This is a genomic window from Microbacterium aoyamense, assembly GCF_023155855.1.
GTDB lineage: Bacteria > Actinomycetota > Actinomycetes > Actinomycetales > Microbacteriaceae > Microbacterium > Microbacterium aoyamense.
Genome location: NZ_JAKNUT010000006.1, coordinates 113,774 through 169,215, shown reverse-complemented (window position 1 = coordinate 169,215; position 55,442 = coordinate 113,774). Strand labels below are relative to the sequence as shown.

General features: G+C 67.7%; 58 protein-coding genes and 1 pseudogene (2 of these 59 running past the window's edge). 35 read left to right on the top strand and 24 right to left on the bottom strand.

The features are described 5' to 3' along the window. Positions 1 to 135: the 5' portion of a gamma-glutamylcyclotransferase family protein gene (locus MA876_RS15685; RefSeq protein ID WP_248151627.1), read on the bottom strand. 207 nt of this gene lie to the left of the window's left edge; only the first 135 of its 342 coding nucleotides appear in the window; its start codon is at positions 133 to 135; the stop codon falls past the left edge of the window. A 24-nt stretch (positions 136 to 159) separates the two neighbouring features. After that, a complete protein-coding gene (locus tag MA876_RS15680; protein ID WP_248151616.1) occupies positions 160 to 1,431 on the bottom strand; it encodes a DUF445 domain-containing protein in 1,272 nt (423 codons plus the stop codon). A 205-nt stretch (positions 1,432 to 1,636) separates the two neighbouring features. Here MA876_RS15680 and MA876_RS15675 point away from each other — a divergent pair, with 205 nt between their 5' ends. Further along, complete coding sequence (locus MA876_RS15675) at positions 1,637 to 2,521, top strand: endonuclease domain-containing protein (protein ID WP_248151599.1); 885 nt, start codon at positions 1,637 to 1,639, stop codon at positions 2,519 to 2,521. A 39-nt stretch (positions 2,522 to 2,560) separates the two neighbouring features. On the opposite strand, the gene MA876_RS15670 is transcribed toward MA876_RS15675, so the two are convergent. From MA876_RS15670 to MA876_RS15660, 3 genes are read right to left on the bottom strand one after another with little or no spacing between them, the layout of a single operon-like run. Then, a complete protein-coding gene (locus tag MA876_RS15670; protein ID WP_248151597.1) occupies positions 2,561 to 3,721 on the bottom strand; it encodes an acyl-CoA dehydrogenase family protein in 1,161 nt (386 codons plus the stop codon). Then, positions 3,718 to 4,473 carry an alpha/beta fold hydrolase gene (locus MA876_RS15665; RefSeq protein WP_248151595.1) on the bottom strand — a complete coding sequence of 252 codons (756 nt, stop codon included), beginning with the start codon at positions 4,471 to 4,473 and terminating at the stop codon, positions 3,718 to 3,720. The genes MA876_RS15670 and MA876_RS15665 overlap by 4 nt, the downstream gene beginning before the upstream one ends. Positions 4,474 to 4,498: 25 nt before the next feature. After that, positions 4,499 to 4,648 (bottom strand): hypothetical protein, encoded by a 150-nt coding sequence (locus MA876_RS15660; RefSeq protein WP_248151593.1) that lies wholly within the window; start codon positions 4,646 to 4,648, stop codon positions 4,499 to 4,501. Between the two features lie 157 nt (positions 4,649 to 4,805). Between MA876_RS15660 and MA876_RS15655 the strand changes: the two genes are divergently transcribed. Then, entirely contained in the window at positions 4,806 to 5,210 is a 405-nt protein-coding gene (locus tag MA876_RS15655; RefSeq protein WP_248151592.1) for a pilus assembly protein CpaE, read from the top strand. Positions 5,211 to 5,212: 2 nt separating this feature from the next. Here MA876_RS15655 and MA876_RS15650 read toward each other — a convergent pair whose 3' ends face one another. After that, positions 5,213 to 6,373, bottom strand: a complete 1,161-nt coding sequence (locus MA876_RS15650; protein ID WP_248151866.1) for an MFS transporter — start codon at positions 6,371 to 6,373, stop codon at positions 5,213 to 5,215. Between the two features lie 98 nt (positions 6,374 to 6,471). Then, positions 6,472 to 8,439: a hypothetical protein gene (locus tag MA876_RS15645; protein ID WP_248151591.1), complete on the bottom strand. Its 1,968-nt coding sequence runs from the start codon at positions 8,437 to 8,439 to the stop codon at positions 6,472 to 6,474. 463 nt (positions 8,440 to 8,902) lie between these two features. Between MA876_RS15645 and nrdH the strand changes: the two genes are divergently transcribed. The 10 genes from nrdH (at position 8,903) to MA876_RS15595 (ending at position 17,426) form a co-directional block, all read left to right on the top strand. Continuing rightward, on the top strand, positions 8,903 to 9,136 hold the full coding sequence (gene nrdH / locus MA876_RS15640; protein WP_248151590.1) for a glutaredoxin-like protein NrdH: 234 nt from the start codon (positions 8,903 to 8,905) through the stop codon (positions 9,134 to 9,136). A gap of 12 nt (positions 9,137 to 9,148) precedes the next feature. After that, complete coding sequence (gene nrdI, locus MA876_RS15635) at positions 9,149 to 9,586, top strand: class Ib ribonucleoside-diphosphate reductase assembly flavoprotein NrdI (protein ID WP_248151589.1); 438 nt, start codon at positions 9,149 to 9,151, stop codon at positions 9,584 to 9,586. Beyond that, a complete protein-coding gene (gene nrdE, locus MA876_RS15630) occupies positions 9,568 to 11,724 on the top strand; it encodes a class 1b ribonucleoside-diphosphate reductase subunit alpha (protein ID WP_248151588.1) in 2,157 nt (718 codons plus the stop codon). Before nrdI ends, nrdE begins: the two co-directional genes overlap by 19 nt. A 36-nt stretch (positions 11,725 to 11,760) precedes the next feature. Beyond that, complete coding sequence (gene nrdF, locus MA876_RS15625; RefSeq protein WP_248151587.1) at positions 11,761 to 12,735, top strand: class 1b ribonucleoside-diphosphate reductase subunit beta; 975 nt, start codon at positions 11,761 to 11,763, stop codon at positions 12,733 to 12,735. A 352-nt stretch (positions 12,736 to 13,087) separates the two neighbouring features. Further along, positions 13,088 to 13,495 carry a MarR family winged helix-turn-helix transcriptional regulator gene (locus MA876_RS15620; RefSeq protein WP_248151585.1) on the top strand — a complete coding sequence of 136 codons (408 nt, stop codon included), beginning with the start codon at positions 13,088 to 13,090 and terminating at the stop codon, positions 13,493 to 13,495. A 37-nt stretch (positions 13,496 to 13,532) separates the two neighbouring features. Beyond that, complete coding sequence (locus MA876_RS15615) at positions 13,533 to 13,952, top strand: tautomerase family protein (protein WP_248151582.1); 420 nt, start codon at positions 13,533 to 13,535, stop codon at positions 13,950 to 13,952. After that, a complete protein-coding gene (locus MA876_RS19135) occupies positions 13,834 to 14,802 on the top strand; it encodes a fumarylacetoacetate hydrolase family protein (protein ID WP_275563278.1) in 969 nt (322 codons plus the stop codon). Before MA876_RS15615 ends, MA876_RS19135 begins: the two co-directional genes overlap by 119 nt. Beyond that, the gene (locus tag MA876_RS15605; RefSeq protein WP_248151580.1) at positions 14,802 to 15,191 is read left to right on the top strand and encodes a RidA family protein; all 390 of its coding nucleotides are present in this window, start codon (positions 14,802 to 14,804) and stop codon (positions 15,189 to 15,191) included. Before MA876_RS19135 ends, MA876_RS15605 begins: the two co-directional genes overlap by 1 nt. Further along, positions 15,181 to 16,146, top strand: a complete 966-nt coding sequence (locus tag MA876_RS15600) for a serine/threonine dehydratase (RefSeq protein WP_248151578.1) — start codon at positions 15,181 to 15,183, stop codon at positions 16,144 to 16,146. The genes MA876_RS15605 and MA876_RS15600 overlap by 11 nt, the downstream gene beginning before the upstream one ends. Next, positions 16,143 to 17,426, top strand: a complete 1,284-nt coding sequence (locus MA876_RS15595; RefSeq protein WP_248151577.1) for an MFS transporter — start codon at positions 16,143 to 16,145, stop codon at positions 17,424 to 17,426. The genes MA876_RS15600 and MA876_RS15595 overlap by 4 nt, the downstream gene beginning before the upstream one ends. Positions 17,427 to 17,481: 55 nt before the next feature. Here MA876_RS15595 and MA876_RS15590 read toward each other — a convergent pair whose 3' ends face one another. The 7 genes from MA876_RS15590 to MA876_RS15560 all read right to left on the bottom strand — a co-directional run bounded on the left by MA876_RS15590 (position 17,482) and on the right by MA876_RS15560 (position 21,268). Then, a complete protein-coding gene (locus tag MA876_RS15590; protein ID WP_248151575.1) occupies positions 17,482 to 17,991 on the bottom strand; it encodes a nuclear transport factor 2 family protein in 510 nt (169 codons plus the stop codon). A gap of 2 nt (positions 17,992 to 17,993) precedes the next feature. After that, positions 17,994 to 18,248 carry a hypothetical protein gene (locus MA876_RS15585; protein WP_248151573.1) on the bottom strand — a complete coding sequence of 85 codons (255 nt, stop codon included), beginning with the start codon at positions 18,246 to 18,248 and terminating at the stop codon, positions 17,994 to 17,996. Positions 18,249 to 18,418: 170 nt separating this feature from the next. Beyond that, positions 18,419 to 18,940: a winged helix-turn-helix transcriptional regulator gene (locus MA876_RS15580; protein WP_248151566.1), complete on the bottom strand. Its 522-nt coding sequence runs from the start codon at positions 18,938 to 18,940 to the stop codon at positions 18,419 to 18,421. An 11-nt stretch (positions 18,941 to 18,951) separates the two neighbouring features. After that, positions 18,952 to 19,512 (bottom strand): DsbA family protein, encoded by a 561-nt coding sequence (locus MA876_RS15575; protein WP_248151565.1) that lies wholly within the window; start codon positions 19,510 to 19,512, stop codon positions 18,952 to 18,954. Further along, entirely contained in the window at positions 19,509 to 20,012 is a 504-nt protein-coding gene (locus MA876_RS15570) for a redoxin domain-containing protein (protein WP_248151564.1), read from the bottom strand. Before MA876_RS15570 ends, MA876_RS15575 begins: the two co-directional genes overlap by 4 nt. A gap of 15 nt (positions 20,013 to 20,027) precedes the next feature. Next, positions 20,028 to 20,795 (bottom strand): YoaK family protein, encoded by a 768-nt coding sequence (locus MA876_RS15565; protein WP_248151561.1) that lies wholly within the window; start codon positions 20,793 to 20,795, stop codon positions 20,028 to 20,030. Between the two features lie 50 nt (positions 20,796 to 20,845). Further along, positions 20,846 to 21,268 carry a nuclear transport factor 2 family protein gene (locus MA876_RS15560; RefSeq protein WP_248151559.1) on the bottom strand — a complete coding sequence of 141 codons (423 nt, stop codon included), beginning with the start codon at positions 21,266 to 21,268 and terminating at the stop codon, positions 20,846 to 20,848. Positions 21,269 to 21,446: 178 nt separating this feature from the next. On the opposite strand from MA876_RS15560, the gene MA876_RS15555 reads away from it, so the two are divergent. The 4 genes and pseudogenes from MA876_RS15555 to MA876_RS19410 form a co-directional block, all read left to right on the top strand. Continuing rightward, complete coding sequence (locus MA876_RS15555; protein WP_248151555.1) at positions 21,447 to 22,658, top strand: cupin domain-containing protein; 1,212 nt, start codon at positions 21,447 to 21,449, stop codon at positions 22,656 to 22,658. A gap of 78 nt (positions 22,659 to 22,736) precedes the next feature. Beyond that, positions 22,737 to 24,092: an MFS transporter gene (locus MA876_RS15550; RefSeq protein ID WP_248151553.1), complete on the top strand. Its 1,356-nt coding sequence runs from the start codon at positions 22,737 to 22,739 to the stop codon at positions 24,090 to 24,092. A 232-nt stretch (positions 24,093 to 24,324) separates the two neighbouring features. Next, the gene (locus tag MA876_RS15545; RefSeq protein ID WP_248151550.1) at positions 24,325 to 26,379 is read left to right on the top strand and encodes a helix-turn-helix transcriptional regulator; all 2,055 of its coding nucleotides are present in this window, start codon (positions 24,325 to 24,327) and stop codon (positions 26,377 to 26,379) included. Then, positions 26,315 to 26,848, top strand: a pseudogene (locus tag MA876_RS19410) (AAA family ATPase); the annotation flags it as partial. The gene MA876_RS15545 and the pseudogene MA876_RS19410, both read left to right, overlap by 65 nt. 60 nt (positions 26,849 to 26,908) lie before the next feature. On the opposite strand, the gene MA876_RS15540 reads toward MA876_RS19410, so the two are convergent. Then, complete coding sequence (locus tag MA876_RS15540) at positions 26,909 to 27,322, bottom strand: hypothetical protein (RefSeq protein ID WP_248151547.1); 414 nt, start codon at positions 27,320 to 27,322, stop codon at positions 26,909 to 26,911. Between the two features lie 141 nt (positions 27,323 to 27,463). Here MA876_RS15540 and MA876_RS19345 point away from each other — a divergent pair, with 141 nt between their 5' ends. Genes MA876_RS19345 through MA876_RS15520 form a run of 4 tightly spaced genes read left to right on the top strand, consistent with a single transcriptional unit; the run spans position 27,464 to position 30,862 of the window. Then, a complete protein-coding gene (locus MA876_RS19345) occupies positions 27,464 to 29,122 on the top strand; it encodes a helix-turn-helix domain-containing protein (RefSeq protein ID WP_248151544.1) in 1,659 nt (552 codons plus the stop codon). Then, a complete protein-coding gene (locus MA876_RS15530; RefSeq protein ID WP_248151541.1) occupies positions 29,119 to 29,685 on the top strand; it encodes a hypothetical protein in 567 nt (188 codons plus the stop codon). Before MA876_RS19345 ends, MA876_RS15530 begins: the two co-directional genes overlap by 4 nt. Continuing rightward, entirely contained in the window at positions 29,682 to 30,605 is a 924-nt protein-coding gene (locus MA876_RS15525) for a ketopantoate reductase family protein (protein WP_248151538.1), read from the top strand. The genes MA876_RS15530 and MA876_RS15525 overlap by 4 nt, the downstream gene beginning before the upstream one ends. Beyond that, entirely contained in the window at positions 30,602 to 30,862 is a 261-nt protein-coding gene (locus MA876_RS15520; protein ID WP_248151535.1) for a hypothetical protein, read from the top strand. The genes MA876_RS15525 and MA876_RS15520 overlap by 4 nt, the downstream gene beginning before the upstream one ends. Positions 30,863 to 30,918: 56 nt before the next feature. Here MA876_RS15520 and MA876_RS15515 read toward each other — a convergent pair whose 3' ends face one another. After that, positions 30,919 to 31,164 carry a hypothetical protein gene (locus MA876_RS15515; protein ID WP_248151532.1) on the bottom strand — a complete coding sequence of 82 codons (246 nt, stop codon included), beginning with the start codon at positions 31,162 to 31,164 and terminating at the stop codon, positions 30,919 to 30,921. A 739-nt stretch (positions 31,165 to 31,903) separates the two neighbouring features. On the opposite strand from MA876_RS15515, the gene MA876_RS15510 reads away from it, so the two are divergent. Then, positions 31,904 to 32,278, top strand: a complete 375-nt coding sequence (locus tag MA876_RS15510) for a DoxX family protein (RefSeq protein ID WP_248151530.1) — start codon at positions 31,904 to 31,906, stop codon at positions 32,276 to 32,278. 21 nt (positions 32,279 to 32,299) lie between these two features. After that, on the top strand, positions 32,300 to 32,659 hold the full coding sequence (locus tag MA876_RS15505) for a PLD nuclease N-terminal domain-containing protein (protein ID WP_248151512.1): 360 nt from the start codon (positions 32,300 to 32,302) through the stop codon (positions 32,657 to 32,659). On the opposite strand, the gene MA876_RS15500 is transcribed toward MA876_RS15505, so the two are convergent. After that, positions 32,649 to 33,758 (bottom strand): class I SAM-dependent methyltransferase, encoded by a 1,110-nt coding sequence (locus MA876_RS15500; protein WP_248151502.1) that lies wholly within the window; start codon positions 33,756 to 33,758, stop codon positions 32,649 to 32,651. The two genes, MA876_RS15505 and MA876_RS15500, sit on opposite strands and share 11 nt — an antisense overlap. Positions 33,759 to 33,940: 182 nt before the next feature. Between MA876_RS15500 and MA876_RS15495 the strand changes: the two genes are divergently transcribed. Beyond that, positions 33,941 to 34,405 (top strand): DUF3817 domain-containing protein, encoded by a 465-nt coding sequence (locus MA876_RS15495; protein ID WP_248151500.1) that lies wholly within the window; start codon positions 33,941 to 33,943, stop codon positions 34,403 to 34,405. On the opposite strand, the gene MA876_RS15490 is transcribed toward MA876_RS15495, so the two are convergent. Further along, the gene (locus MA876_RS15490) at positions 34,406 to 34,780 is read right to left on the bottom strand and encodes a VOC family protein (RefSeq protein ID WP_248151498.1); all 375 of its coding nucleotides are present in this window, start codon (positions 34,778 to 34,780) and stop codon (positions 34,406 to 34,408) included. A 176-nt stretch (positions 34,781 to 34,956) separates the two neighbouring features. On the opposite strand from MA876_RS15490, the gene MA876_RS15485 reads away from it, so the two are divergent. From MA876_RS15485 to MA876_RS15470, 4 genes are all read left to right on the top strand, one after another. Next, on the top strand, positions 34,957 to 37,512 hold the full coding sequence (locus MA876_RS15485) for an ATP-dependent Clp protease ATP-binding subunit (protein ID WP_248151496.1): 2,556 nt from the start codon (positions 34,957 to 34,959) through the stop codon (positions 37,510 to 37,512). Between the two features lie 71 nt (positions 37,513 to 37,583). Beyond that, a complete protein-coding gene (locus MA876_RS15480) occupies positions 37,584 to 38,447 on the top strand; it encodes an LLM class flavin-dependent oxidoreductase (protein WP_248151492.1) in 864 nt (287 codons plus the stop codon). Then, the gene (locus MA876_RS15475) at positions 38,444 to 39,199 is read left to right on the top strand and encodes an LLM class flavin-dependent oxidoreductase (protein ID WP_248151491.1); all 756 of its coding nucleotides are present in this window, start codon (positions 38,444 to 38,446) and stop codon (positions 39,197 to 39,199) included. The genes MA876_RS15480 and MA876_RS15475 overlap by 4 nt, the downstream gene beginning before the upstream one ends. Continuing rightward, positions 39,196 to 39,585, top strand: coding sequence for a DoxX family protein (locus MA876_RS15470; protein ID WP_248151490.1), 390 nt, complete (start codon positions 39,196 to 39,198; stop codon positions 39,583 to 39,585). Before MA876_RS15475 ends, MA876_RS15470 begins: the two co-directional genes overlap by 4 nt. A 13-nt stretch (positions 39,586 to 39,598) precedes the next feature. Here MA876_RS15470 and MA876_RS15465 read toward each other — a convergent pair whose 3' ends face one another. Continuing rightward, on the bottom strand, positions 39,599 to 41,167 hold the full coding sequence (locus MA876_RS15465; protein WP_248151488.1) for a PucR family transcriptional regulator: 1,569 nt from the start codon (positions 41,165 to 41,167) through the stop codon (positions 39,599 to 39,601). A 204-nt stretch (positions 41,168 to 41,371) separates the two neighbouring features. On the opposite strand from MA876_RS15465, the gene MA876_RS15460 reads away from it, so the two are divergent. Genes MA876_RS15460 through MA876_RS15440 form a run of 5 tightly spaced genes read left to right on the top strand, consistent with a single transcriptional unit; the run spans position 41,372 to position 47,755 of the window. Next, complete coding sequence (locus MA876_RS15460; RefSeq protein WP_248151486.1) at positions 41,372 to 42,220, top strand: transporter substrate-binding domain-containing protein; 849 nt, start codon at positions 41,372 to 41,374, stop codon at positions 42,218 to 42,220. Beyond that, complete coding sequence (locus MA876_RS15455; protein WP_248151485.1) at positions 42,217 to 43,113, top strand: amino acid ABC transporter permease; 897 nt, start codon at positions 42,217 to 42,219, stop codon at positions 43,111 to 43,113. The genes MA876_RS15460 and MA876_RS15455 overlap by 4 nt, the downstream gene beginning before the upstream one ends. Then, positions 43,110 to 43,877, top strand: coding sequence for an amino acid ABC transporter ATP-binding protein (locus MA876_RS15450; protein WP_308221667.1), 768 nt, complete (start codon positions 43,110 to 43,112; stop codon positions 43,875 to 43,877). Before MA876_RS15455 ends, MA876_RS15450 begins: the two co-directional genes overlap by 4 nt. 9 nt (positions 43,878 to 43,886) lie before the next feature. Continuing rightward, positions 43,887 to 45,419 carry a flavin-containing monooxygenase gene (locus MA876_RS15445; protein WP_248151482.1) on the top strand — a complete coding sequence of 511 codons (1,533 nt, stop codon included), beginning with the start codon at positions 43,887 to 43,889 and terminating at the stop codon, positions 45,417 to 45,419. Beyond that, positions 45,416 to 47,755, top strand: coding sequence for a thiamine pyrophosphate-binding protein (locus MA876_RS15440; protein WP_248151479.1), 2,340 nt, complete (start codon positions 45,416 to 45,418; stop codon positions 47,753 to 47,755). Before MA876_RS15445 ends, MA876_RS15440 begins: the two co-directional genes overlap by 4 nt. 39 nt (positions 47,756 to 47,794) lie before the next feature. Here MA876_RS15440 and MA876_RS15435 read toward each other — a convergent pair whose 3' ends face one another. Then, the gene (locus tag MA876_RS15435; protein ID WP_248151476.1) at positions 47,795 to 48,202 is read right to left on the bottom strand and encodes a DUF6157 family protein; all 408 of its coding nucleotides are present in this window, start codon (positions 48,200 to 48,202) and stop codon (positions 47,795 to 47,797) included. A 59-nt stretch (positions 48,203 to 48,261) separates the two neighbouring features. On the opposite strand from MA876_RS15435, the gene MA876_RS15430 reads away from it, so the two are divergent. The 3 genes from MA876_RS15430 to MA876_RS15420 all read left to right on the top strand — a co-directional run bounded on the left by MA876_RS15430 (position 48,262) and on the right by MA876_RS15420 (position 51,168). Then, complete coding sequence (locus MA876_RS15430; protein ID WP_248151473.1) at positions 48,262 to 49,785, top strand: ATP-dependent DNA ligase; 1,524 nt, start codon at positions 48,262 to 48,264, stop codon at positions 49,783 to 49,785. Positions 49,786 to 49,852: 67 nt separating this feature from the next. Beyond that, on the top strand, positions 49,853 to 50,473 hold the full coding sequence (locus tag MA876_RS15425) for a hypothetical protein (protein WP_248151471.1): 621 nt from the start codon (positions 49,853 to 49,855) through the stop codon (positions 50,471 to 50,473). After that, positions 50,470 to 51,168 carry an NAD-dependent deacylase gene (locus MA876_RS15420; RefSeq protein ID WP_248151469.1) on the top strand — a complete coding sequence of 233 codons (699 nt, stop codon included), beginning with the start codon at positions 50,470 to 50,472 and terminating at the stop codon, positions 51,166 to 51,168. The genes MA876_RS15425 and MA876_RS15420 overlap by 4 nt, the downstream gene beginning before the upstream one ends. A gap of 96 nt (positions 51,169 to 51,264) precedes the next feature. Here MA876_RS15420 and MA876_RS15415 read toward each other — a convergent pair whose 3' ends face one another. The 4 genes from MA876_RS15415 to MA876_RS15400 all read right to left on the bottom strand — a co-directional run. After that, entirely contained in the window at positions 51,265 to 52,536 is a 1,272-nt protein-coding gene (locus MA876_RS15415) for a sugar ABC transporter permease (protein WP_248151466.1), read from the bottom strand. Next, positions 52,533 to 53,339, bottom strand: coding sequence for an ATP-binding cassette domain-containing protein (locus MA876_RS15410; protein ID WP_248151460.1), 807 nt, complete (start codon positions 53,337 to 53,339; stop codon positions 52,533 to 52,535). The genes MA876_RS15415 and MA876_RS15410 overlap by 4 nt, the downstream gene beginning before the upstream one ends. Positions 53,340 to 53,472: 133 nt before the next feature. Then, positions 53,473 to 54,552 carry a sugar ABC transporter substrate-binding protein gene (locus MA876_RS15405; protein ID WP_248151458.1) on the bottom strand — a complete coding sequence of 360 codons (1,080 nt, stop codon included), beginning with the start codon at positions 54,550 to 54,552 and terminating at the stop codon, positions 53,473 to 53,475. Positions 54,553 to 54,858: 306 nt separating this feature from the next. Beyond that, positions 54,859 to 55,442, bottom strand: partial view of a sugar ABC transporter permease gene (locus MA876_RS15400; RefSeq protein WP_248151457.1) — the final stretch only. It continues 661 nt past the right edge of the window; 584 of the gene's 1,245 nt are visible here — the last part of the coding sequence; its start codon lies beyond the right edge, outside the window; its stop codon occupies positions 54,859 to 54,861.

The window sequence follows — 55,442 nt, the reverse complement described above, 5'->3', positions numbered from 1 at the left end:
CTCGATCTCGGCATAGTCGAGGGTGAAGCCGGGAAGCACGTCGTCTTCGCCGGTGAGCAGGCGCCCGAACGTGTCGAGCTGTACGTCGGGGTGTTGGAGCGTCCCGTAGCTGAAGAGGAGCTGGTTGGCGGCCACGATCACCAAACTACCGAGAAGCCCTCAGCCGAGGAAGGCGTGGGCGATCGAGAAGATGACGAGCCCGGCGAGGGCTCCGACGAACGTGCCGTTGAGGCGGATGTACTGCAGGTCGCGACCCACCATGAGCTCGATCTTCTCGGTCGTCTCGTCGGCGTCCCACTTCTCGACCGTGTCGGTGATGATCGAGGCGATGTCGTGCCGGTAGCGGTCGACGAGGAAGACCGCGGCATCCGTCACGTACCCGTCGACGCGCCTCTGCAGCGCCTCGTCCGTCGAGAGCCGCTGCCCGATCTCGGCGAGGGCCGACGCCATCCGCCGGCGCAGACCGCTCTCGGGATCGGCGAGCGAGGACAGGAGCCCCGCCTTCGCCGTGTTCCACGCCTCGGCGGCGAGTTCGCGCACGCGCGGGCTGTCGAAGACGGCGGACTTCGCATCCTCGAACCGCCCGATCGTGGCGGGGTCGTGCTGCAGATTGTCGGACAGCCGCGCGAGGTACGCATCGATGGCCGCGCGAGCGGGATGCCGCGGGTCCGCCTGTACGGCGTGGACGAACTTCACGGCCTCGTTGTAGACGGTGTCGTCGACGAGACGGTGCGCGATGCCGGGCACCCACGACGGCAGGCGGCGCGACACCAGGCCCGTGAAGGCGGCGTGGTTGTTCTCGAGCCACGTCGCGATGCTGTCGACGCCGAGGTCGACGGCGCCGTGATGGGCTCCGGCATCCACGATCCGCGAGAGCCACTCGCCGAGCGGCGGCCCCCATTCCGGTGCGATGAGATGCTCGCGGGCGAGATCTTCGATGAGTGACTGCACGTCGTCGTCGCTCAAGGCCGTGAGCACGCCGGACGCCATGACGGATGCCTCGGCCCCGACCCGTTGCGCGTGCACGGGTTCGGCGAGCCACTCGCCGAGCCGCGCCGCGATCGCGGTGTCCTCGAGCTTCGTGCGCACGACGTCGCCGCGCAGGAACTCGGTCTCGACGAACTCGCCGAGGTTGCGGCCGATCTCGTCCTTGCGGTTCGGGATGATCGCGGTGTGCGGGATCGGGATGCCGAGCGGATGCCGGAACAGCGCCGTCACGGCGAACCAGTCCGCGAGCGCTCCGACCATGCCGCCTTCGGCCGCGGCCCGTACGTACGCGAGCCACGGCACCTGCTGCTGGAACGCGAACGCGAAGACGAACACGATCGCCATGAACAGGAGCGCGCCGAGCGCGACGCCCTTCATGACCCGCAGCGCGCGGCGGCGCTCCTGATCGGCCGGGCTCAGCAGGGCAGTCGGGGTGCGCGCCATGCCGTCATCCTCGCACGCGGGGCGGGCGTGGACTCGGCGCGCGCATCGTGCAGGACGGAACGGCCGTTCGGGCGCGATTCCGCGGCGAGATGGCCGTCGGACCTGAATGATGCGCGTTCCTCCCCAGATGCCGCTCGCGCCGACCCATCCCCAGAGCCCCGGTCGCCAGTGAGATCGCGCGCCTCGCGCGAGTGACGCTCGTCGCATGAGAGTTGAGATCGATCTGCCGGTCGACGTCCTGCTCACGCGCGACGACCTCCGCGGCCTGACGATGACCGCTCGTGACATAGATGCAGCTGTACGCGCGGGCGCGCTCGTGCGCGCGCGGCAGAACGTCTACCTTCGGGGCGACTCCGATTCGGTCGCCGTCACCGCCGCTCGCGTCGGCGGACGAGCGACGTGTGTATCTGCGCTCGCCCGCGCGGGGGTCTTCGTTCACCCGAAGAGGAACCACGACGTGCACGTGCACGTGCCCGTCAATGCCGGACGCCTCCGCAGGGCCGGGACGGCGCGCGTGCACTGGTCGCCGACGATGCGAGAACCCCGCGAGGGATCGCCGTTCGCCGAGGTCATCGATGCTCTCGTGCACGCCGCCGAGTGCCAGACGCCTCGCGCGTTCATCGCGTCAGTCGATTCGGCGCTGCACCTGCGGCATCTGCACCCCGACGACCTGGACGAGCTCTTCGCACGCCTCCCCAGAAGGCTGCGTCGACTGCGCGGTCTCGTCGACGCGCGGGCGGAGTCGGGCACCGAGACCCTCGTCCGGCTCATGCTGCGTGGGCTCGGGTGCCGCCCGGATTGCCAGGTGCAGATCGGCGGAGTCGGCCGCGTCGACCTCGTCGTGGACGGCTGGCTCGTCATCGAGTGCGACAGCCGGGCGTTCCACAGCGGATGGGAGGAGCAGCGACGTGACCGACGTCGCGATCTTGCGCTGGCAGAACGGGGGTTCGTCGTGCTCCGAGTGCTCGCCGAGGACATCCTCTTTCGGCCCGAGGTCGTCCTCGCGGCGGTGAAGGGGCTCCTCCGCGCCGCGCGCGAAGCGCGTTTCGCGCATCGCTCAGGATCATCCCGTCCTCCGCATCGTCGATGAACGCGGAGGGCGCGTCTGATCCTGAATGATGCGCGCTCGTCAGTCCTCGACGGGCCCGAGCCAGGCCGACGCGATCGTCGCGTGCGCCGACTCGGGATCGGACGGATGGAACAGCCCCGCGAGCACGTCGCGGTACAACCTGCTGAGCTCGGACCGCGAGAAGTAGGACGACCCGCCCGCGACGAGGACCGCGTCATCCACGACGGACTTCGCCATCGTGACGGCGCGGTGCTTGACACCGCTCATGTACGAGAACCACCTGCCGTCCGGCGGCACGACGTCGTCGAGCGCGCGGCACAGCACTGCGATCTGCGGGGGCAGCGCGTCGTACGCGAGCGCCATCCCGGCGATGCGGGAGCGGATGTCGGGGTCCTGCGCGTAGGTCTTGCCCGTCTTCTTCGAGGCGCGCTTCTTCGCGGTCTCGACGGCGAGGTCGAGCACGCGTCGCGCGATGCCCGTATAGACCGACGCGAGCAGCAACTCGAAGACGCTGAAGATGCCGAACACGATGGGATCGGGGTTCGGCCCGGGATCCACACGCCGCACGACGCGTTCCGGCTGCGCGATCGCCCCCTCGATCACCGTTGTGCGCGACTGCGTGCCCCGCATGCCGAGCGTGTCCCAATCGTCCTTCGTCGTGATCGCGTCCGAGCGCGGAACGAATGCGTAGACCATCTTCGGACCGTCGGGGCTCGTCGTGTCGAGACCGTGCAGTCCCAGCTGCGTCCACACGGGAGCCAGCGACGTGAAGATCTTCGTGCCCGTGAAGACGTACCCGCCGTCGGGCAGGGGCACGGCATCCGTGTCGCTGCCGAACAGCACGAGATCGTTGCCGGCCTCGCTGATCCCGAAGGCGAAGACCTCGCCCGCGACAGCGCCCGCCTGCACGAACCGCAGGGTGTCGATGCCGCGATCGGCGAGCACCTTCGCGACGCCGGTCCAGACGAGGTGCATGTTGATGGCGAGCGCCGTCGAGGGGGCCGCGGTCGCGAGACGCTGCTGGAGGACGGATGCTTCGGCCAGCCCGAGTCCGAGACCCCCGAGCGCGGTCGGCACGAGGATCGCGAGGTAGCCGGCATCCGCGAGCTCCGCCAGGTCGTCGTCGGGGAAGGTGTTCTCCCGATCGTGCACGGCGGCGCGCTCGCGGAAGCGCTCGAGAAGCGCGTCGGGCAGGATCTCGGCCGGATCGAAGGCGCTCATGCCAGCGCCGCCCGCAACTGACGGATCGTCTCGTCGGGCTTGTCGCGATGTGGCGAGTGCCCCGCACCCTTCACGACCGAGAGGGTCAAGAGCGGGTTCGCCGTCACCTCGTCGACGAGCCCGCCCTTGAAGATCGAGTAGACCTTGGGATCCGACGCGATGACGTGCGTCGGGATCGTGAGGCGGGATGCCGCGGCCCGTTCGTCCCACTCCGGGTTCTGCTCACTCGTCTGCTCGACCGCCCAGCGGCTCGCCTGCTGCGCCGAGAGCGCCTTGAGCTCGATGTCCTGCTCATGCCAGGTCGGATGCTCCGCTCGCACCGCTGCCTGCGTCGGATCGGCGAACGAGCGCTCCTGACTGTCGCGCACGATCTGCCGGTCGCGCTCGACGAGGTGGATCGCCGGGTCGATGAGCACGAGCCGCCGGGTCCATTCCGGGTCGTCCGCCGCGGCGGCGGTGGCCGCTGCGCCGCCGAGGGAGTGTCCGATCACGAGGTCCCACGCGCCGTCGTCGCCGGGGCGCGTCACGAGCAGGTCGGCCGCGTACGCCGCGATCGTGTAGTCGAGCGCGCGCGGTGCGACTCCGTGACCGCGGAGGTCGACGGCATCCACCCGCCAGCCGTCCTCGGCGAGCGCCACCCCGTAGCGCCACATGAGCGGGCCGTTGGAGCCCAGCCCGTGGACGAGCAGGGCACGCGGGGATGCGGCGGGGTCACCCCACGAGATGCGGGGGAGGATCACGGGAGCAGGCATACCGCCATGCTACGGATCGCGGCCGTCACACGAGCTTCAGGACCGCCGGTGCGAGGAAGAACGCGACGAGCCCGAGCGCGACGACGGCGGAGAGCGCCAGGATCACGACCACGAGCACGTGGCCGAGGATCGCGAGCACGAGGGCGAGGGTCTTGGATGCAGCGGTGTCGGTCACGTCTTCGACGCTACGGACGGTGCTCTCGGTGCGGATCCGTCGCAGGGACGATCCGCCTACATCGCCGGCATGATTCCGACCGCCCCGACACCCGGATCGCCTCAACATCATCGCGCGAGAGGGACCGTCGGCATGACCGCACCCTCAGAATAGAAGCGTGATCTCGACCGAACTCGCCGTGGCGCTGCGCGACGCCGGCCTCGTCTGGCATCCGCGCTCGGGCGACCGGTTCCAGCTCGACGAACCCGAGTTCGACGCCGACGTCTTCACGGTCAGCGAGATGACGATCGAGCCGCGCGAATACTCGACGGGCCGCATCCTCTCGTTCAACGGCACCACCGAGTGGGCGCTGGACTCCGTCGCCCTCGAGGACGCGCTGTGGCTGCCCCACGAATCGCAGCTGCGCGAACTGCTGCAGAACGCGTTCCGGTCGCTGCGGCGCCTCGCCGACACGTACGAGGTGACGATCTCGCTCGACGCGGAGACGCTCGTGTTCGAGCATCCCGAGCCCGCCGATGCGTACGCGCTCGCGCTGCTGGAGGTCCTGCGCCGGATCGCGTGAGCTCAGCGGATCGTCGGCACGGGCTCGGTGTCGGGGATCGGGCTCGCGTCGCGGTGGCGCAGGTCGGGGAAACCCCGGACGAAGACGATCGCGACGAGGAGCCCGACCGCGGCGAAGGCCGTCGCGGCGAAGTAGGCGCCCGCGGCGCCGATGTCGTCGATGAGGAACCCCGCCGTCGCGGAGCCCGCGGCTGCGCCGATGAGCTGCCCTGTGCCGACCCAGCCGAACGCTTCAGCGGTGTCGCTGAACTTGACGCTCGCCGACGTCATGGCGAAGAGCACCGCCAGGGCGGGAGCGATGCCGATGCCCGCGAGCACGAGCGTGCCGCCGAGCCACCACACGTTGAGCGACACCATCGTGAGCGCGAGACCGACGGTGACGATGGCCAGCCGTCGGGCCATGGCCCACCGGCTGATCGGGATGCGGCCCGAGACCAGACCGCCCGCGAGGCTGCCGACCGAGAAGACGGCGAGCACGAGACCGGCTTCGAGGCCGCCGTGATCGAACGTGGCCACGACGCCCGCTTCGACAGCGGAGCACGCACCGATCAGCAGGAAGCCGACGACCGTCGCGAGGAGCACGGGTGCCTTGGTGAGCACCTTGCCGATACCGCGACGGCTGCGCGGGATGCGCACGCGTCCGACTTCGGGCGAGAGGATGAACCACGCTCCGCCGCCGATGAGGATCACGACGATCAGCAGCAACGCCGGCACGGTGCCGACCTGCGTCGCGACGAAGGTGATCAACACGGGAGCGACGATCCAGATGATCTCCTGCAGCGACGCGTCGAGCGAGAAGAGGGGCGTGAGCTGCTTCGACGTCACCATCTTCGGGTAGATCGTGCGCACGGCCGATTGCACCGGCGGCGTCGACAGACCCGCGACAAGGCCCAGCGCCATGTACGCCGGCAGAGGCAGCGACAGCAGCGCGATCCCCGTGATCGACAAGGCGCAGATCGCGAGCGTAATCGTGAGCACGCGCCGCATGCCCCAACGGCCCATCCACCGGCTCGTGACCGGGCCGGCGATCGCCTGGCCGATCGAGGTCGCAGCGAGGACGAGCCCGGCGGAACCGTAGGAACCTGTGACGTGCTCGATGTGCAGCAGGATCGCGAGGCTCGTCATCCCATTCGGGAATCGCGCCGTCAACTGGGCTGCGATGATGCGCCCGACGCCGGGCGTGCGCAGCAGTTCCCGGTACCCCGCGCCTGCTCCTGCCACGCATCCACGCTAGCGCGCGGTGCGCACTCTCATCGAGAGGACTACGGCGTGATGTTCACGGTGGCCGCCGTCGTGCGCTGCAGCGTCTCGTAGCCGGGACTCGACACGGTGACGACGAGCCGGATCTTCTTGTTCCGATCGGCATCGGTGAGCGTATAGGTCGGCGTCGTCGCGACCGTCAGGAAGCCGTTGCCGCCGCCGTTGCGCTGCCACTCGTACGCGATCGTCGCACCCGCGGGGGTCCACGCGCTCGTATCGATCGAGAGCGTGCTGTTCACCGTGGGCTGGCCGATGAGATCGGGCTTCGGCGCGACGATCTTGGCCAGTGCCACCGGCGTCGTCGGCGCGCTCAGCCGCGCGGCGGTGAGGTAGCCGGCCTTCGACCCCGTCGTGGCGACCGAGATGGCGGCGCCGACGTCGTCCGCACCGAGCGTGTACACGGCATCCGTCGCGCCGTCGATCGGCACGCCGTCGCGGAACCACTGGTACGTCACGTCGACCGGTTGCGGACGCCACGTGCCCCCGCCGACCGTGAGCTCGGTGCCGTAGCGCGCGGCGCCCTTGATGGTCGGCACCGGTGCCGCCGCGAACGGTGCCGGATCCACCGGGATCGGCGCGCTCGTGCGGTGGGCGGGCATGTAGCCCGGTTTGGTCCCCGTGATCGTCACGGTGAGCGCTGTGCCGAGGTCCTCCTCGACGAGGATGTGTTGGCGAGTGACCTCGCCCGCGATGGCCACGCCGTCGCGGTACCACTGGAAGCTCTTCGTGCCGGCCGGTGTCCACGTGCCCGGCTGCGCCGTGAGGGTTCTGCCGAGGATCGCCTGCCCTGCGACCGTCGGGACCCCCGCCGTGAAGACGTTCCCCGTCGGCGCCTCCACGGTGAAGGCCGCTCGGTAGGTGAAGCGCATGGCCGCCGGCAGGAAATTCACGTCGATGGATGCAGACAGCTCCTGCCCCTCGGATCCGGCGGGGATCGCCAGCGTTGATGAGTAGGCCCCCGCGATCGGCTCGCCGTCGAGGAACCACTCGTACGTCTCGACCTCGACTGCGTCCGCGTTCAGGCCGAAGAATCCCTCGTACTCGGACGGCAACGCGACGGTCGCGAATCCCCCCGCGTACAGGTCCCCGCTGATGACGGCCGCTTCACCCTCCATGGGCGCTGTGTCGGTCGCCACGTTGGCCGCGACGAAATGGCCGCCGCCGGACTCGACCGTGAACGTCCCCGCGCGCGCGGCATCCTGCGTCCCCGGATACCACCAGACCTCCGTGTCGACGAGGTCGCCCGGGCCGCCCGGTTCGGTGCCCTCGGGCGCCTGGCCGATCGTCGCACGCACCGTGTATTCGCCCGGAGCCACGTCGTCGAACGCGTAGGCCGACGACGACGTGCGCATCGTCGCGACGGGAGCACCTCCGCCGGCGGGTACGAGCTCGGCGTAGATGACGGTGCCGTCGGGCCACATCTCGTCCGGATTCCAGTTCGCGTCGGACCAACGGGCGACGACGCCGTACGCGCCCGAACCGCTGCGGAACAGCATGATCGCCGGGTCCTGATGGTCGGTCGCGGAACCGGCGTCGACATGCACGATGGTGGCCGTGTCGAAGGTGGAAGCCGGATTCCATCCGTACAGGTCGAGCAGGCTGTAGATGGCATCGTCGTGCGCTTCGCCCGTGTACCAGCCGGGCATCCATCCGTCCGCCGACGCGCGGAGACGGTAGTCGCCTTCGGGAAGGGTGAAGGCGAATCCCCCGGAGAGGTCCTCGCTCGTCTTAGTCGCCGTCGCGAGCGGAGCGAGGGAACTCGCCGCCGAGAAGACCTCGACCGTCACGGATGTCGTCCACGGCTGCTCGGGGCCGCTGCCGAACTCGTCCATGAACTCCACGCCACCCGCACCCACCACGACCGTCAGCGTCGGGTCGTCCGCGGTCGCGGGAGTCGCCAGCAGGCCGGTCGCGAGCAGGACGAGGGCCGCCCCGCCGGCGAGGCGGGCGCGAAGGGATCGAGCATCCATGATCTTCCCCAGAGAACGCGGCTCACGGCCTCCGTCCTCATCCCCCGGGAACGGGCGTCGCCGTTGGCGCGGACACTACACCCGGCCGTGCACCCCCACAAGATGCGTCCGAGTCGGGCACCCGAGTGCGACTCGCGCGACACGCCGCGACACGCCGAGCCGGCAATCCACAGGCGGATTCGATGTCGGAGGCCGTCTCTAGCCTCGGACCTGTGGATGGATGCCGGCGAGGCATCCGAATCCGCCGTCTTTCAGGGACTTTTCAGGTTCGCACGATCATCGCCACCTGTGGATGAATCGGTGGACAACCTGTGTTGTATCTGTAGAGAACGGTGGAAAACTACACGGATGTAACTACTAGCCCTTGTGGTGCTATCGAATGTCGGTACCCATATGTAGTATTGGACTCCCGGTGGGGGGTCTACCGGAATCAACACCGTTTTGAGGGGAGAAACTCGTCACCATGGCGATCACGGTCTACACGAAGCCTTCTTGCGTGCAGTGCACGGCGACCTACCGCGCGTTGGACTCGAAGGGCATCGAATACGAGGTTCTCGACCTTTCCGAGGATGCTTCGGCACTCGAGCAGGTCAAGGCGCTGGGCTACCTGCAGGCGCCGGTCGTCATCACCGATGAGGACCACTGGTCGGGCTTCCGTCCCGACAAGATCGACGAGCTCGCTTCGCGCCTCGCGTAGAGCAGGTCACCGATGAGCACGGCGACCGCGACGCGAGCGCCGCTGCTGGTCTACTTCTCGAGCGTCTCGGGCAACACTGCCCGATTCGTCGAGAAGCTCGGGCTGCGGGCAGCCCGCATTCCCCTCCACTCCACCGACGAACCGCTCGAGATCGATGAGCCGTTCGTCCTGGTCACCCCCACGTACGGGGGCGGCCAGGGCCGGGGTGAAGAGAAGGGGGCCGTTCCCCGTCAGGTCATCCGCTTCCTCAACGACGAGCGAAACCGGCGCCTGATCCGCGGAGTCATCTCCGCAGGGAACACGAACTTCGGCGAGCATTTCTGCCTCGCCGGCGAGATCATCAGCCGCAAGTGCGATGTGCCCCACTTGTATCGGCTGGAGCTGTTCGGCACGCCAGAAGATGTGGATCGCGTGAGCGAGGGATTGGAACGATGGTGGAAGCTGCAGTGACCGAGAAGGACTTCAAGACCGAGGTGCGCTTCGAGGGGATGGATTACCACTCCCTCAACGCGATGCTCAACCTGTACGACGCGAACGGCAAGATCCAGTTCGACGCCGACAAGCGGGCGGCGCGGGAGTACTTCCTGCAGCACGTCAATCAGAACACCGTGTTCTTCCACTCCCTGAAGGAGCGCCTCGACTACCTCGTCGAGAAGGAGTACTACGAGCCCGAAGTGCTCGCGAAGTACTCGGATGCCTTCATCCAGCAGCTCAACGACCGTGCATACGGCAAGAAGTTCCGCTTCGAGACGTTCCTCGGCGCGTTCAAGTACTACACGAGCTACACGCTCAAGACCTTCGACGGCAAGCGCTACCTCGAGCGCTTCGAGGACCGTGTCGTCATGACGGCGCTCGGCCTCGCCGACGGCGACGAGAAGCTCGCGAACGAGCTCGTCGACGAGATCATCGCGGGCCGCTTCCAGCCCGCGACGCCGACGTTCCTCAACACCGGCAAGGCGCAGCGCGGCGAACTCGTCTCGTGCTTCCTGCTGCGCATCGAAGACAACATGGAGTCGATCTCGCGCGGCATCAACTCGTCGCTGCAGCTCTCCAAGCGCGGCGGCGGCGTCGCGCTGCTCCTCTCGAACATCCGCGAGTCGGGTGCGCCGATCAAGCAGATCGAGAACCAGTCGTCGGGCATCATCCCGGTCATGAAGCTCCTCGAAGACAGCTTCAGCTACGCCAACCAGCTCGGCGCGCGCCAGGGCGCGGGCGCGGTGTACCTGTCGGCGCACCACCCCGACATCCTGCGCTTCCTCGACACCAAGCGCGAGAACGCCGACGAGAAGATCCGCATCAAGACGCTGTCGCTCGGCGTCGTGATCCCCGACATCACGTTCGAGCTCGCCAAGAACGGCGAGGACATGTACCTCTTCTCGCCGTACGACGTCGAGCGCGTCTACGGCGTGCCGTTCGGCGACATCTCGGTGACCGAGAAGTACCGCGAGATGGTCGACGACCCGCGCATCAAGAAGACGAAGATCAACGCGCGCGAGTTCTTCCAGACCCTCGCCGAGATCCAGTTCGAGTCGGGCTACCCGTACATCATGTTCGAAGACACGGTGAACAAGGCCAACCCGATCAAGGGCCGGATCAACATGTCCAACCTGTGCTCCGAGATCCTGCAGGTCAACACGCCGACGACGTACAACGAGGACCTCTCGTACGCAGAGATCGGCAAGGACATCTCGTGCAACCTCGGCTCGATGAACATCGCCCTCGCGATGGACGGCGGCGACCTCGGCCGCACGGTCGAGACCGCGATCCGGGCGCTCAGCGCCGTGAGCGAGCAGAGCCACATCTCGTCGGTGCGCTCGATCGAGTCGGGCAACGACCGCTCGCACGCGATCGGCCTCGGCCAGATGAACCTCCACGGCTACCTCGCCCGCGAGCACGTCTACTACGGCTCGGAGGAGGGTGTCGACTTCACGAACATCTACTTCTACTCGGTGCTGTTCCACGCGCTGCGCGCATCGAACAACCTCGCGATCGAGAAGGGCGAGGCCTTCGACGGCTTCGCCGACTCGACGTACGCGTCGGGTGAGTTCTTCGACAAGTACACGGATGCCGCGTGGGAGCCCCAGACCGAGAAGGTCAAGGAGCTCTTCGCCGGCATCCCGATCCCGACGCAGGAGGACTGGGCGGCGCTGAAGGCCTCGATCCAGGAGCACGGGATCTACAACCAGAACCTCCAGGCGGTGCCGCCCACGGGCTCGATCTCGTACATCAACAACTCGACGTCGTCGATCCACCCGATCGCGTCCAAGATCGAGATCCGCAAGGAAGGCAAGCTCGGTCGCGTCTACTACCCGGCGCCGTTCATGACGAACGACAACCTCGAGTACTACCAGGACGCCTACGAGATCGGCTACGAGAAGGTCATCGACACGTACGCCGCAGCCACACAGCACGTCGACCAGGGCCTGTCGCTGACGCTCTTCTTCAAGGACACCGCGACCACCCGCGACATCAACAAGGCGCAGATCTACGCGTGGAAGAAGGGGATCAAGACGATCTACTACATCCGCCTGCGCCAGCTCGCGCTCGAGGGCACGGACATGTCCGAGTGCGTCTCCTGCATGCTGTAATTGCAATCTGATCAGGCATTTTCAAGAAGGAACATCATGGCTGAGAAGCTGCAGCTCCTGAACCACGTTCAGGCGATCAACTGGAACCGCATCCAGGACGACAAGGACCTCGAGGTGTGGAACCGCCTCGTGAACAACTTCTGGCTGCCCGAGAAGGTGCCGCTGTCCAACGACATCCAGTCGTGGAACACACTCACCCCCGAAGAGCAGACCCTGACGATGCGCGTGTTCACGGGGCTCACGCTCCTGGACACGATCCAGGGCACGGTGGGCGCGGTGTCGCTCATCCCCGACGCGATCACCCCGCACGAAGAAGCGGTGTACACGAACATCGCGTTCATGGAGTCGGTGCACGCCAAGTCGTACTCGTCGATCTTCTCGACGCTGTGCTCGACGAAGGAGATCGACGAGGCGTTCCGCTGGTCGGTCGAGAACGAGAACCTTCAGAAGAAGGCTCAGATCGTCATGGAGTACTACCAGGGCGACAGCCCGCTCAAGCGCAAGGTCGCCTCGACCCTGCTCGAGTCGTTCCTGTTCTACTCGGGCTTCTACCTGCCGATGCACTGGTCGTCGCGTGCGAAGCTCACGAACACGGCCGACCTCATCCGCCTCATCATCCGCGACGAGGCCGTGCACGGGTACTACATCGGCTACAAGTTCCAGAAGGGTCTCGAGAAGGTCGGTCAGGCCGAGCGCGACGAGATCAAGGACTACACCTTCTCGCTGCTCTACGAGCTCTACGACAACGAGGTGCAGTACACGCAGGACCTCTACGACGGCGTCGGACTGACCGAGGACGTCAAGAAGTTCCTGCATTACAACGCCAACAAGGCCCTCATGAACCTGGGCTACGAGGCGATGTTCCCCTCGACCACGACCGACGTGAACCCGGCGATCCTGTCGGCCCTGTCGCCGAACGCGGACGAGAACCACGACTTCTTCTCGGGGTCGGGCTCGTCGTACGTCATCGGCAAGGCCGAAGCGACCGAGGACGAGGACTGGGACTTCTGACGACTCCTGGCGGGCGTCAGCGAACGTGATCTAGCTAGACACTGAAGTCGATCCCCTCACGGGATTCTGATCTGACGACCGTACTTGATCCGAGTTGTTAGGGGCTTCTGAGCAGACCTTCTCTCAGAAGCCCCGAGATCGCTATCAGACCATCTCGTGTCGGCTTCCGATCGTTCCTGGGCGAAGCATTCTCAGTCGTCTTCGATAGTCAGGCGCGCGGAGGGATGCGCACGACTTGCGATACGGCTGCTCGTGCGTGGAGATGCGACAGGGCGGAGGCGCGTTCACTCCCTGAAGCGCTCAATTCCGAAGAAGGTTCAGGCTTCCACATTATGTGTATATACTCGTAATCATGGAGACGGACTGCTATTGCACAAGCCTTCGCGTCGCCGCGCGCCGGGCGTCGGCGGTTTACGACAGGGCGCTTGAGCCCGCGGGCATCAACGTCGCTCAGTGGGGCCTGCTTCGCCGGCTGCCGCTTCCGGGGAGTGAGCCGATCACGATCCAGGAATTGGCGGAGCGTGCCGAACTGGAGCGCTCGACGGTTGCCCGCAACGTGCGTGTGCTCGTCAAGCTCGGTCTGGTCGAGATGACGACATCTTCGGTCGACCGCCGGGCGTCGGCTCTCGTGCTGACCGAGAAGGCCGTCGCGGTCTCGGCGAACGCGCTGCCCCTGTGGGAGAGCGCGCAGGCCGAGATCGAAGAGCTTCTCACTGCCGACTCCGCGGCTGATCTCCGCCGACTGGCGCTGTCAATCTGACCTGCGTACGCGTGCGCTCGATGCGAAGGAATGACCAATGCCACTCGTCAAAGTGAACCTGCGGAAGGGGCGGAGCCGTGCCGAGAAGCAGGCGATCGGAGAGGCGATCCAGGCGGCACTCGTCGCCGGTCTGGGCGTGCCCGATGAAGACCTGTATCAGATCTTCAATGAGCTGTCTCAGGACGACTTCCGCCACACGGACGGATACCTCGGACTGAACTACACGCATCAGCTCCTCGTCATCGAGATCACGTTCCTCGTCGGCCGCACGGATGACGTGAAGAAGGCGCTCCTCGCGGACATCAACCGCAACCTCGTGGCCTCTGGAGTCGTCGGTCCTGACGACGTCTTCATCACCATCACCGAGATCGGGCTCGCCAACATCTCGTTCGGTCGCGGACTCGCTCAGCGCGCACCGGTGGAGGAAGCGCCGTCCAGCGTCAGGCTCGCTCCATGAGACTGGCAGTGATCGACGGGCGGGCCAAGATCGTCCGCGACGGAACGGCCTTCGATGTCGCCGACAACAGCGGCGGTCGTTCGGCCCGAGCGCCGCGTCCGTCTACGACCAGTGGTGGGACTTCCGGCAGTGGTCGGCCTCTGCTGAGCTCACGGGTGACTCGCCCTTCGATCCGGAGCGGGCCGACGCGCCCTCGCCGGAGCCGCGCCAGATCTTCGCGATCGGACTCAATTACCGGGCGCACCAGATCGAATCCGGGTTCGCTGAACCCTCGGAGCCGATGGTGTTCACCAAGTTCCTCTCCTCCGTCGCTGGCCCCGTGGGCGAACTGACGCTGTTCACCGATGAAGTCGACTGGGAGGTCGAAGCCGCCGTCGTCATCGGTGTGACGGCGTACCGTGTCTCGGCAGAGGACGCGTGGAAGCATGTCGCCGGCATCACGGCAGCGCAGGACTTCTCCGCCCGGGATGTGCAGATGAGGCCCGTGGGAACGCCGCAGTTCAGCCTCGGCAAGTCCTTCCCTGGCTTCACGCCGATGGGTCCGGCGCTGGTGACTCCCGACGAGTTCGACGACGTCAACGCCATCCCGGTCAGATGCGTGATCAACGATGTGGTCGTCCAGGAGAGCACCACCGCGGACCTGATCTTCTCGGTCCCGCAGCTCATCGCGTATCTCTCAGCAGTCCTGCCGCTGCTTCCCGGCGATGTCATCCTCACCGGGACGCCTGCAGGTGTGGGGCTTGGGAGGAACCCGAAGAAGTACCTCGTCGCCGGAGACAGCGTCGTCACGACGGTCGGCGACCAGACCCTGCACCACACCGCAATCGAGATCCCCACTGAGGAGTCATGATGAGCATCACCCGCACCCAGGGCGGACCCGGCTTGCCTTCGGGGTTCCCCTTCAGTCTCGCGGCGAGCGCGAACGACACCTGCTTCATCAGCGGTATGCCGGCCCTCGGAGAGGACGGCAGATATCAACCGGGCACCTTCGAGGACGAGGTCGCCCTCGCGTGGCGGAACATCGTCCGAATCGCGGACGCGGCCGGGTACACGCAGGAGGAGGTCGTCTACGTGCAGTGCGTACTCGCCGACATCGACGACTATGCCGCTCTGAACGAATGGTGGCGTCGTCAGTTCCCCGACGTCGGCACGGCGCCCGCCCGATTCACCTTCCAAGCGGGTGCGCTTCCGTTCGGCTGCAAGATCGAAGTGCAAGCGGTCGCCGCACATGCCCGCTGACTCTCCCACGTCCACGCACCTCGACGCGACGGATATCAGGACTGCCGCCGCGCGGCTGGATGGTCGGATCCGGCGCACGCCGGTGATGTGGATCGACGCCGGCACGCTCGGTGCGACGCATCCTGCCTTCTGGCTCAAGCTGGAGTCCCTCCAGGTGACGGGCGCATTCAAGGCGCGGGGCGCCCTCAACAGCATGCTCGCCCAACCGATCCCCGACGCCGGGGTGTGCGCGGCCAGCGGCGGCAATCACGGCCAGGCGGTCGCCTGGGCGGCAAGGCTCCTGGGCGTCCCCGCTGCGATCTTCGTGCCCACGACCTGCCCGCCGGTGAAACTGCAGCGGCTCGCCGAGTACGGCGCCAGCGTCACAGTGATCGGTGACGTGTACGACGAAAGTCTCGTGATCGCCCAGGCCTACGCCGAGCAGTCCGGGGCGCGGCTCATCCACCCGTTCGACCAGCCGGCGACGGTCGCCGGCGCCGGAACGGTGACGACCGAGTTCCTCGACCAAGTGCCCGATCTCAGTACCGTGCTCGTCTCCGTCGGCGGCGGGGGACTGCTCGCCGGTGCGCTCACCGCCCTGACCGGCACACCCGTGACCGCCGTCGGCGTGGAGCCTGTCACCGCGCGCTGCCTCGGTGCCGCGCTCGACGCAGGAGCCCCGGTCGACGTGGAGGTCTCCGGAGCAGCGGTCGACAGCCTCGGACCGGTCCGCGTCGGTCGGATCGCCTTCGACACCGTCACCGCTCAGCAGGCCCATCGAGTCGAGGTCACCGACGATGCGATCAGGTCGGCTCAACGGACCGCGTGGAACGAACTGCGGATCGGGCTCGAAGGCGGCGGCGCGGCGGCTCTCGCCGCGATCCTCAGCGGTGCATACACGCCCTCCTCCTCGGAAGTGGTGGGGGTCGTCGCCAGCGGCGGGAACGTGGATCCCAGCACCCTCGCGCGAGCATGAATCGACCTTTCGATCCCGAGCGCGGCACGCGCCGGATCCACCCCGCATGGTGGGTCGCGGCCGTGGCCTTCGTCGCGCTCCTCGCGGCTGCCGGGTTCCGCGCGGCGCCCGGTGCGCTCATGGTGCCGCTGCACGAGGAGTTCGGCTGGTCCACGAGCATCATGTCGCTCGCGGTCAGCGTGAATCTGCTCCTCTTCGGCCTGACGGCTCCCTTCGCCGCTGCGCTCATGGACCGATTCGGCATGCGACAGGTGGTCGCCACCGCACTGACCCTCGTCGCCCTCGGCGCCGGCGGCAGCGTATTCATGACCGCGTCCTGGCAGCTGCTCATCTTCTGGGGGCTGCTCATCGGCCTCGGGACGGGATCGATGGCGCTCGTCTTCGCCGCCACCGTGGCCAATCGGTGGTTCGTCCATCGTCGGGGGCTCGTGATGGGCATCCTCACGGCAGGTTCGGCCACCGGGCAGCTCATCTTCCTGCCTCCCGTCGCGCTGCTCGCCGAGACGACAGGATGGCGCTCCGCATCGCTCGTCGTCGCGGCCGCTGCTCTTCTCGCCGTGCCGCTCGTCTGGTTCGTCCTCCGCGACCAACCCGCCGACCTCGGAGTTGCACCGTACGGAGAAGATCCCGAGCACTACACGCCACCGGAACCCGTCGGCGGGGGAGCCGCGCGACGTGCTCTGGGAGCACTGGCCTTCGCCGCGCGCACCCGGGCCTTCTGGGCACTGGCGATCGCGTTCGCGATCTGCGGCGCGACGACCAACGGGCTCATCGGCATCCACTTCATCCCTTCCGCGCACGATCACGGCATGGCGACCACGACCGCGGCAGGACTCCTCGCCGTCGTCGGCATCTTCGACATCGTCGGAACCATCGCATCCGGCTGGCTCACCGACAGATTCGACCCGCGCAAGCTGCTCATCATCTACTACGCCTTCCGGGGAGTCGGACTCCTCATGTTGCCGTGGCTCCTCGCCGAGACCATCCACCCGAGCATCGTGCTGTTCGTCGTGATCTACGGGCTGGACTGGGTCGCCACGGTCCCGCCGACGGCGGCGCTGTGTCGAGAGATCTTCGGCGAACGCGGCACGATCGTGTTCGGCTGGGTCTTCGCCGCACACCAGATCGGAGCGGCCATCGCCGCGCTGGCCGCAGGGGTCATCCGCGACGCCTTCGGTGAGTACACCTACGCCTGGTGGGGAGGAGCAGCGCTCTGCGCCGTTGCGGCAATCCTCTCGATCGTGATCAGGCGATCGCCCGTCGGGGCCGCCCGGCAGTAGGGCACCGTGCGAGAGGGCGGAAGCTCGCGTCGCGACGGCACGGCGCCCGCGGTCGTCACGCGTGTACCTGGTGCCACGCGGAGATCTGAAATCCGTGCATCCGGAAACTGGCGAACCCCATGATCCAGCGCTCCTGTTCCCCCGGAAGTCGGAGTCGGAGCGCCTGCTCGGCCAGAACCACGTCCTCAGTAACGGCGACGTTGAGCAGCGAGGTGCACCACTCGTCGAACGAATGGTGAATCTCCTCGCAGAGTGCGATCACTGCGGACCGCCCGCGAACTGTCGCGCGGAGCGACGGTCGGTACTCGACGTCTGGATGAAGGAAAGCGGTCAGCTCGTCGAAACAGCGGGAGTTGAGGAGCGATGTGAAGTCCCGCACGACGAGCTCGAGTTCGAGCCGCTCGATGCCGTTGAGGGCGTGATCGTGCACAGGATCCATGCCCATCATGAGCGGCGCGCCGTCCGACGCTGCGTCGGCTGAGGATCGGTTGGGCGTCGGTCGATGAGATGTGTTGTCGCAGTGGGCATGTGGACCTCCTTGCTCAAGATCACCAGATGACGCCATGGTCACTCCTGAGCAGAACGACCCCTTCTACGATGACGCACCCACTCCTGGCGCAGGATCAGTGCCCCCACTCCCGCCGCGATCACGCACGCGACCGAGCCGAAGCCGAAGGTTGCCGTGAGGGCGGCATACTCGCTCGCGCTGGCGGTGAGCAATTGCTCCGCGAACACGGGGACCGGTACCTCGAACTCGTACGTCAGAGTCCCGACGATCGCCATCATGGACAGCGGGGCGGCAAGGTGGGGATTTGCTCGCACGATCCGCAGCGTCGCGCGGACTTACCCGCGCTCGCGCGCGGCGGTTCCCGCATCCCGGATCGCGCGAGCGTCCACGAGGACGCCGCCGAGTGGCCCCTAGCCGGGTGCTGCGAGCGCTGCGAAGCGCGAGGACCGAGGATGGGATGCCTCGGCCATCGGTCGACGTCGAGTCAGACCAGCGTGCCGGCGGGCTGGAGGGGATCGCTGAGGTTCTTCCACGGCTTCACCCACGCCATGTCGCCAGCCTCGAGCAGTTCGCCGCAGGAGCTGCAGCTCTCGGCGCGGTGCGTCTCCTTGCCGCAGGCGACATGAATCATGGCCATGTGTCCTCCGCCCTCCGGCATGGGGGTGTGGCGTTCTCCCCAGAGCGCCAGTTGTTGAAGGACCGGCAGCAGGTCGGTGGCCGCTTCGGTCGCAACGTAGCCCCACCTGGTGCGGCCTCCTGAGTCGTACGGGGCTCGTTCGAGGAGCTCTGCGTCGGTCAGTGCCGTCAGGCGTCGGCTGAGGACCGCCTCGGAGATCCGCAGCGTGTCCCGGAGCGTGTCAAAGCGACCTCTGCCGTGGAGCACTTCTCTGATGATCAGGAGTACCCACGGGTCTCCGAGGACATCCAGTGATCGGCGGATCGGGCAGAACTCGTCGGACCAGTCGGATCGTAGCGGCATTGCATGCTCCCTGCTCTCCCGGCCCACTCTAACCCTCTTCAAGAAAGTTTGGTGGCGGGGCGTCGTGAGCCGAGTCTGGACGAGAGGGCGAGACTTCGTGAGACTGCGGCTACGAGCCCGGCGGTTCCCGTCGTGACGATCTCGCCATTCACGAAGAATGTCGGTGTTCCGTTTACGCCGCTGAGCAGTCCCTCTCGCTCATCTCTTTCGATGCGGCTGCGATAGACATCGTGGAGAAGCGCCATTCGATACTCCTGATAGTCCATGGTCAGGTCGCGGCAGATGCGCTCGTAGAGATCCGGCCCCAGTTCGCTCTGGTTCATGAAGAGGGCGTCATGGGTTGCCCAGAACCGCCCGTGATCGGCGGCGAACTCCGCGAGTGAAGCTGCGTTGAGTGCTTCGGGGTGTCGCTCGGCGATGGGGAAGTTTCGGAAGATGAATCGGATCCTCCCTTGGTATTTCCTCAGCACGTGACGTACGACAGGGTAGGCCGCCCCGCAGTAGGGGCACTGGTAATCGCCGTACTCGATGATCGTCACGGCTGCGGTAGCCGGCCCGGTCGAGTGGTCGTCCGCTCGTGGCGGGTAGGCGGTGTTCACCGTGCATCCTCGAGGGTGCCCGCGGGCGTGTGAGTGAGTTGACCGGCGATGCGCAAGACTTCGTCTACGCCCGGGTTCACATCGTCCGGATACACGACGGCCCACCTCACGACGCCGTCGCCGTCGATGATGACGAGGCCCCTCTTGCTGCGCCCTGCCCTGTCGTCGTACATGCCGAACTCCCGCGACACCGAACCCTTCGGCTCGAAGTCGCTGAGCAGATCGATCCTCAAGTGATGTTGGTCTGCGAATGCTTTGTGCGACCACACGCTGTCTACGGACACTCCGAGGACGACGCTCCCTATCTCGGTGAAGAGAGGCAGGGCGATGTTGAAGACGTCGAGTTCGTCGCCGCAGACGGGGCTCCAGTCGGCGGGATAGAACACCAGGACGACGGTGCGGCCTTTCATGTCGGCAAGGTCGATGCGGCGTCCGGATGCCGCATCCAATTGCACCTTGGGGGCGGGTGCCCCGACGCGGAATTGCGGGTCGATGGTCATGCTCTCTCGCTCTCGTCACGGGGTCGGGTTGTTCTGGCCGGGGTCGATCGACGACCGTGTCACGGACGCGGTGAGTGCGATCGCGAGCAGGATGGTCGCGGCGAGGGTGAGGGACGTCATCGTCCAGAGCTCGTCCGCGGCGAACCCGATGCCGCCTCCGGCGGCGAAGCCGATGAGGACGACTGCGTACTGAGCCGCCCGACGCACGTGCGGTTCTCCGTCATCGAACACGCGCTTCGTCGCGCCCCGACCGAGCATGCCGCCGACGTTCTGCAGAACGAACGTGACCGCGATGTTGCCGTAGAGCATTCCTGCTTCGCGATGGAAGGCGTTGCCTTGGATCCCCGCGATGATGCTGATACCGAAGGCCATCCATACCGCCGGGAGGCTCCAGATAAGGCTTGCCACGACGAGCGCGATCAGGAGGATCGCCTCGATCACCAGGACGGCGGCCGAGTAGAACGCGCGTCGGCGGGCGAGGAACGCGAGGAAGACCGCGCAGACGAATGCGCCAAGGCCGAACGCGACGATGGATATCAGTGCAGCCTGCGCTCGCGCGAGGTCCCCTGATACGAGCGCGTAGCCGACGGAGACGATGTTGCCGGACTGAACGGTGGCGAACGTCTGCGCCTGGCCGAAGGTCCATGCGTTGAGGAGGCCGGCGACGAGGGCAAGGGCCACCGCGACGACGGGTCGTTCCATGAGTGGGTATCTCGGCCCGGTGGTCTGCTGGGGCGGAGCCTGCGTGCGCATGTCGTTCTCCTCAGTGGATGTGGATGACATGGTGTACAGGCTGTCGGCGATGAGGTCGCCGTCTCCTGAGCAATTCGACTTCAGTTCTCTCGTCCTGGGACGACCGCCCAGAGGCTGTCGAATGCGGATCCGTCGAAGAAGGAGATCCCCTGCACGATGACTCCTTGGTCGAGGCGCATGAACCACGCGTGCGTATTGCGGTATCCGGTGTCGGCATCGGTGATGCCCGCCGAATCCCACACAACGCTCACCCAGTCGCGATCCGCGAGGACGAGTCGCACGCGAAGAGGCCGGATGCTGCCGTGGCGTCGAAATCGTTGCTCGACACCGTGGAGCACCGTGTCGATGAATCGCTGTCTGCTGTAGTGGCCGGAGACGATGGACCCGCCGGGAACTTCCCACTCGAGGTCGGGCGAGAGCAGGTGCTCGATGTTTCCTCGACCTCGTGTCCAGTTCTCGAAAGCGGTCGAGATGATGAGCTCGTTGTTCTGGGTCTCGTTCATGGTGCCTCCTGCCCGGACTCTTGTGGGCCACTCCAGACTCGGTTCCGCGCGGTCCCTCCGGCATGAGGAGGATGACTCGGTTGAGTCATCCTCCTCATGAGGTGATCGGTCCCACGCCGGTCTGATGGTTTGCGACGCCACGGCGTCCGCAGTCCGCCACCGATGCAAGGAGATAGCCATGGAACCGACGTCAGAGGCCGTGCCTCACCACGAAGTGCCCACGCTGGGAAACCCGGATCTGCCGCAAGAGGGTGAGGTGAACACGCTCGACCATCCCCGGAGTGGGGATATGACCGGGCCGCAGAACGAGGTCATCGAGTCCCAGTTCCCGAACCAGATCCATGCGCCGGCGACGGATATCTCGACGCAGCCGTTCTTCTGGTCCTCGTTCAACATCTCGCCGCGGCGCGTGCAGGCGGGTGGGTGGGCGCGGGAGCTCACGAAGGACGACTTCGCCATCTCGGACGAGATCGCGGGCGTCAACATGTACCTCGAGCCCGGCGGCATCCGCGAGCTGCACTGGCACCAGACCGCCGAGTGGGCCGTCATGACCCGCGGAAAGTGCCGCGTGACGACCTTGAGCCGGAACGGACTTCCCGCGGTTGAGGACGTCGAGGAGGGCGACCTCTGGTTCTTCCCCGCCGGAACCCCGCACTCGCTCCAGGGCCTCGGACCCGACGGTGCGGAGTTCGTGCTCGCGTTCGACGACGGCGACCAGTCCGAATCGAACACGCTCCTGCTGACCGACTGGTTCGCGCACACCCCGCCCGAAGTCCTCGCGAAGAACTTCGGCGTCGCCCAGGAGATCTTCAAGGACATCCCGCTGCACAGTCTCTGGATCTTCCCCGGCGACGAACCGCCCACCCTCGAGGTCGATCAGGCTGCCGCCGGAGTCGAGTGGGGCATGGAGCCGGTCATCTTCCGCCTGTCCCGGTCGAAGCCGCTGCACCAGAACTCGGGCGGCAGCATCCAGATCGCCGACTCGACGAACTACGCCTACTCGAACACCGTCGCCGCGGCCCTGGTCACGGTCGAGCCGGGGTCGATGCGGGAGCTGCACTGGCACCCGAACGCGGACGAGTGGCAGTACTACCTGCGCGGCTCGGCCCGGATGACCGTCTTCAACACAGGTCCGCACGCGAACACGACCGACTTCCGCGCGGGAGATGTCGGCGTGGTCCGCAAGAACTTCGGCCACTACATCGAGAACACCGGCGACGACGTGCTGCAGTTCCTCGAGGTGTTCCGCACCGACAAGTACGAAGAGATCTCCCTCGCCAACTGGCTGTCGCACGTGCCGCCGCAGCTCGTATCGGCGCACCTCAACATCGACCCGAGCGTGCTGGCGACGTTCCCGCGGGGCGCGCAAGGCATCACGCCGCTCCGATAGGTCGGACATCGTGAGAGATGTGAGGCAACGCCAATGACTGGGCGCTCGGCAGGGAGGGCGACTCGAACCGTCGTCCTGATGACGGGGTCGATCCTGGCGAGTCTCGACCTGTTCGTCATCATCGTCGCCTTCGGGTCGATCGGAAAGACCTACCCCGAAGTGTCATTCCATGGCATCCTCTGGGGCGCGGTCATCTATCCGATCGTTTCGGCGGCGCTCGTACTCCCCGCCGGCGCCCTCGCTTCGCGGTGGGGCGAGAAGTCGACCTACATCGCAGGTCTGATCGCCTTCGTGATCGGCAGCGCAGTCTGTGGTCTCGCGCCGGAGCTATGGGTGCTCTCGCTGGGCAGGGCTGCGCAAGGCGTCGGTGCGGGATTTCTCCTGCCCACGAGTCTGGCCCTGTTGCAGCAGGGCCAGCTACCGGAGCGGCAGGCACGCATCCGCGCAGGATGGGCGGTGGCGGGCGCTGTCGCGGCTGCAGCGGGACCCCTGCTCGGGGGGCTGGTCGCTCCCATCGATTGGCGACTGATCTTCCTCGTGAACATCGTTCTCGCTGCACCGGCCTTGGTGCTCGCGCACCGACTGGCGCCCACCCCGCGCGCCGTCGTTCCGAGACCCGACGTGATCCAACCGCTGCTCATCGCCGCGATGACGGCATCCGGGGTGATCGCGCTGAGCAATGTCGGAGTGGCGGGCGCCTCGTTGGTCATCGTCGGTGCTGCTGTCGGCGCTGTGCTCTCATTCGGATTGATCGTGCTCCGCAGCGCCCGTTCCAAACGACCGGCCATCGAAGCCGCGCTGTTCCGTGTTCGCTCGTTCGCGCTGGGAGTGCCGGCGATGCTGATCTTCTACGCAGGCTTCGCAGTCATGCTCGTCTCGACCTCTCGAGCCTTGAGTGGAGCTCTCGACCTGCCGCCTCCGGTGGTAGGTCTGCTGTTCGCCATCGGTCCGGCCGCTGCGGTCCTGTCGGGGGTCGTCCTCGGTCGGCGGCTGGGTCCCGCGTCCTTGGCGGTCGTGAGCGGGGCGCTGTTCGTGGGCGGTGGTCTCTGGTGGTCCTTCTTCTTCACGGGAGGATTCCCGCTGCTGGTGGGGTTCGTGCCGGGGATGATCCTGCTCGGGCTGGGCGCCGGAAACGCGCAGGCAGGCATCCTCAATCAGGCGCTGGTCGACGTTCCAGCTCCTCAGCGCGGTGCGGCAGCGGGAACGCTCACCACGGCGCGCCAGGTCGGCACCGCATTCGGCATCGGCGCCTTCGTCGCCGTCGGGTCAGAGACCGGAATCTCCGCCCTGCCGAATCTCACCTGGGCATGGCTGACGCTCGTCGTCGCAGGCCTCGCGGCGCTTTCCACCGGGTTGATTCCCGGGGGGTCGGCGCCTTCCATCAGCCGAGTCGCTCAATCGGCTCCCATCGCTAGCTTTCCTGAGAAAAGTTAGCTACGGTCGGGTCATTCAGGTGCCGGTGGCCCCCGACCCGCCGGCAAGACTGCTCTGGGAGGGCGGAGACATGTCCCGCGATCTGCTCGAACGTTCGCCTCACCGTCCGTCCGACGAGCTCTTGACCAAGGTGAGCCTCGCGCTGGAGACCACGTCAAGCATTGCCGTCGCGCTGAAGCATGATGTTCGATCCGCAGGAGCGGATGAGATGCTGCAGGCCGAAGTATCACGAATGGCAGCAGTCATGGGGCTGCCCGTGCTCACGGCGATCGGCACCCGAGATGAACGCGATGTTCGCTTCGCGGCTCTCCATCAGCTGCTCCTGCCCACCCTCGGATCGCTGGCTCAGCGTCGGCGGGGAACACCACTCGATGTCGCGATCGGACTTGCCGAGGGGCGGGCTCCGAGGGTGGGGGAGATCGCCGAAGAGGTGCAATCCCACCTCGGCGGGTGGACGGATGGCCGGGTGGTCGTCTACATCGAGGACGCGCAGTGGATCGACCGTGCATCCGCTGAGATCCTGCGTGCTCTGGCCGCTGCGGGCGTCGTCACCGTCGTCGCGGTGGTCGGCGATGACCACCCCGACGACGCGTGGAGAGCGAGCACACCCATCGCGGAGCTCACGGAAGTGCGTGTGACGGGGCGGGACTCGCCGTTGGGACGTTCGACCCAGCGTCAGCCAGACGGCAGCGGGCTCAGCGAGCGGCTCGAGGCGCTCGTGCAGGAGGCCCGCTCCACGGAGTCCTCGCGTGAACGCTTCCACCTCCTCGCAACGACGGCATTCGTCCAGGCGAAGCTCGTCGGAGCCGTGAGCGACGCACAGCGCACGCTCGGCGAGGCCAGGCGCACCGGTCACGATGTGGGAGCCTCGCTGCGCGCGTCAGCCGCAGAGGCACTCGTCATCGCCGAGATGGGCGCAGACGCGGTCGCGGGCTTCGACAGACTGTCGTCCGCGGTCGAAGACGCGGTGCAACGTCGTCCAGGTGGAAGCGAAGGTCTTGCTGACGCACTGACCGTTTTGCGGCGCCTCGCCGACTGGACCGGAGACCCGAATCATCGGTCGATGCTCGCCCGGCTCATGGCCAGTGCGCAGCAGCCTTATCCGGTCGAGTCCGATAGGCCGCTCCTCCGCCCCCGAGCGGGAAGCACCGACGACGAACTCATCGCCGACGGGAGAGGTCTCGCCGAGTCCGCACGTCACGCCCAGAGACTAGGTGCGACTCGGCTCGCCGCCGAGGCTCGCGGAGAAGCAGCGCTGGAGATGATCGCGGCGGGCCGATGGGATGACGCGGCGGCCGTCGTCCGAGAAGTGTCCGAGGTGCGAGAGCCGGAGATCCCGCACCTGACACGTGGACCGCTCGATGTCGCTGCCGCAGTGCTCGCAGCGGCACGCGGGAAAGACGAAGAAGCTGAGCGCTTCGCTGCTCTGCTTTCTCGCGAGGGGGCTGCGCGGCGCGCATTCGGGGTTGCGGACCTGGCTGCCATTCCCAGGGCACTGACTGCGGCAGGCCGCGGTCACTGGGAAGAGACGTACCGACAGCTGGCCCCTCACGGCCCGTCAAGCCTGCTCGACGTTTCAGGCGATGTCTTCCCCGTCGCCGTGCTCGACTTCGCCCTCGCAGCGATCCACACAGGTCGAGCGGACATCGCCGTGTCGACCCTCGACAACCAGGCGATGGGTCAGTTCGAGGTGAGGTCACCGCGGCATCGGATGATCGCTGACGCATGTCGTGGCCTGGCCGAATCCGGCCCTGAGGGAATTGCGCGGATGCAGCGTGCCCTGATGTATCGAGATGTGCAGCTGTGGCCGTTCGACCACGCACGGGTGCAGCTCGCGCTCGCCCAGCTCCTCCGCCGCAACGCGGAGGTGCTTCGCGCGCGCGAACTCCTCCTGGCCGCCCGCGGCGTATTCGTACGCCTGGATGCGGCACCCTGGACCGAGCGATGCGACGAAGAGCTCGATGCAGCACGAGGGTCCGCAGGGCGGACTGACTACATGCTGACACCTTCGACTCAGGCGTGGACATCCGGTGAAGCGTTGACGCGACGCGAGCTGGCGGTGGTCGAGTTGGCCGCATCGGGGATGAGCACCAGAGAGATCGCAAGCCGACTGCTCCTCTCAGAGCGCACTGTGAACGGTCACCTCTATCGCGCCTACCCCAAGCTCGGAGTCGGTCGCCGTTCCGACCTGGAAGGCGCACTCCGTCGGCTCAAAGCTGGTCATGATGGCGAGGGGAGAGAAGCGGATGCGCGCCACACCGGAACAGTCCTCACAACCGCCGGTTGAGCGCGACGTGTGGGGGACCCTCTGGGGGCGACAGCGAGAGGTCGCACGACTCGAGGATTTCCTGACGACGCTGGACGATCGAGGCGACGCCCTCGTCCTGTGCGGGGTCGCAGGCGTCGGGAAAACACGGCTCGTCCGATCCGCCGTCGCACGGGCGAGGCAGCTTCGAATGCAGGTGCTCACGATCCAGGGCAATGAGTTCGGTGCAACCATCGGGTACGGCGCGCTCGGCGAACTTCTGTACCCCATCCTCGACCGGATCGATGCGCTACCCGAAAGCCTGTCGAGACCGCTCGGCGTTGCGCTCGGATTATCCGATGGACCACCGCCCGGCCCTCTCGCCGTCTGCAACGGAGCACTCGCACTCGCCGAGGCCGCCGGAACGGATCGTCCGCTGCTCCTCGTCGTCGACGACCTGCAATGGATCGACCGTGCGAGCGCGTCTGTGATCACGTTCATCGGACGCCGTGCGAGCGCTCGACGGATCGGCCTCCTGGCAAGCATCCGTTCCGACGATGCAGATTCGTCATCAGGTCTGCCAGAGCACCGCATCGCGCCACTGGACGAGCCCGACGCCAGCTTGATGCTCCAGGAGCGACAACCGACTCTGTCGGCTCGAGAGCGGAGCGTCATCGTCGAACAGTCGGCGGGGATTCCTCTCGCCCTCCGGGATCTCGGGATGCAGCTCTCCGCGGACCAGCCGCTCGACTTCGCCGCACCGTTCGATGCTCTGCCGCTCACCCAACGACTGGAGAGCCTGTACGCCGACCGCGTCGTCGAGCTGCCGCCGCGCTCGCGGCGCGCGCTGCTGCGCCTCGCCCTCGACGGTCGCACGGATTCGAGAGCGACGCACCGCCTTCGGATAGAGGACGATGACCTGACACCCGCACGAGAGGCAGGCGTCATCGAGGCGGAAGTGGGTGGGACCCTGCGCTTCTCGCATCCCCTGATGAGATCGGCCATTGTGCGCAGCAGTTCGGGAGAGGTCGTCCAGTCGACTCATCACACCCTCGCTCAGCTTCTGAGCAGCGACCCTGAGCGCCGAGCATGGCACCTCGCGGCGGCAGCCAACGGACCGGATGAGGTGATCGCCAGCGCCTTGGAAAATGTCGCGCGCCGCGCGCTCTCTCGAGGAGACGCCGGCGCCGCGGTAACCGCCCTCTCGCGTGCAGCACGGCTCAGCACCTCGGAGCGGGAAGCCAGTCGTCGGTTCGCGGAGGCAGCCTTCCTCGGAGCGGACGTGACCGGTGAACTCGCGCTCGCGCAGCGCCTGCTCGAGCGCGCACACGCACAGGCGCCGGCAATGCTCCCCACCCTGCACGCTGCGGCCGCGGCGTCCTACGTCCTCGTGAACGGGGGCGGCGACGTCCACACAGCGCGTGCACTCCTCGTCGGCGCGATAGAGAACGGCGATCACAGTTGGCGCGCGGACGATCTGGGACTAACCGAGGCCCTGACGACGCTTCTACAGCTCTGTTCGTGGGCCGGGCGAGACGACTATTGGGCGCACTTCTACGGACTCCTCGATCGTGTCACTCCTCAGGTGCCCGAGGTCCTGTTCATCTACAGCCGAACGTTCCCCGACACCGCCCATGCTGGAGGCGTCGGTCGGACACGGTTGGTCGAGCTCATCGGCGAGGACGGTACCGACTCGGACCCTATCCGCGCGACTCGGCTGAACACAGCTGCGATCTACGTCGACCTCCTCCCCGGATGCAGGCAGAGCGCCTGGCGGATGATCGAGGACGGTCGTGCTGGTGGCGGCGTGCGCAGCAGCGTTGCCGCCCACATGCAGCTATGTCTGGACGACTTCGCCCATGGGCGGTTTCACGAACAGCGGGAACTCGCCTCGAGCGCACTCGCCATGTGCCGCCAACATGGATATGGATTCATCGAGTTCTACTTCCTGCTCCACCTCGCACTCGTCGCGGCGATCCGCGGGGACATCGAGGAAGCTCACCGCCTCGCAGACGAGCTCACGGCGGTCACCAGCGCCCGAAAGGCCGACGGCTCGCAGCGGCTCGCGAACCATCCCCGAGTGCTCGCCGCCGCGGCTGCCGAAGACTGGGAATCCTGCTTCCTGCACGCCAGCGCTTTGAGCCCAGCAGGACAGCTCCGTCGCTTCGCACCACACGCTATGTGGGTTGCGTTCGACCTGGTCGAGTCGGCCCTCAAGTCCGGCCGCGCGGAATCGGCGCACGATCACGTCTCGGCGATGATCACGTGCGGGGTGGCAGCTGTCTCACCACGGATGGAAATGCTCACCCTCGCCAGCCGCGGAATGGTCGCACCGACGCTGACGGAGGCCTCGGAACTCTTCGAAGCGGCCACGAATGTGAGGGGAGCACAGGAATGGCCGTTCGATTTCGCGCGCGTCGAGCTGGCCTTCGGGGAGCGGCTGCGCCGGGAAGGGACTCTTGAGCGCGCGCGCCAACTCATCTTGGACGCGCGGGACATCTTCCTGCGGCTCGGTGCCCAGCCGTGGGTCGACCGGTCGTCATCCGAACTTCGCCCGCTCGGCGTGACGACTCCACGCGCTCCGTCCGACCACGTGGATCTCTCTGAACGCGAGCGCGATATCGTCCGCCTTGCAGCCCAAGGGCTGAGCAACCGTGAGATCGGCGCGGCGCTCTTCATTTCGCCGCGGACGGTGGGTGGATATCTGTATCGGGTCTTCCCTCGGCTCGGTGTCACCAAGCGTTCCCAGCTGCGAGACGTGGTGGGGACCGAGGCGCGCATATGACCGCCGAGTTCTCGGACTTCTACCTGGCGCTCGCAGGTGCATCCGGCGCCATGGTCGGGCTCCTCTTCGTCGCACTGACTGTTGCGCGGGAAGGCATGCTCGGAGACGAGGCGGGCGAGGCGGGACGAGCGCGATCAGGCATGGCCCTGGCCTGCTTTCTCATACCGCTGGTGGTTGCTCTCTTCGCTCTCGTGCCGACGGTGAAGCTGCCTGTTCCGACACTTGTCGCGGGGTGTGCGAGCCTCGGAGTGGTGGTTGCCTCGGCGAGGGCGTTGACCTCCGCCCAGCCGGCCGAGGCTTCAGCGTTGGCCAAGCTCGCTTCGGTCAGCGGGTTTGCACTTGCTTCTCTGACGCTGTTCGCGAGCGGCATTCTCCTCGTCGTCAGCTCAGATGCCTCGATCGCGGAGACACTCGTGCCGTGCGCGCTTATCGTCCTGATCGCAGCTGGAGTCCATCAGGTGTGGATGCTCGTCGGTGGTCAGCGACAGGGGACTCTCAGACGTTGGATTGCAGTCATGGCGCGACAACGAGCCGCAAAAGAGAAAGAGGATGTCGCTCAATGAAGGGCCAGCACCTGCGGGAACTCAGGCTTCTCATCGTCGGCGTAGGCGCGGTGGGCGGATACATCGGATCGACCTTGATCGATGCCGGCCTCGACGTCACCTTCCTCGTGCATCCCGCACGGCAGAAAGTCCTTGAGTCTGAGGGCCTTCGCCTCTCGAGAGGCGGGGACATTCACGCGGCCGAGGTTTCAACGGTGACAGCAGCAACGCTTGGACCGGAATACGACGCTGTGTTCCTCGCGGTGAAAGCCTTCGCGTTGGAAGGGGCCATCGCCGACCTCACCCAGGTGGGTCGAAGTCCCGCGATCATTCCGTCGCTGAACGGAATACGCCACATCGACGCGCTCTCCGCAGCCTTTCCTGGTCAAGTGCTCGGCGGAGTTACGCTCGTGTCGACTGAGCTCGAAGCCGACGGCGCCATCCGAGTCATCCAGCCCGGCGGCACCCTCACCTTCGGCGAACTCGACGGCAGCACGACAGACCGCACCGAGCGAATCCAGGCGGCAACCTCTCGAAGCACCATTCCTTTCAAGAACTCGGCGACTATCGTCGCGGACATGTGGGAGAAATGGCTCTTCCTCGCATCCGGGGGAGCGCTCAACACACTTCTCGATGCCGATGTGGGACAAGCCGCCGCCGTTGAGGGCGGAACACGCACTGCAAACGCTGTCGTCGACGAGATCGCCGACATCATGACCGCCGCGGGGCATACCCCTCGGCCGGAGGCGCTCGAGAGCGCGCGGTCCACTCTCACGCAGCCCGCTTCACCGTTCACAACATCTATGTACCGCGATCATGTCGCGGGCAGACACGTGGAGGTGGAGGCAATCCTCGGGGACCTCGTCCGCCTCGCCGACGCCCATCGCCGACAGGCTCCACTCGTGTCGGCCGCTGCCGCCGCACTTCGCGTCGAGCGGTGACCCAAGTCCTTCTCGTTCCCCAGTGGGCTGTGGCAGAGACCGACGATGAGAAGGTCACGCGTAGTAGGTTGCCACGCACGGGTTGCCGTCTCCGTGATCGCCTGTCGAAGAGCGACGGTGACGAGGGCTTCGCCGAAAGGGAGCTCATCGCCACGAGCGCCGCGCTCCGGCTCAAGTATCAGGCGATGCAGCTCTCGATCATCTGCGCGGGCGTCGCGGGCGCGGCTCTGGCCGTCGTCGCCTTTCGTCTGGTCTGACGCCGACGGCAGCGGCGGGTCAGTCTTCCCGAGGCGCGACGTGCTTCTCCGCGGAGTCAGGCCTGTTCGTCCTCTTCGGGTTCGAACGTCGACGGCTCGCCCGTGTGCCCGGCGGCGACGCCATCGGGGTCGTTCGGGATCGTGCCGTCCTGGCCGAGTCCGCCGGGCTTCTCCTCGCCCTCGGGGTCGTGCTCGCTCGTGTCCTTCGGCGCATCGCCCATGGTCGGCTCCTCCCTCTTCGGCGCAGGCGGCAGATGGTCGGTTTCTCCGGCCGCCACGCGCATGCGATCGTCAGCGTTCATGATGCAAGGCTCCCCGCAGAGGACGCGCTACTGCACCCCCTTGACAGCAGGTCACGGGGTGCCGTCGCGCTGAGTCACTCGTGATCGACGAGGGGGCCGGATGCTGCGGCGCCCCCGTCCTTCGTTCTTGACGGAGTCCGCGGGAGCGCGACAGCCCACATCGAAGTGCAGGCCCCGCCTGGGTGCTGGGGACACCTCCGACGCTGGGGACGCCGTCGGCGGGGCCTGCGCCGAGCCGAGGAGGGTGTGCTGCGGAGAGCGTGTCTTGGGGAAACCCACCGACCGCGTGCCCCCCGGCGCCGGTCACCTTCAAGCTATAGGTGAGGGTTTGTGCGCGTCTGTCCGCCATTCGGGGGACACGCGGGGTGCGGCGCGCGGATGAAAGGCGGGTCGCTTGGACGCGATCCCCTGAGCATTGCGCGTCCAAGCAACCCCACCTGGGAGGCGGGAAGGTCAGTAGGCCCCAGGCCGCGTGCACTCCCCAGGTGCCGGCATCCGAGAAGCCACGAAGGCCCCCAAGTCTCAGCTGCCTGTCCCCACCGGAATGGTAGCCCCGCGTGGGTGGCTCGACAAGGACATGATGCTCCGCCGTAATAATCAGGCGGTCTTGCCGCGCTTCGCCGCCCAGACGCGCAGACCTACGCCGACGAGTGAGGCGGCTTGCCTCAGTGCGGGCTCATGCGGCGCGGGATCCTGTCAAGCCCGTGCTGCGGCATCCGTCATCTGGTTGTCTGGTCGCATGAAGACGTTCCTGCGCTGGCTGCTCGCCGGTTCCATGGTGTTCGCGGGGCTCAGCCATCTGTTCTGGGCCCGCAAGGAGTTCCAGGCCCAGGTGCCCGACTTCGCGGGCGAGGTGATGGACAAGGACGCCGTGGTCGTGGCATCCGGCGCCGTCGAGATCATGCTCGGGGCATCGCTCGTCGCGCTGCCGAAGTCCCGGCGCACGATCGGATGGATCCTCGCTGCGTTCTTCGTCGCGGTGTTCCCGGGCAACATCGAGCAGTGGGCGAAGAAGCGCAGCGGGTTCGGTCTCGACACCGACGAGAAGCGCTTCGGGCGCCTGTTCTTCCAGCCGGTGCTGGTCGCCTGGACTCTTTACTCGACCAAGTCATAGGTTCTGCATAGGCTGTCGTCGATGCCTCTTCTCTCGCTCCTCGTCATCGGCGTGATGATCTTCACGCTCGTCGACATCATCCGTCGCGACGACTTCCAGGTGAAGCATCTGCCCAAGACGATGTGGGTCATCATCGCGATCCTCCTGCCGCTCATCGGCTCGCTGCTGTGGTTCACCCTCGGTCGCGTGTATCCCGAGGACGGACCCCGGGTGCCGCGTCCCTCGCGCGGCGCGGCGGCTCCCGCGCCGGCGCCGGCACCGACGTACCCGCGCGACGCGAGAAGCACCGAACAGCAGCTCGCCGACCTCGAGCGCGAGATCGAAGAGGACCGCCTGCGCGATGAGCTGCGTCGCCGCCGGCGCGAGAACCCTAGCTCCTGACCGAGACCGCCACGGTGAACTTCGCGTTCCGCGCGATCTGACGCGTCGGTCCGACGATGCGTTCGAGGGCGCGTCGGTACCGCAGCGCCGAGTTCCAGACGGTCCACAGCTCGCCGCTGGGCCGCAACACGCGCGCGGCGTCGGCGAAGAAGCGCGGGGCGATGTCGGGCGTCACGGCCGCCCCCGTGTGGAAGGGCGGATTGAGCGCGATGAATGACGCGCTGGCGTCCGATGCCGAGGACAGCAGGTCGTCGCGCACGACGCCGACCCGCTCGCCCACGCCGTTCGCGTGGGCCGTGGCACGCGACGACGCGACGGCTGCGGCCGACTGATCGGTCGCGTACACGTCGAGATCGGGATGCCTCGTCGCGAGCGCCGCGGCGATCACACCCGTGCCGCACGCGAAGTCGATGACGAGACCCGAGCGCGGCACCTCTGTCGGGAGGTGCTCGAGGAGCAGCCGCGTGCCGATGTCGATGGACGCCCCCGCGAACGCTCCGCCGTACGCGCACACGACGAGGCCGTCGACCTCGGTTCGTGCCGGGGCCGGATCGTGACCGTCGTGCGGCCCGCGCGCGATGAGCACCCTGGATTTCTGCCGTGCGTGCGTGATATCCACGCGCCCGAAGTGCTCGCGCAGCACGTCGTTCATCGCGGGCGTCATGTGCTTGAGCCGGCCGCCGGCGAAGACGACGACATCGGGTGCCGCGTGCGCCGCGACGAGCGCCGCGATGTCGCGCAGGGCGTCGAGCGAGCGGGGGAGTCGCAGCAGCACCACGGCCGCATCGCGCACGAGCGCCGCCTCGAGTGGCAGCGAGGTGAACGTGCCTTCGAGGCCGGTCCGCTCCGCGTTCGCCGCGAGCGCCCGCTCGCCGGTCAGTGGATCCTGATGCACCCGGATGCCGCGGGCACCGCCATCGGCAGCCCCGAGCGTGAGCGCGCCGTATGCGTCGCCGATGACGACGAGGGCGCCCGCCGCGACGCTCGCTCGTGCGGAGGCCGACTCGTCGAGGATCAGGCGGTCCGCCGCATCCATCGCCACCAGCCCGTCGCCCTCGGCGTCGGGCCAGCGCCGCAGCGCGTCGGGCGAGAAGGTCACGCGACCACGCTATCCGCAACCGTCCGCGCACAACTCCGGCAGATCGAGTGCCGGTCGCGGCCGACCCCGCGGAGATCCGGGCACCGGGCGACGAGCCCGGAGCACTCTGCCGGAGTTGTGCACGGCCGAGAGACGCCACCCGCGCGCATAGGCTCGAAGGACCCCCACTCAGAAGGAGACCCGTGTTCCGCGCGCCCCTGAACCTCTTCCGCGCCCTCGCGATCGCGGAGGCGATCTCGTGGACGCTTCTGATCACGGGACTGATCCTTCGCGCGACCGCCGACCTCGCTATCGCCGTCACGATCGGCGGCGGCATCCACGGGTTCGTCTTCCTCGCCTACGGCGCGACGGCGATCCTCGTCGCGAAGAACCAGCGGTGGGGTGCGGGCCCGACGATCGTCGCGATCGGCAGCGCGATCGTGCCGTACGCGACGATTCCGACCGAGCTCTGGCTGCACCGCTCGGGGCGACTCGACGGCGCGTGGCGGCTCGCTGCGACCGCGGACCCGCGCGACGGGGCGTGGCACGACCGGCTCATGCGCTGGTTCCTGAACCGGCCGTGGGCGCTCGCGATCCTGCTCGTGCTCGCGGTCGCCGTGATCTTCGTCGTCCTGCTGATCGTCGGTCCGCCCGGCGGCCGCGACTGATCAGGCTCCGTAGTCGGGGAGCTGCTGCAGCGTCCAGGTGTTGCCGTCGGGGTCGTCGAACGAGACGAAGCGTCCCCACGCCTGCTCGTCGACGCCCTGCGCCTCGACGCCGAGCCCGCGCAGATGCGCGAGCGCCTCGTCGGCGTCGGGCACGACGACCTGGATCGTGTTCTGCTGACCGGGCTCGAGCGAGACGCCCAAGCCGGTGCCGAAGGCGATCGAGCACGCGGAGCCCGGAGGCGTGAACTGCACGAACCGGAGCCCCTCGAAGGGTGTCTGATCGTGATCGGCGTGGAAACCGATCTTCGTGTAGAAGTCCTTCGCGCGGTCGACGTCGGTCACCGGCACGTAGATGAGTTCGATCTTCCAGTCCATGGGTCTTCCTCCTCGAAATGCTCCCCGCTCGCTCGACGTTACGCCGTGGTGCGGACATCCGCTGTCCGCGAACGCGACCCTGGGAATACACCCCGACCTCTGTGGTTTACCTTGATACGACTGCACTCAAGTTCGTAAACTTGACAGTCCTCTACTCAACTTTCAGGAGAGTCGGAATGCCCGAAGACTTCACCCCCTCAGCCTCGTCCGGCGAGAACGACGGCTCGTTCGACGAGTTCCTCGCCCGGTACCTGGCGGGCGAGCGCGCCCGCGCCGAGCGCTCGATCGACCTCAGCCGCTTCCTCGGCGCCCGCACGCAGGAGATTCTGCAGCGCGCCGGCAAATACGCCCTCGATCGCGGGCAGCGCGAGCTCGACGCCCTGCACGTCCTGCGTGTCCTGGCAGCCGACGCCCCCGCGAAGGATGCGGTCGCTCGGATCGGGGCCGATCCCGCCGCGATCGTCCGCGCCGCGGAGGAGCGCCTGCCCGCAGCATCCGCGGCGGCGGACGTCGACGGCGCCGTCATCACGCCGTCGGTGCAGCGCGCCCTTTTCCACGCGTTCCAGGTCGCACGCTCGTCGGGATCGACCTACGTCGACCCCGAGCACCTCTTCTTCGCCCTGGTCCTCGCGCAGGACACGCCTGCCGGCCAGGTGCTCGCCCGCGCCGGTGTGACGGCCGAGGCGCTCACGCAGAGTGCCCGCGAGACGGTCGCGCCGAGCGGCGTGCCCGTCGCGGACGAGGCGGCCGCGGCATCCACCACTCCCATGCTCGACAGGTTCGGCACCGATCTCACGGCGCGAGCCGCCGCGGGCGACCTCGACCCCGTCATCGGACGGAGCGACGAGATCGAGCAGACGATCGAGATCCTCAGCCGCCGCACGAAGAACAACCCCGTGCTCGTCGGCGAGGCGGGCGTCGGCAAGACGGCGATCGTCGAGGGCTTGGCACAGGCCATCGTCGCCGGCGACGTGCCCGAGCAGCTGCTCGGTCGTCGCGTCATCGCCCTCGACCTGCCCGCAATGCTCGCCGGCACGCGCTACCGCGGCGACTTCGAGGAGCGCCTCACGAACACGATGGACGAGATCGCGGCGCTGACGTCCGAGCTCATCGTCTTCATCGACGAGATCCACACGGTCGTCGGCGCCGGTGGGGCGGGCGATGGAGCGATGGATGCCGGCAACATCCTCAAGCCGCGTCTCGCGCGCGGCGAGCTGCACCTCGTCGGCGCGACGACGCTCAAGGAGTACCGCACGATCGAGAAGGACCCTGCGCTCGAGCGGCGGTTCCAGCCCGTGCGCGTGGGCGAGCCCTCGATCGAGGACGCCGTGCTCATCCTGCGCGGCCTGACGCCCGCGTACGAGGAGCACCACGGCATCCGCTACACCGACGAGGCGATCCGCGCGGCCGTCGAGCTGAGCGACCGCTATCTGCCTGCGCGAGTGCTGCCCGACAAGGCGATCGACCTCATCGACCAGGCGGGTGCCCGCCTGCGCCTGCGGCTGGGAGTCAAGGTGGACGTGAGCGGACTCGTGTCGCAGCTCGCGACGCTGGAGGCCGACAAGAACGCGGCCGTCTCGGCGGAGCACTACGAGGACGCGATGCGCCTGCGCGACGAGATCGCCGCGGTGCAGACGCGGCTGGATGACGCGACCGCCCGGCCCGCGGCCGGCGCCGAGGCCGTCGTGGACGAGCCCGAGATCGCCGCCGTCATCAGCCGGGCCACCGGCATCCCGGTCAATCGCCTCACCGAGACGGAGCGCGAGCGCCTCGCATCCCTCGAGGACGAGCTGCACGCGCGCGTCATCGGCCAGGACGACGCGGTGACGGCTGTCGCCAAGGCCGTGCGGCGCAACCGCACGGGCATGGGCGACGCGCATCGGCCCGTCGGGTCGTTCCTCTTCCTCGGGCCCACGGGCGTCGGCAAGACCGAGCTCGCGAAGGCCCTGGCATCCTCCCTCTTCGACGACGACTCCGCCGTCATCCGCTTCGACATGAGCGAGTTCGGCGAGCGGCACACGGTGTCGCGGCTCGTCGGCGCCCCTCCCGGTTACGTCGGCTACGACGAGGCGGGGCAGCTGACGGAGCGCGTGCGTCGGAACCCCTACGCCGTCGTGCTGTTCGACGAGATCGAGAAGGCGCACCCCGACGTGTTCAACCTGCTGCTGCAGGTGCTCGACGACGGGCGCCTGACCGACGGCCAGGGGCGCACGGTGGACTTCCGCAACACCGTCATCGTCATGACGTCCAACCTCGGTTCGGAGTTCCTCGCTTCGCGTGGCGGTGCCATCGGATTCCTCGCCGACGGCGGCGGATCGACGGGCTTCGGGTCCGAGAAGGATCTGCGCGACCGGGTCATGGGCAAGCTGCGCGAGGCGATGCGGCCCGAGTTCCTCAACCGCATCGACGACATCGTGCTGTTCCGCAAGCTCGAGAAGCCGCAGCTCGCCGAGATCGTCTCGCTGCTGCTGACCGCGACGCGGGCGCGCCTGGCGCGTCGCGAAGTGGACTTCGTCGTGACCGACGCGGCCGTCGAGTGGCTGGCCGAGCACGGCTACGAGCCCGAGTACGGGGCGCGGCCCCTGCGCCGGCTCATCCAGCGCGAAGTCGACGACCGCATCGCCGAGCTGTTCGTGACGGGTGCGCTCGTCGACGGTGGATCGGTGACGGTGGATGCCGTGTCGGGCGCCATCGTCGTCCGTTCGAGCGCGGAGCTGCCGATCGCGGCGTGAGTATCGCCGTATCGGCAGGCGTGGCATCCATCGCCTGAGCGATTCGATGCGGGTCGTGCCACAGTGGAAGCATGACCCGCATCGGAGCGATCTTCAGCCCGTACCCGAATCCGCCCGAGTCGTTCCGCGACGCGGTGTTCGCCGCGGAAGACGCGGGGCTTGCCGAACTGTGGCTCTGGGAGGACTGCTTCCGTCAGTCCGGCTTCGCGCCCGCAGCGGCGGCGCTCGCATGGACCGAGCGCCTCCACGTCGGCATCGGCATCTCGCCGATGCCGCTGCGCAACGCGGCTGTGACCGCGATGGAGATCGCGACGATCGCGCGCACGTTCCCCGGTCGGTTCCTGCCGGGCCTCGGGCACGGGGTGCAGTCGTGGATGGCTCAGGCGGGTGTCAAGGTCGCGTCGCCGCTGACGCTCATGCGCGAGTACGTCCCGTCGGTGCGGAGTCTTCTCCGCGGTGAGAGCGTGTCGCTCGATGGCCGCTACGTGCACCTCGACGACGTGCAGCTGGCGTGGCCGCCGCCTGTGTCCGCGCGCGTCTACGCGGCCGCCGAAGGACCCAAGACGCTCGCGCTCGCGGGCGAGGTCGCCGACGGCGTGGTCCTCGACAGCAGGCGCTCGCCCGACGAGCTCGCGAAGCAGATCGAGCGAGTGCGGGCGGGAGCCGGACCTGCGCCGCGCGATGTCGTCGCCTTCGTCGTCGCGGCGTTCGGCGAGGGAGCGCTCGAGCGCGTGACGGCGGATTTCGCCACGAACGCGCCCGACCGATCGGCTGAGTCGCGCGCGCTCGCGGGATCCGTCGACGACGTCGCGCGGGGCATCGAGGCCTTCGCCGCGGCCGGTGTCGACAGCGTCGTGCTCCTGCCGCCGGCGGGCGAACCCGACCTCGCCGCGTTCTATCGGCAGGCCGGTGCCGTGGCACGGTCGATCGCATGACCGCTTCTCTCTCGATCGGGATCGCCGCGGCCGCGGGGCCGGACGCGGCTGTCGTCCTCGCACCCGTGCTCGAGCAGCGCGGATTCCACGCACTCTGGGTCAACGACACCCCCGGTGCCGATGCGCTCGCGGTGCTCGCTGCCGCCGCATCGGTGACCGACCGTCTGGTTCTCGCGACCGGAGTCCTCCCCGTCGACCGGCGATCCTCCGACGAGATCCTCGCGCAGATCGACGGGCTGGCCCTGCCGACGGACCGACTCGTCCTCGGCATCGGGGCGGGCCAGACCGCGCACGGCGCGCTCGACCGCGTCCGCACCGCGGCGACCGGACTCCGCGAGCGGACCCCGGCCCGCATCGTCGTCGGCGCCCTCGGGCCGAAGATGCGACAGCTCGGGGCGGAGGACTCCGACGGCGTCCTGCTGAGCTGGCTGCCGCAGGACATCGCGGCCGACCAGGCTGCGCAGGCGCACGATCTCACGCCCGGGACGCACGTTGCGCTGTACGTGCGGACGGCGATGGATACGGCATCCATCCCGCGGCTCCACGAGGAGTCGGCGCGCTACGGGTCGTATCCCGCGTACGCCGCCAACTTCACCCGACTGGGCATCGGACCACTCGACACCGTCATCGACCCCGATCACGACCGACTCGATGCGTACCGCGCCGGTGTCGACGAGGTCGTCCTGCGGGCCATCACTCCCGGTGATTCCCCCGCGGACTACGTGCGCTTCGTCGAGGCGGTGCCGCTGTGAGGGCCGTCGCGCGGTACGCGCTCGCCGCCCTCCTGCTCGTCGCCGGGGTGTCGCACCTCACGTGGGGCCGACGCGGCTACCGCATCGTCGTCCCCGACTGGGCGACGAAGCTCCTGCGCACCGACAAGGACATGATCGTCGTGGCGTCGGGTGCCGTCGAGATCATGCTCGGCGCCGGCCTTGCCGCGCTGCCCCGCGATCGCGGGCGCATCGGCGCGATCATCGCGGCCTTCTTCGTCGCGGTGTTCCCCGGCAATCTGCATCAGTGGCGCACGAAGCGGTCCGCGCCGATGCTCGACACCGACACGAAGCGATTCGTCCGCCTGCTGCTGCAGCCCGTGCTCGTCGCGTGGGCGCTGTGGAGCACGCGGGGCGCGCGAGACTAGCCGCGGCTCGTCGCTAACTCGCGTCCCGCGCCAGGCCATCGACGTATGCGCGCACCTCGAGCTCCAACAGCAGCCGCTCGTCGTCGTCATCCAGGTGCAGGCCGGTGACGCGCTCGATGCGCCTTAGCCGTTGGCGCAGAGTATTCGGGTGCAGATGCAGTGCGCGCGATGCGCGCTGAGGACTCCGCGCCTCGCGGAAGTAGACGTCGATGGTGTGCAGGAGCTCGCGCCCGTCGACGTAAGAGCTCGCAAGGACCGCGTCCACGGGCTCGCCGGTGAGCAGCCCTCTCTCCCACAGTGCCTGGACAGCTCGGGACACCTGGAGATTCGCCCGTCTCGATTCGTACGTGATGATTCCGATCGCTCCTTCCGCAGCGGCCTTCTTCAACATCGTGTCGACGGTCTCGCGAGCGAGGGGCAGTTCGCGCGGGTTCTCGACGGAGGGACCGACGGCGCAGCGGGTGCTCACCTTCAGCTGGGCGCTCAGGGCGGCAGAGGTCCGCTCCGCCCAGGGCAGGATGGTCGACGGGGCCGGCGGGTCGGGGATGATCACGTAGGCGACCGACTGCGAGATCGCCACCTGTGCCTTCTGCCGGATGACGGCGGCATGAAGTGCGATCACCGCCGCTGGGGGTGCGGAGAACGGCTCTGCGGGAACGTCGTCGGATGCGAGCTCGAACGCGACGAGCATCCACGTCCGGGAATCCTCGAGGCCGAGGATCGCGGCGAGTGTGCGCCGTGACTCGGTGCTCCGACGGAGGCCGATGAGCTGAAGAAGCGCTTCGGTGTCGCGGGACTCGACACGATCCGCGCGGAGAATCGCCCGCGCGGCGAGTGTGGCGCCTGCTGACAGGATTTGACGCGCGCGCGCGGCGAAGGGCATCGCTCCTTGCTGGACCCAGATTGTTCCGAGCTGGCGCTGCGTTCGCTCGTCCACCATGCCGGCGGCGAGCCGCGGCATTGTGTCGCCGTCGCGCCCGAACTCCAGGACACGGCCGGGGCGGCGGAGCTCATCCCAGACGCCCTGAGCGCGTAGTTGCTCCCGGTGGCCGGGAGGTGCTCCGCGGCCGAGGATGGAGTCGCGCCGAAGTTGATCGGCGTGCTCGTCCAATGGCGAGAAGGCCAGCACTCGACTCTGCATGTCGTCGATCGACACATAGCCGTTGATCTGATCGGCGAGCGAATTGGCGATGGCGAACAGATCGCCGACCTGGGAGCGCTCCGGGATGCCTGTGGGCGGATCGACTTCGGGCTCGGGGGCGGAGGTGATCATCCGCTCGACCAACGCATGAAGCTGTCCCCACGGGACTTCCGGATTGACTCTCGCGATGTGCGCGATGCCCGCGCGGACGGCGAGATCCTCCACCGGCACGGTGTCCGGCATCTTCACCATCACCAGCGCCGGCCGCGATGCCGCGAGGTTCTCGAGTCCGCTTGCCAGGTGGTCCGGCGTCTGGCCGATGAGCAGCACGACCTCGTCCGACCGGTCGAGTCGAGTCACGCCCTGATCCTGCGGCTCGACGATGCTGCAGGCCCGGATCACGAGCGCGGGCGCCGCTGTGCCGCGCGGGAGCGTCACCATTCCCCGCAGGTTGCTCACTAGTCGATCCAGCGTCTCCACGGCTCTCCCGTTTCGTCCTGATTTCGCCCCTGATTCGATCGTGGTAAATCGTTGCACATGCACAGGAAGATCTCGAACACTGTGTGCGAGCACACCGACCTGTCACCTCAGCGGTTCCGTAACATCGCTGACAACCCGTACGCCACACCACCCCAGGAGTTCCGCATGCGTCGTACCCACCGCACACAGCACGCCATCTTCACCGGTGCCTTCTTGGGCGCCGTCGCCATCGCCCTCGCCGGGTGCTCGTCCACCGCCGCGCCGGATGAATCGACAGAGACGACCGCCGATGGGGAGTCCTTCACCATCCCGCAGCAGACCGGCGTGCCCCCGTGGGCGTACACCAACGATGCGGACGACCTCATCGGCATGCTCCCGGACCTGTCGAGCGCACTCGCGCCATACCTGGGCGTGACGATCGAGAACGAGCGCACCACGTGGGAGAACTCGCTGCTCGGCCTCGAGAGCGAGAAGTACGTCTTCGTGCCCGGCGCTGACGCGACGCCGGAGCGCCTCGAGAAGTTCGACTTCGCGATCGCCCTCCAGGACGGCTACGGCTTCCAGGTCAAGACGGGCAATCCCGAGATCGCCGACGACATGATGGCCCTGTGCGGGCTGAGCATCGGCCTGCCGGCATCCTCGAGCCCGATCCAGTCGCTCGAGGAGCAGTCGGCGGCCTGCGTCGAGGCCGGCGAGGCGCCCATCGACATCAAGACCTTCCCCGATTGGGCGAGCGCGGACCTCGCAGCCCAGAGCGGTCAGGTCGACACTGCGACAGCGACGCTGAGCTCGATGGGATACCAGGCGGCCGAGAATCCCGACAAGTGGACCATCACCGGTCCGCGCTATCTGCAACTCGAGATCGGCTTCGCCGTGCCCAAGGGCAGCGAGTGGGGTCCGCGCCTCGTGGACGCCTTCAACGAGATGATCGCCGACGGCACTTATGCCGCGATCTTCGACACCTACGGCACGCCGGGCATGATGATCGAAGAGTCTCATCTGGTGACCGAATGAGCAGCTCGCTCATCACCGAGCCGGCATCCGAATCCGTGTGGCGCGCCCAGGCGATCAGCCTGGGCGCCGCCCCGCACGAGAAGCACTCGCACGTCGTGCGAAATGCGGTCGCCGGACTCGTGCTGCTGATCGCGATCGTCGCGATCATCGACTTCGTCCTGCGCCCTGCACTCGGCTGGCCCGTCGTCTGGGAGTACCTGTTCGCACCGAGCGTCCTGCAGGGGATCGTCAATACGCTCCTGCTCACGGTGTTGTCGATGAGTCTCGCGCTCGTGGCATCAGTGATCCTCGCGAACATGCGGTTGTCCACCAATCCCGTGCTACGCGCGATCTCGGGCATCTACGTCTGGTTCTTCCGGTCCATCCCGCTGCTCGTCCTGCTGATCCTCTGGTTCAACATCGCGATCATCTATCCGCGCATCTCGCTGGGCGTGCCGTTCGGGCCCGAGTGGTGGTCGATCGACACTTCCGCGGTCGTGAACGGCTTCTGGGCAGCGGTCTTCGCGTTCGGGTTCCAGCAGGCCGCCTACACATCGGAGGTGATCCGCGCGTCGTTGCTGGCCATCCCGGTCGGTCAGCGCGAAGCCGCCGCCGCGATCGGGATGACGAAGCCGCTCATGTTCTTCCGCATCGTGCTGCCGCAGGCCATGCGGATAGCCATCCCGCCGATCAGCAACGACACCATCAATCTCCTGAAGGCGACCTCGCTCGCGGCTTTCATCGCAGTTCCGGATCTTCTGTACTCCGTCCAGACGATCTACAACCGCACGTATGACATCGTGCCGCTTCTGCTCGTTGCGACGATCTGGTACGCGGTGTTCGTCAGTGCGCTCTCGTATGGCCAGTACCACTTGGAGCGAGCCCTGAGCCGCGATCGACGGGCGGTGAAATGATGTCAGTACCCCTGATCGCAGCCATCAACATCTCCAAGTCTTTCGGCTCCCACCAGGTGCTGCGCTCCGTGAGTTTCGAAGTCGCACAGGGGGAGGCCCTCTGCATCCTCGGACCGTCGGGTAGTGGGAAGAGCACGCTCCTGCGCTGTCTGAACATGCTCGAGCGTCCCGATGAGGGCGCGGTCTTCCTCGGGGGCGACCTGATGGGCTACCGATCGCACGGGCGCGGGATCCGGGAGCTCCATGACAAGACGGAGTCGATGCAGCGTCAGCGCCTGGGGATGGTATTCCAGCAGTTCAACCTGTTCCCGCACATGACCGTGCTCGAGAATCTCGTCGAGGGCCCCGTCAGGGTGCAGAAGCGCGGTCGAGTGCAGGCCAGGACCGAAGCGCTCGCCCTCCTCGACCGGGTGGGTCTGGCGGAGAAGGCGAACAGCTTCCCGTCCCAGCTCTCAGGTGGTCAGCAGCAGCGCGTGGCGATCGCGCGGGCGCTCGCGATGCGCCCCGAAGCGCTGCTGTTCGACGAGCCCACGAGCGCCCTTGATCCCGAGATGGTGAACGAGGTCCTGCAGGTGATCCGCGAACTCGTCCGGGACGGGATGACCAGCATCATCGTCACCCACGAGGTCGGATTCGCACGTGAAGTGTGCGATCGCTTCCTCTTCATGGAAGACGGAGTCCTCGTCGAGGATGGTCCGGTCTCTGTCCTCAATCAGCAGGCGGCGCATGCCCGCACACGCGACTTCCTCGCGAAAGTCCTCTAGGAACGCCGGATGCACACACAGATGAACAGCGAGCCCTCCATCGGCGGACCATCCGTCGCCATCATCGGGGCGGGCTTCGCGGGAATCGCGATGGCCGTGCGGCTCATCCGATCGGGGATCAGCAACTTCACGATCTTCGAGGCGGGAGACGGCATCGGCGGAACCTGGTTCCACAACACCTACCCGGGCGCGGAGGTCGACACACCGTCGCACATGTACTCGTACTCGTTCAAGCCCTACGACTGGTCGCGCCCCTTCGCGACGCAGGGGGAACTGCTGGGTTATCTCGAGGAGACCGCGGACGAGTGGGGGTTGGGCGACCGACTCGAGCTGCGCACCCGTATTGTCGAGATCGAGTGGGATGAGCGCTCGCAGAGCCAGACGGTTCGCTCGGACGACGGTCGTGAGTGGCGGTTCACTGCCGTGGTCTCGTCCATCGGTCTGCTGAACGTTCCGGCTGAGCCGAATCTGCCCGGGCGCGAGCTGTATGGGGGACAGGTGGTCCACACCGCACGTTGGAACCACTCCGTCCCGTGGGAGGGCAAACGCGTCGCGGTAATCGGCACCGGATCATCGGCGGCGCAGGTGGTGCCGGCGCTCGCGCCGGGGGCGGCGAGTCTCACACTCTTCCAGCGCCAGCCCGCGTGGGTGGACATGAAGGAGAGGAGCACGTTCACGCCCGAGCAGCGTCGTCGGCTGAACTCACCGCGAGGATACCGTCGGGAACGGACTCGGCTCTTCTTCAACCAGGAGAAGAACTGGTTCGGCGGCCGGGTGGTGCGCCCCGGGTCGGCTGCCGATCGCAAGGCGATCGATCGATGCACGCTCCACCTCGCGAACTCCGTGGCCGATCCGGAGTTGCGTGCGCTGCTCACGCCGAAGGGTGCCTACCTCGCCAAGCGGCCGGTCCGCAGCAACGAGTACCTGCCCGCAATCCAGCGCGAGAACGTGCGGGTGGTCGCGAGTGCCGTCGCCGCCCTCTACGAAGACGGCGTCATCGACGCGAACGGCGAGAAGCACCCGGCGGATGTCGTGGTCACCGCGACCGGCTTCCGGCCGGCTGAGTTCCTCCTGGGCATGACCGTTGTCGGCGAGGGCGGGCGCGACATCCACGCGACCTGGGGTGACGATCCGCAGGCGTTTCTGGGAATCTCCGTACCGGGCTTCCCCAACTTCTTCATGATGTACGGACCGAACACGAACTTCTACGCGATCGTGTTCAACCTGGAGCGACAAGCCGACTACATCGCTCGCGTTCTGCGACGGATGGTGAGGAAGGGCTACACATCCGCCGCAGTCAAGCAGACATATCACGACGTGTTCAACGACTTGCTCCAGCGGCGCATGGCCAAGACCAGCTTCGCGCAGGGGCAGAGCTACTTCCGCTCGAAATCGGGACGCGTCGTGACTCAGTGGCCCGAGGGTGCGATCGTCTACGCCGCCCTCACGCGATTCCTCGCGCTCCCGGCGACCAGATTCTCGCGCGAACGCACGCGGGGGGCCGACGAACCCCTGCAAGTCGAGTCGCTGGAGCGCGGATGAGTATCATCGACGACCGACGGATCGCTGAGCGGCACGTGGACCTCACTGCCTTGCGTGCCATCGAGCACAAGGTGAGGTGGATCGCGGCATCGATGATAGACGCGGCGAACAGTCCTGCCAGGAGGGATCCCGCTGGTCTCAAGGTCGGCGGGCACCAGGCATCCAGCGCGTCCATCGCCACCATCATGACGACGCTGTGGTTCGCGGAGCTGACGAGACTCGACCGGGTCTCGGTGAAGCCCCACGCGTCGCCCGTGCTGCACGCGATCAACTTCCTGCTCGGCGAGCTCGAACCCGAGGACATGGCGACTCTGCGCCAGTTCGGCGGCCTCCAGAGCTACCCGAGCCGATCGAAAGACCGCGACACCGTCGACTACTCGACCGGATCCGTCGGCATCGGTGCCACAGCGCCGATCTGGGGAGCGATCGCACATCGTTACGCCGCGGATGCGAGCGGACAGCGTCGCCCGCCGGGACGCCAGTTCAGTCTGGTCGGGGACGCCGAGCTCGACGAGGGGGCCGTCTGGGAGGCGCTACTGGATCCCATGGTGGCCGACCTCGGCGAAGTCGTGTGGATCGTGGACTTCAACCGGCAGTCGCTCGACCGCGTCGTGCCGAACATCTCCGGAACACGATTGCAGAGCATGTTCCACGCCGCGGGCTGGCAGGTGATCGAGGCCAAGTACGGCGTCGCGCTGACCGAAGCGTTCAAGAGGGCCGGAGGGGAGGCGCTCAAGCGTCGCATCGAGCAGATGACGAACGGGGAGTACCAGCGCATGCTCCGCTGTGACGCGCAGGAGCTACGCCGACGGTTGCCCGGCGATGGGGAGGGTGCCGCAACCATCCGGAGGCTGCTCGACGGCTACGACGACGATCGGGTCTGCGAGCTTGTCGGTGGACTCGCGGGTCACGACGTGGAGGCGCTGATCGGAGCCTTCGCGCAGATCGACGAGTCGCGGCCCACCGTGATCTTCGCGTACACGATCAAGGGTCATGGACTCGCCAACGCCGGCCACCCGCAGAACCACTCGAACCTTCTCACCCCGGCCGACATGCGGGAGCTTGCGGCGCGCTCGGGTGAGAGCATCGAAGATCCGTGGCGCAGGTTCGACGAGGGATCTGATGCGGGCGCGCTCGTGCGCGACGTCGCCGACCGGTTGCGCAGGGACGAGACCGCCCCCGCGCCGCGAGCCGTCGTGCCCGCGGAATTCGCTCGTCTCATCCGGGGCACGTCGTCCACGCAGCAGGCGCTCGGTCGGCTCCTCATGGATCTCGCGCGGACCTCTCCCGACACGGCTCGACGTGTCGTGACCGTTGCTCCGGACGTCGCCTCCAGCACCAACCTCGGCGGCTGGGTCAACAAGGTGGGGGTCTGGTCCTCGACGAACAAGACAGACTGGTTCGCCGACGATGCCGAGACGATCCTGCATTGGAAGGAGCAGCCTGGCGGCCAGCACATCGAACTCGGGATCGCAGAAGGCAATCTCGTCGGGCTCCTCGGCGAGCTGGGGGCGACGTGGAGCCGTTGGGGTGAGCCTCTGCTGCCCATCGGCACGCTCTACGACCCGTTCGTCACGCGCGCGCTCGAGCCGTGGTCGTTCGGGGTGTATTCCGGCGGCCAGTCGATCCTGGTCGGGACGCCCTCGGGCATCACGCTCGCAGCCGAGGGCGGCGCTCATCAGTCGATCATCACGCCATCGATCGGGATCGAGCAGCCGGGGGTCGTCTCGCTCGAGCCCGCGTTCGCCCAGGATTTCGAGTGGCTCATGCTCGAAGCCCTCTCGCGCCTCGGACACTCCGGAGGGAGCGGCAGCTACTTCCGTCTGTCGTCGCGGCCGATCGACCAGGCGCGCGCCGAGGTCCCGGAAGACCCGGACGCCCGTGAGCGACGTCGCCGTCATGTCCTCGCGGGTGCCTACGTCCTGCGCGGCGATGCCACCGCACGGCTGGCTCTGGTGGGAATGGGCGCTGTCATGCCGGAGGTGCTCGACGCTGCGGAACGGCTGGATCGCGAGGGAATCCCGAACAGAGTGGTCTGCGTCACGAGCGCGGATCGGCTCTATCGGGCCGTACGCGCGCGGCGCGGCCTCCCCGCCGACGACGCGGACGGGTCGATCATCGATGCCGTGTTCCGCGGAACCGATGCCCTCGTGGCTGTGCTCGACGGGCATCCGCACACGCTGGACTTCCTGGGCGGAGCAGTCGGCGCCGCGTCCGTCGTTCTCGGCACGACCGAGTTCGGGCAGTCGGGGCATCTGGACGACGTGTACGCGGCGGCCGGAATCGGCTCTCGTCACATCCGCGACGCGGCGAAGGATCTCCTCGCTCGCCCGTGACAGCGTGGACGGCCATCGGGAGGCTTCGGCCGCTCCGGCCTAGCCGCGGCTCGAGCGCATCGCGCGTGTGTGGGCGACGTCATCTGCGCCCGCGAGGCGGCGGTACTCCTCGGACTCCCGCGCGTACAGCGCGACGCGGCCCTGGTCGTCGGAGTGGATGCCCCAGCCGTACCGCTTGCCCAGCGGCGACGATCGCAGGCAGGCCTGGCCCTTCGAGAAGAGCTGCTCTCGTGCCGCTGGGCGATCGGCGTCGGCGATGCCGTTGCGGCGCGCGTACGTCTCGAACAGCACGTCGTCGGACGTCAGCTCGTAGGGCCGCGCCGAGATGAGCTCGTAGTGCAGCTCTGCGACGGTCGGCTGATCGCGGTGCGGAGGCTCGACGGCGTGGTCTGTCGGCGAGTCCTCGGCGACCTCGATGAAGGTATCGAAGTAGTCGGTCGTGTGCACGGGGACAGCCTAGGCGCAACCCCCGACACGGTGTCTGCGGGGCGGAGGATGATGGACGGATGCTGCTTCACGATCTCGTCACGGCGACGGATGCCGCGGCTTCGACATCCTCGAGGCTCGCCAAGATCGAAGCGCTCGCCGCCCTCCTTCGTGGGCTCGGACCCGAGGAGATCGCGCCGGCCGTCGGGCTGCTGCTGGCGAAGCCGCGCCAGGGCCGGCTCGGGATCGGCTGGCGCAGCCTGTCGAGCCTCGAGGTCGCGCATGACGCGGCATCCCACCTCTCCATCGCAGACGTCGACGCGGCCCTCACGCGACTCGCATCGACCGAGGGCGCCGGATCGGTCGCGACGCGGCGTGCCGAGCTCGAGGCGCTGGCGTCCGCCGCGACGGCCGAGGAATGGGACTTCCTCGCGCGCGTCATGATGGGCGAGCTGCGCACGGGCGCGCTCGAGGGTGTGCTGCTCGACGCGATCGCGAAGGCGGCGGGGCGTGCCGCGCCCACGGTGCGGCGCGCGGCCATGCTCTCGGGCGATCTCGGCGAGACCGCCGTCATCGCGCTCACGGCGACGCCGGAAGATCTCGACGCCGTGGGGCTCGTCGTGGGGCGCCCCGTCCTGCCCATGCTCGCGTCGACGGCGGCATCCGTGCCCGACGCTCTAGGGATCGCCGGCGAGGCGTCCGTCGAGTACAAGCTCGACGGAGCGCGCATCCAGGTGCATCGGCGCGGCGACGACCTCGGGGTGTACACGCGCAACCTCGCCGACATCACGCACCGCGTGCCCGAGATCGTCGAGGTCGTGCGCGGATTCCCGGGCGGGGACCTCATCCTCGACGGAGAGACGCTCGCCCTCGATGAAGACGGGGGTCCTCGGCCGTTCCAGGACACGATGTCGCGGTTCGGGTCGGAGTCGGCGAGCGAGCTCGCGCTGAAGCCGTGGTTCTTCGACATCCTCCACGCGGGCGGGCGCGACCTCGTCGACGAACCACTGACGGCGCGCCTTCTCGAACTCGAGCGCGTCGCGGGGGAGTGGCGCATGCCGGGGATCGTGACGAGCGATCCGGTCGCTGCCGAAGAACTGTCGCGCGCGGCGCTGGCGGCCGGCCATGAGGGCGTTCTCGTGAAGGGCGTCGACTCGACGTATACCGCCGGCCGACGTGGCAAGTCCTGGATCAAGGTCAAGCCCGTGCTCACCTACGACCTCGTCGTGCTCGGCGTCGAATGGGGCTCGGGGCGTCGTTCGGGGATGCTCTCCAACCTGCATCTGGGCGCGCTCGATCCCGCGGGCGAGTTCGGCCCGCCCGGGGGTTTCGTCATGGTGGGCAAGACGTTCAAAGGGCTCACCGATGAGCTGCTGCGCTGGCAGACGGCGCACTTTCCGACGATCGAGACGCACCGCAGCGAGTACGCGGTGCACGTGCGCCCCGAGACCGTGGTCGAGATCGCGATCGACGGCGTGCAGCGTTCGACGCGGTATCCCGGCGGCGTCGCTCTGCGCTTCGCGCGCGTCAAGGGCTATCGGCCCGACAAATCGCCCGCAGAGGCAGACACGATCCAGACGCTGCGCGCGCTGCTGCGGGGCTGAGGGAGGCTCAGGGCTGAACGAGGCCTCGGGCAGAGTGGGACTTCGGGGGTCGAGAGAGGATGATCAGGTGACACGTGCGCAGAGTCCGCAGGAGCCGTTGGATGCCGCGACCTTCGGAGTGCCCGGAGCCCGGCGCACCATCGTGGTCCTGCGCCACGGCGCGACGGCGACGAGCGACCCCGGTCCGGCCGACACCGCACGCCGCGACGTGCGGGTGCTCGCCGTCGGCTTGAGCGAGGCCGAACTCGACGACCCCGCCGCATACCGCGGAGAGACGCCGGCAGAGACGGCGGCCGCCTCGGTCATCGACCTCATCCGCGCGCAGGCGCCCGACGCGTCGGTGGCACTCGTCGGCGTCGGCGCCGTCGCGGCCGTCGCGTCGCGCATCGTGGCCGAATCGCCCGGACTCGTCGATCGCCTCGTCCTGGTCGCCGCGCCGCTGCCCGAGACGGCAGCTCAGCGCGACCTCGCCGAAGAGCTCCTCGAGACGGTGACGGCGAAGACGCTCATCCTCAACGCGCAGAAGGATCCGGATGCCGCGGCCGCCGCGGCATCCTGGCACCGCGATCACCTCCCCGACGTGCGCGTCGAGATGGTGCCGCTCACGCGAGCCGGGGACCCGCGCCTGTCGCTCGGCGACGTGTGGACGCGGGTGCTCTCGTTCTGCGCGCCGGGAACGGCTCGGTGACGCCTCGCATCGTCGTCCTCACCGGCGCGGGCATCTCGGCCGAGAGCGGCGTCGCGACCTTCCGCGACGCCGGCGGGCTCTGGGAGGGCCACAGCGTCGAGGTCGTCGCGACCCCCGAGGGCTTCGCCCGCGACCCCGACACCGTGCTGCGGTTCTACGACGAGCGGCGGCGGGCCGTGGCATCCGTCTCCCCGAATCCCGCGCACCACGCCCTCGCCCGCCTCGAGTCGGCGCTCGGCGACGATCTGCTCGTCGTGACGCAGAACGTCGACGATCTGCACGAGCGCGCCGGCACCCGGAACCTCGTGCACATGCACGGCGAACTCGCCCGTGCGCTGTGCACGGCATGTGCGTCCCGACCCGAGTGGTCGACCGACCTGCTCGACCGCCCCGCGTGTCCGCGCTGCGGGGAGCGCACGCTGCGACCGGATGTCGTCTGGTTCGGTGAGATGCCCTACGACCTCGATCGGATCGAGGAGGCCGTGATCGCGTGCGACGTGTTCGCCTCGATCGGCACCTCGGGCGAGGTGTACCCGGCCGCGGGCTACGTCGCGCTCGCGGCGGCGTTCGGCGCGCGGACGGTCGAGCTCAACCTCGTTCCGTCGGACTCCGCAGTGCCGTTCGACGACGTGCGTGCCGGTCCCGCGAGCGCTCTCGTCCCCGATTGGGTCGACGAGGTCCTGTGCGCGCCCTGACCCCCGGATACGACGAGAACCCATCCCCGCAACGAGAACACGTGCGTGCGCCGTGTTCTCGTCGTGGAGATGGGTTCTCGCGGTCTTCCCGAGGAATCAGGCGCGTGCGCCGCCAGACCTCAGGCGCGACAGTGCGTCGACCGTCGCCGCGAGGATCAGGACACCGCCCGTGACCATGAGGTTGATGCCGCCGCCGAGGTTGAGCAGGCCCAGGCCGTTCGTGATCGTCGCGATGACGAGCGCGCCGATCGCGGCGTGGACGAGCCGGCCCTTGCCGCCGAACAGGCTGACGCCGCCGACGACCGCCGCCGCGACGCCCGACAGCACGATGTCACGGCCGACCGTGGCATCCACCGTCCCGACGCGCGAGACGCTGAGCAGCATCGCGAACACGGCGAGGCTCGAGCAGATGACGAACGCCCACCACTTGATCCAGCGCACCTTGACGCCCGAGCGGCGGGCGGCCTCGGCGTTGCCGCCGATCGCGTACACGTAGCGGCCGAACTTCGTGCGATCGAGCAGGAAGGTGCCGAGCCAGATGATCACCAGCACGATCGGAACGATGATCGGCACGCCCTCGACCGCGACGATCGACTGACCGCGGTTCTGGTTGAGCACGAACACGACGATCCCGCCGAGCACCGCGATGACGCCGAGCTTGATGAACACGAGCGAGATCGCGCGGTTCGGCACACCGGCACGCGTGCGGCGGCTGCGATCCCAGAACGAGGTCGCCGCCGAGATCGCGAGCATGATCGCGAGCATGAGCCAGCCGCCCCAGGGCGGCAGGTTGCCGTTCTGGATCGCGATGAGCTCGGGCACCTCGATGCGGTAGAGCCCGCCGTCGCCGATGATGAGCAGCGCGAGGCCCTGGTAGCCGAGGAACAAGCCCAACGTGACGACGAACGACGGGATGCCGATCCTCGCGACGAAGAAGCCTATGAGTGCGCCGGTGGCGAAGCCGAAACCGAAGCCGACGAGCAGGGCGAGCGGCCACGGGAACCCGAACTTGGCGAAGAGGATGACGAAGAGCGCCATTCCGACGCCGCCCGTGACGCCGGCCGAGAGGTCGATCTCGCCGAGCAGGAGCACGAACACGAGCGCCATGCCCAGCACGACGAGGGTCGCCGCCTGGTTCAGCAGGTTCGCGAAGTTGCGCTCGGTGAGGAAGAACGGGCTGAGGATCGAGAACATGACGCCCAGGACCACGAGTCCGCCGACCGCGGGAAGGGCTCCCATGTCGCCGCCGCGGACCCGTTGCCACCACGCGCGGACCTGATCGCCGAGGCCGCCCTCGACGCCACTGCCGATGAGGTCGCTCGCGACCGGATCGGGTGCGGCGCTGCTGCGGGGTGCGTTGCTGCTCATTCCGCTCCTCCTGTCGGGAGGTTGGTCGTGCCGATGTGCTCGATCCCTCCGAGGGTCTTCGTTCCCGTGATGTAGCCGACGACGTCGTCGCGCGTCGTGTCCTTCACATCGATCTGCGCGACCATCTGGCCGAGGTACAGCACCGCGATGTCGTCGGCGACCTGGAACACGTCGGCGAGGTTGTGGCTGATGAGGATCACGGCGACGCCCTGCTCCTTGAGCCGCTGGACCAGGTTGAGCACCTGCTCGGTCTGGGCGACGCCGAGAGCCGCGGTCGGCTCGTCGAGGATCACGACGCGGGCCTTCTTGAGGACCGCGCGGGCGATCGCGACGGTCTGGCGCTGACCACCGGACAGCGACGAGACCTTCTGGCGCACGGACTTGACGGTGCGCACCGAGAGGGAGCGGAGGGTGTCGGATGCTTCGCGCTCCATCCTGCCCTCGTCGAACGTTCCGGCCGAGAGCTCCTCGCGCCCCAGGAACATGTTCTGGACGATGTCGAGGTTGTCGCACAGCGCGAGATCTTGATAGACGACCTCGATGCCGAGGCCGGAGGCGTCGCGCGGTGCGTGGAGGTCGCGGTGCTCGCCGTCGATGAGCACTTCGCCCTCGTCGTAGGGCTGGACGCCCGCGAGACCCTTGATGAGCGTGGACTTGCCGGCGCCGTTGTCGCCGACGAGGGCGGTCACTCTGCCGGGGTAGACCTTGAGGTCGACGCCCTTGAGGACGCTGACGGGGCCGAAGGACTTCTTGACGTCGACCAATTGGATGATCGGCTGCGTTTCGATGATCGTGTCTGGCATGCTCGCTTCCTTGCGATCAGGGGTCGATCTACGGGAATCGTAGACCCGGGTGACCCGGCGGGGCAGGAGGAAATGTTCCGGCGTGGAAAGGGCGCCGCGTCACGTGGACGCGGCGCCCCCTCACTGCTGTGGATTACGGCGCGACGACGCCGAACTCCTCGCACGCGGCCATGACGTCCGGGGTGCAGACGTCGTCGTAGGCGGCGTCACCGGCGGCGACGACGTCCTTGACCTTGTCGGGTCCGACGAGGATCGGCGTGACCTGGATGTACGGCGTGCCGTCCTCGAGCTCCGCGTCGCCCTCGACGGTCTCGCCGTTGAGCAGCGAGATCGCGGTGGCCACGGCCGCGTCGGCCTCGTCCTTGACCGGCTTGTAGACCGTGGCGGTCTGCCAGCCGAGCAGGATGTTCTGCAGACCCGCGACGTTCGCGTCCTGGCCCGAGACGGCGACGCCCTCGAGTCCGTTGTCCTGCAGGACCTTGATGACGCCCGCGGCGTTGGTGTCGTTCGCGACCCAGACGCCGTCGACCTTGCCGCCCAGACCCGTGAGGGCCTGCTCGAAGTTGGTCTGCGACTTCGCCTGGTCCCAGACTCCCGGGGGCTCCGCCGCGGCGGTGATGCCGGCCGCTTCCATGACCTCGACCGCGCCGTCGTGGAACATCGCCGCGTTGCCGTCGGTCGGGTCGCCGCCCATGTAGACGACGACGGCCGACGCCGGGTCCTTGCCCGCAGCCGCGAGCCCGTCGAGGACCGTCTGGCCCTCCATGCGACCGACCTCGGTGTTGTCGAACGACACGTAGTAGTCGGCGCCCGAGAACGGACGGTCGTACGCGATGACCGGGATGCCCTCGGCCTTGGCCTTCGCGGCCACGGCCTCGGCGGCGCCCTGGTAGTCGACGAGGAGCATGACGCCGCAGCCCTGCGTGAGCTGCTGGTCGGCGATCGTCGAGTACTTGTTGACGTCACCCTGAGCGTTCTGGATGTCGACTTCGAACCCCGCGCCCTCGAGGCCCTCCTGGAGGTACTTGCGGTCGAAGTTCTCCCAGCGGGGCGAGGACGCCGCGTCCGGGAGGATGACGCATGCGCGGCCGGCTTCGCCACCGCCGTCGCCGTCATCGGTCGGGGTTCCGCCGCTCGAGCCGGAACACCCGGCCAGCAGCATCGCCGCGGCGCCCGTGAGGGCGGCAGCGGCGAGGATTGATGACTTCTTCATCTTTCGCCTTTCGTCTTTGAACATGCGAGCCCCAGGAACTGGCCTGACGCGGCATCGCGCTGTCATCGATCATGCTCAGCGGATCGGTTGTCGTCAAGTCTTGAACGTAACGCTTTTGCAACGCAGGGTTTGGCTTCGTGATCCGACGTCATCGCTCGGCGCGCAGCCCTTATCCAAGGCGCAGTATGCGGGCTATCGGTGCCGCAACGGCATCAGAATGATCACTCGAATCGTTTCGCATCCTCGGGTCGTGAGGGGAGCGTTCGCCAAATGAACCCAATGGCGACACGCCGGTGAACGGCGAGGTCAGGCTCTGCCCGAGGCTGCGCGCTTCCGGCGCGAGAGCGAATCGATGATGACCGCGAGGACGAGGACCACGCCCGTCACCATGAACTGCACCGACGAACCGAGGGTGAGCAGGGCGAGGCCCGAAGAGATCGACTGGATGACGAAGATGCCCAGAAGCGCTGCGAACGCGGTGCCGCGCCCTCCGAAGAGGCTCGCGCCGCCGATCACGGCCGCAGCGATCGCATTGAGGTTGACGTCGCCGCCACCCGAACTCTGGTTCGCGGCTCCGAGGCGCGCGGCGGCCAGGATCCCGCCGACCGCGGCGAGCGTCGAGCACAGCGCGAAGACCGAGAGGTAGATGCGGTCGACGCGGATGCCCGCGCGCCGTGCGGCCTCCACGGATCCGCCGACGGCGTAGACGGCACGCCCCCACCTCGTGCGGGTCAGCACCGCGTTCGCGGCGATGACGAGCGCGACGAAGAAGACGAACATGACCCCGACCCCCCGATCGAGGTTGAGGTACCACGCCGCCGCCAGCAGCACGACGAGGAGTGCTCCCGCGCGCACCCCGATCTCGACGTAGCTCTGGCTCACGAGATTCG

Bases quoted from the DNA above. Each gene is read 5' to 3' on its own strand.
- nrdF (WP_248151587.1), top strand. From the start codon at position 11,761: ATGGCTGAGAAGCTGCAGCTCCTGAACCACGTTCAGGCGATCAACTGG.
- MA876_RS15565 (WP_248151561.1), bottom strand. From the start codon at position 20,795: ATGTCATCCACATCCACTGAGGAGAACGACATGCGCACGCAGGCTCCG.
- MA876_RS15550 (WP_248151553.1), top strand. From the start codon at position 22,737: ATGACGGGGTCGATCCTGGCGAGTCTCGACCTGTTCGTCATCATCGTC.
- MA876_RS15515 (WP_248151532.1), bottom strand. From the start codon at position 31,164: ATGAACGCTGACGATCGCATGCGCGTGGCGGCCGGAGAAACCGACCAT.
- MA876_RS15440 (WP_248151479.1), top strand. From the start codon at position 45,416: ATGAGTATCATCGACGACCGACGGATCGCTGAGCGGCACGTGGACCTC.
- MA876_RS15620 (WP_248151585.1), top strand. From the start codon at position 13,088: ATGGAGACGGACTGCTATTGCACAAGCCTTCGCGTCGCCGCGCGCCGG.
- MA876_RS15615 (WP_248151582.1), top strand. From the start codon at position 13,533: ATGCCACTCGTCAAAGTGAACCTGCGGAAGGGGCGGAGCCGTGCCGAG.
- MA876_RS15605 (WP_248151580.1), top strand. From the start codon at position 14,802: ATGAGCATCACCCGCACCCAGGGCGGACCCGGCTTGCCTTCGGGGTTC.
- MA876_RS15405 (WP_248151458.1), bottom strand. From the start codon at position 54,552: ATGAAGAAGTCATCAATCCTCGCCGCTGCCGCCCTCACGGGCGCCGCG.
- MA876_RS15505 (WP_248151512.1), top strand. From the start codon at position 32,300: ATGCCTCTTCTCTCGCTCCTCGTCATCGGCGTGATGATCTTCACGCTC.
- MA876_RS15675 (WP_248151599.1), top strand. From the start codon at position 1,637: ATGAGAGTTGAGATCGATCTGCCGGTCGACGTCCTGCTCACGCGCGAC.
- MA876_RS15475 (WP_248151491.1), top strand. From the start codon at position 38,444: ATGACCGCTTCTCTCTCGATCGGGATCGCCGCGGCCGCGGGGCCGGAC.
- MA876_RS15410 (WP_248151460.1), bottom strand. From the start codon at position 53,339: ATGCCAGACACGATCATCGAAACGCAGCCGATCATCCAATTGGTCGAC.
- MA876_RS15455 (WP_248151485.1), top strand. From the start codon at position 42,217: ATGAGCAGCTCGCTCATCACCGAGCCGGCATCCGAATCCGTGTGGCGC.
- MA876_RS15460 (WP_248151486.1), top strand. From the start codon at position 41,372: ATGCGTCGTACCCACCGCACACAGCACGCCATCTTCACCGGTGCCTTC.
- MA876_RS15595 (WP_248151577.1), top strand. From the start codon at position 16,143: ATGAATCGACCTTTCGATCCCGAGCGCGGCACGCGCCGGATCCACCCC.
- MA876_RS15645 (WP_248151591.1), bottom strand. From the start codon at position 8,439: ATGGATGCTCGATCCCTTCGCGCCCGCCTCGCCGGCGGGGCGGCCCTC.
- MA876_RS15510 (WP_248151530.1), top strand. From the start codon at position 31,904: ATGAAGACGTTCCTGCGCTGGCTGCTCGCCGGTTCCATGGTGTTCGCG.
- MA876_RS15465 (WP_248151488.1), bottom strand. From the start codon at position 41,167: ATGGTGACGCTCCCGCGCGGCACAGCGGCGCCCGCGCTCGTGATCCGG.
- MA876_RS15555 (WP_248151555.1), top strand. From the start codon at position 21,447: ATGGAACCGACGTCAGAGGCCGTGCCTCACCACGAAGTGCCCACGCTG.
- nrdE (WP_248151588.1), top strand. From the start codon at position 9,568: ATGGTGGAAGCTGCAGTGACCGAGAAGGACTTCAAGACCGAGGTGCGC.
- nrdH (WP_248151590.1), top strand. From the start codon at position 8,903: ATGGCGATCACGGTCTACACGAAGCCTTCTTGCGTGCAGTGCACGGCG.
- MA876_RS15450 (WP_308221667.1), top strand. From the start codon at position 43,110: ATGATGTCAGTACCCCTGATCGCAGCCATCAACATCTCCAAGTCTTTC.
- MA876_RS15445 (WP_248151482.1), top strand. From the start codon at position 43,887: ATGCACACACAGATGAACAGCGAGCCCTCCATCGGCGGACCATCCGTC.
- MA876_RS15590 (WP_248151575.1), bottom strand. From the start codon at position 17,991: ATGGCGTCATCTGGTGATCTTGAGCAAGGAGGTCCACATGCCCACTGC.
- MA876_RS15570 (WP_248151564.1), bottom strand. From the start codon at position 20,012: ATGACCATCGACCCGCAATTCCGCGTCGGGGCACCCGCCCCCAAGGTG.
- MA876_RS15540 (WP_248151547.1), bottom strand. From the start codon at position 27,322: ATGCGAGAAGCGCAGGGTCCCACCCACTTCCGCCTCGATGACGCCTGC.
- MA876_RS15530 (WP_248151541.1), top strand. From the start codon at position 29,119: ATGACCGCCGAGTTCTCGGACTTCTACCTGGCGCTCGCAGGTGCATCC.
- nrdI (WP_248151589.1), top strand. From the start codon at position 9,149: ATGAGCACGGCGACCGCGACGCGAGCGCCGCTGCTGGTCTACTTCTCG.
- MA876_RS15545 (WP_248151550.1), top strand. From the start codon at position 24,325: ATGGCAGCAGTCATGGGGCTGCCCGTGCTCACGGCGATCGGCACCCGA.
- MA876_RS15485 (WP_248151496.1), top strand. From the start codon at position 34,957: ATGCCCGAAGACTTCACCCCCTCAGCCTCGTCCGGCGAGAACGACGGC.
- MA876_RS15680 (WP_248151616.1), bottom strand. From the start codon at position 1,431: ATGGCGCGCACCCCGACTGCCCTGCTGAGCCCGGCCGATCAGGAGCGC.
- MA876_RS15525 (WP_248151538.1), top strand. From the start codon at position 29,682: ATGAAGGGCCAGCACCTGCGGGAACTCAGGCTTCTCATCGTCGGCGTA.
- MA876_RS15665 (WP_248151595.1), bottom strand. From the start codon at position 4,473: ATGCCTGCTCCCGTGATCCTCCCCCGCATCTCGTGGGGTGACCCCGCC.
- MA876_RS15430 (WP_248151473.1), top strand. From the start codon at position 48,262: ATGCTGCTTCACGATCTCGTCACGGCGACGGATGCCGCGGCTTCGACA.
- MA876_RS15600 (WP_248151578.1), top strand. From the start codon at position 15,181: ATGCCCGCTGACTCTCCCACGTCCACGCACCTCGACGCGACGGATATC.
- MA876_RS15480 (WP_248151492.1), top strand. From the start codon at position 37,584: ATGACCCGCATCGGAGCGATCTTCAGCCCGTACCCGAATCCGCCCGAG.
- MA876_RS15670 (WP_248151597.1), bottom strand. From the start codon at position 3,721: ATGAGCGCCTTCGATCCGGCCGAGATCCTGCCCGACGCGCTTCTCGAG.
- MA876_RS15415 (WP_248151466.1), bottom strand. From the start codon at position 52,536: ATGAGCAGCAACGCACCCCGCAGCAGCGCCGCACCCGATCCGGTCGCG.
- MA876_RS15490 (WP_248151498.1), bottom strand. From the start codon at position 34,780: ATGGACTGGAAGATCGAACTCATCTACGTGCCGGTGACCGACGTCGAC.
- MA876_RS15560 (WP_248151559.1), bottom strand. From the start codon at position 21,268: ATGAACGAGACCCAGAACAACGAGCTCATCATCTCGACCGCTTTCGAG.